The following is a 57671-nucleotide window of genomic DNA, read 5'->3' as shown; positions in this document are numbered from 1 at the left end:
CAGCCACTGCGTCATGTCGCCGAAGAGATGCTTGATGCCATCGTTCGAGGTATAGTCCTGCGTGTCTGGAAAAACCGCGATCGTATAGGCGTTCGGGCCGGCCACACGCACACGAAAGTCGTCGGCCATGCTTTTGCCGGCAGCGTCCGTCGCGGTCACACGAATGTCGGAATGGCCGAGTTCGGCAAAGTCAAGCGTCAGCTTGTTGCCTTCCGCAAGGACCGCATTCACGACCTTGTTTTCGCTGTTCTGCACGGTAAAGGTAAGCTTTTCGCCGGAGAAGTACTTCGACAGATCGATCGTCACGTTTGCCGCGTCGGGCGTCACCATCATGTCCTTGATCATGGCAGTTTTTGCCACGGCCGACGGATCGACAGGGGCCGTCTCGCCAATTCCCAGGACGTTAGCCTTTGCAGGCGTCGTGAATTCGAGCGTGGTGCCCTTTGCGGTAATCGTTCCCGTGCCGATTGCGGGTGCGGCCGAGCCTTCCGAGAAACGGACTTCGAGAGCGCCTGTCTGCTCTGCCGCCTGCTTCATTGCATCCGGCAGAATACCCGATGCTTTTGCTGCGCCCAGATAGGACATTTCGGCCTTCGTCAGCACTTTCTGGAGAAAGAGGAAATTGCTGAGATAGCCGGGAGATGTTTCGCTATCCTCATCCGAGAAGATCAGGAAGCCTTTGGACAGGTCGATGGCGAAGCGTCCCGGGTTGGACGATATCTGCTGGGTCGCGATATAGTCGCCATTGACGTATTTATTCATCGAAACGGTGCCGTTCGAATTCTTTTCGATCGTGACACCAATACGGTTCCAGGCATCCAGTTTGGCCGTGCCGCGATAATTACCGCCGATGCCGATACCGTAGCTGGCACTGCTTGCAGAGCCAAAAATGTCACCGTCGTTGCTGTTGGTAAGATCCGTCTGAAGGAAAGGTATCCATTCGGTGGAGCCGCCCGAAGGGAAATAGACGTCATATACCAGGCTGTAGGACGTTACCGTGCCGGTGCCACCAGGCGAAACGAGAATGCTCTGCTGCTGCGAGAGGTCCGGGATCTTCAGCAGCCAATCGGAAGAGGTTTCGATGGGGTTGGCGATCGAGTTTTGCGAAGTCGTCATCTCTTGGGCCTTTTTGCGTGAAACGGATTGGCCGAGGCCATGGCGGCACGATTAGAGGCAGGGGCTAACGCCCGGATGACGAATTCCTAACAAAGTGTAAACGCGCCATAGCGATTTCCCATGGCCGCCATCGGTTACGCCACAGGGTAAACGAAGCCTTCCCGCGGGCGTCATGGTGTTGTCAGCGTTTTCGCCGATAACCGCACGGCAGAAGGAAGGCGCACACGGCGCTAGCGCCGGCAGAACAGGATCTCATGTCGACCACCCAGCTGAAGGCCTTTCACATCGTCGCGCAATCGGGCGGTTTTTCTCAGGCCGCGCGGGACATGGCGATCAGCCAATCCACCCTTTCAGCCCATGTGCGCGAGCTGGAGGCGATCAGCGGTGTGAACCTTCTGGAAAGAAAACCGCGGGGGGTGAGCCTCAGCCCGCAGGGCGAACGCCTGTTCGAAATCACCGCGCGCCTGTTTCAGGCCGAAAACGAGGCCAAGGCCTTCCTGCGCGGCGATACGGGTTCTGCGGGCGGGCATCTGCGCGTCGCTGCCGATGGTCCCGTGCTGCCGCTGCCTATTCTTTCGCGCCTGAAGGCCGAGCGGCCGCAGCTTACCTTTTCGCTTTCGGTGGACAATTCCGCGCGGGTGATGGAACAGATCATCGATTATCGCGCCGATGTCGCCATTACCGCCCGTGCACCTGATGATCCGCGCCTCTATGGCGTCAAATTCCTCAGCATGCGGCTTGGCCTGTGCGTGCCCGTCTTTCACCCGCTGGCGGCGCGGGAGAGCGTCTTCGTGGCAGAGCTTGAAGGCCTGTCCTTCGTCATGCGAGAACGGGGATCGCGCACCCGCGAAATCTTCGAAAAGAACCTTGCCGATCACGGCATCTCCATCCAGCCCGTCATAGAAATCTCCTCCCGCGAGGGCGTGCGAGAAGCCATCGCCAACGGTGTGGGATGCGGCGTGGTGGCCGATCTGGAATTCGGTCACGACGCGCGCCTTTCCTTCGTGCCGCTCTGCGATGCCACCGAACTCATCGATGAATATGCGATCTGCCTTGCCGAAAGACGACATCTGCCGCTGGTGCGAAGATTCATCGAGGAAGCGGGGCGGGTTCTATGACATTGGCCGTCCTCTCCCGGCAGCAGCCGGAAGGAGGATCAGCCTATCATCCCCCGCCTCGGCCGCCATCACTCTGCAGGTTTCGAAGCCGCGCTTTCGATATAGGCAATGAGATTGTCCAGATCTTCCGGCTTGCTGATGCCGGCCAGCGCCATCTTGTTGCCAGGGATTTTCTTTTTGGGCGCGCTCAGGAATGCCCGCAATTCTTCCGGCGTCCAGACGAGGCCTTCCTCGCCCGCTTTTTTCATCGCTGCCGAGTAAGTATAGTCCGGCACGCCGCCCGCCGCGCGGCCGATAATCCCGTTAAGCTGCGGGCCGACCCTGTTTTTAGCGCCCTCACCGATGGCGTGACAGGCGGAACACCGCTTGAAGACGGCCTCGCCCTTGGCAACATCGCCCTCCGAAAAAGCAGGAATGGCGCTTGCGGCAAACATTGCCGCCGCGATGATTGTTATTTTGCGCATCGTGTCATCCTTGTCTTGCCGCTTGAGTACGACCCGTCCGCGGAAGCAGACGGGCCGGCGATTTTCTTCAGGTCGTGCCCCAGGCGGGCGTGCCCTTCTTGTAGGGAACGCGATCCTCGAAGCCACCGGGAATCTCGTCATAGACGAGAACTTCCGTGGCGCCGATCTTCGAGGTGAAGAAACCAAGCAGTGTCAGCTGCTTGACCAGCGTGAAAGCATGCGGTTTTGCCGGCGACTGCTCCGCTTTGGCCTGTTTGTCCAGCACTGAAAGCAGCGCCTGGCGCTGTTCGGCGGTCAAAGCCACAAAGGCCTTCCCGTGTTCGGCCTGACTGCGTTTCTCGATGTCGGAAATGGCCGAAAGGAAGAGTGTCCGCTGTTCGTCAGTGTAGCAATCGGCCGCATAGACGGCCATGAATGCACCGACTTCCGCGTCCTTCGCGCCCGGCGTGGAGGTGCGCGGAATGATGGTTTCCGCCACCTCGTCCAGAAAGCGGATTTCCTCGGGGGTAAAGACATGGGCACCCCCGGCGGGCCTGGCAGCGTTTTCGGCGGCTGTCAGGATATCCGCACCGATCAGCGGCAGGCCGGTCGCAACGGCTATGAGTTTCAGCAGTTCGCGTCTGTTCATCACAGGTTCCCCTTCTTCAGTTCGGAAACGGCGAAATCGGCCGCACGCGCCGTCAGCGCCATATAGGTCAAGGACGGGTTGACGCAGGAGGCCGAAGTCATGCAGGCGCCATCGGTGACGAAGACGTTCTGCGCATCCCAGACCTGGTTGTTGCCGTTAAGGACAGAGGTTTTCGGGTCGCGTCCCATGCGGGCCGTTCCCATTTCGTGAATGCCCATGCCCGGTGCATAGCTGCCACGACTGGGCTTGACGTTCTTGATGCCGACCGCCTCGAACATCTCGACGGCGTCATTGACCATGTCTTCGCGCATGTCGAGTTCGTTCTGCTTCATCTCGACATTCATGGAAAGGACCGGCAGGCCCCACTTGTCCTTCTTCTCATGATCCAGCTTCACGCGGTTCTCATGATAGGGCAGCATTTCACCGAAGGCGGTCATGCCGATGGTCCAGCCGCCCGGCTCGGTCAGCGCTTCCTTGTAATCGGCGCCGATATTCAGTTCCGCGATCTCCCGCTCCCAGCGCGACCGGCTGGCGGAGCCCTGATAACCGAAACCGCGCAGATATTTGCGCTTGTCGTCACCGGTGTTGCGGAACCGCGGAATGTAGAAGCCCGCCGGGCGACGGCCCTTGAAGTAGAAGTCCTCGAAACCTTCCACCTGGCCGGTGGCGCCCATGCGGAAATGGTGATCCATAACATTATGGCCGAGTTCGCCGGAGCTGCTGCCAAGCCCGCCTTCCCAGACATCGGTGGCCGAGTTCATCAGCACCCAGGTCGAGTTCAACGTCGATGCGTTCAGGAAGATGATGTCGGCGGTATATTCATAGGTCAGGTTTGTCTCGGCATCGATGATCTCGACACCCCGCGCCTTCTTCTTGTCCTTGTCATACAGGATTTCCTTGACGATGGAGAAGGGACGAAGCGTGAGATTTCCCGTAGCGACCGCTGCCGGCAGGGTGGATGCCTGCGTACTGAAATAGCCGCCGAAAGGACAGCCCAGCCTGCATTTGTTGCGGAACTGACAGCGCGTGCGTTCCTGATCGGGAAGTTCCTGGGTGATGTTGGCGCAGCGCGAATTGATGAGGTGGCGCGTGCCCTTGAACGCCTTCTTCAGCCGGCTTGCGACATCCTGCTCCACGAAATTGAGAGGAATGGGCGGCAGGAATTCCCCGTCTGGAAGGATGTCCAATCCCTCGCGGCTGCCTGAAATGCCGGCGAAGCGCTCGACGTAGTCATACCAGGGGGACACGTCCTCATAACGGATCGGCCAGTCAACGGCGATGCCTTCTTTTGCATTGGCCTCGAAATCGGTCTGCGACCAGCGATAGGTCTGGCGTCCCCACAGCAGCGAGCGGCCGCCGACATGATAACCGCGGAACCAGTCGAACCGCTTTTCCTCGACATAGGGCGTTTCCTGCTCATCGGCCCACATGCCAAGCGTCGCCTCTTCCAGCAGATAATCGCGGCTGAGAACGGGATATTTCGCCTTCATTTCCTGCGTGGCGCGGTTGCGATGGGGGTAGTCCCAGGCTTCCTTGTCGGCATTCTGATAGTCGGTGACGTGTTCGATATTGCGGCCACGCTCCAGCATCAGAACCTTCAGGCCCTTCTGCGTGAGTTCCTTTGCGGCCCAGCCTCCACTGATGCCCGAGCCGACAACAATCGCATCATAATGATTGTTTGCCATGATAACTCCTCCGATGTGAGCTTGGAAAAAACGACAGGGCAAAGCGCTTCCCGTCGCGGCGCGGCGGAAAATGGACATGCGTCTGTCGAACCTCATGCTCCCCGCCGAAACCGGCCGCCGGGGAGCGGTTCTGGTTTTACTGGCAGCGTTTACTGAATGGTCGGCAGGTGTTCGTTGAGGAACGCGTTGCCCTTGGTTACGACCGCTTCGGCATCGAGCGGAAGGTCGTGCTCGAGGATGAACCATTTTGCGCCGGCATGTTTGGCCGCCGGCAGGATCGTCTTCCAGTCAAGCGTGCCGGTGCCGAGTATGGCGAAGCCGCGTTCGTTTTCCGCCGTCCCCGCCGGTGCATTGTCCTTGGCGTGGATGGCAAAAACCTTGCCCTTCAAGGTACCGAGGAATTCTGCGGGATCATTGCCGCTGCGCGCCACCCAGGCGACGTCGACTTCGGCCTGCAGTTTCGGGCCGGCGGCGTCGAGCAACAGTTCCAGCGCCGTCTTGCCGTCGAACTTGGCCATTTCAAAGTCGTGGTTGTGATAGGCCATGGAAAGGCCCGCAGCGGACAGCTTGTCCGCATAGCCACCCAGTTCCTTGCCGAAGGCGGTCCAGCCTGCGGCGTCCTTCGGTCGGTCTTCCGGCTTCAGGAAAGGTACGGTCACGACAGGGTTGCCGACAGCCTTCTGTTCGGTGATGACCTCGTCGAGATTGCCGCGCAGCTTGTCGATCGGCACATGCGAGGAAATGACCTTGATCTTGTGCTTTTCGAGAAGCGTGTTCAATTCGCTGGCGCTGACCTTCTGCATGTCCACTGTTTCCACCGCGGAAACGCCCGCGCGGTTGAGGATCGTCAGCTGCTCCTCCAGCGTTCCGGAATTGCGCAGCGTATACATCTGCGCGGCAATCGGCAGGGTCTTGCTGTCATCGGCAAAAACCGGATTTGCGAAACCGGCCGCCAATGCTGCGACGACTGCCATGCCTGCGAATTTTGACTTGAACGTTTTCAAACGCGTAACTCCCTTTCCGTTTGATCAATATGACGACACGTGTCCTTTGCCGGGCATCACCTTCGGCACCCTGTGTCGTCTCCTCCGATAGGCTGCGACCTAGATATCGATATTGATCCAGGTCGAGGTCTGGCTGGAGCGAACGGCGGCATCGATGAATGCGAGACCCGCAAGGCCGTCCTCCATGCCGGGGTAAATCACCTCCCCGGCGGCTGCTTTTCCCTCCCTTTTGGCAATGATTGCATCTGCGGCTTCGCGGTAGATCGTCGCGAAACCCTCGAGATATCCTTCCGGGTGCCCCGATGGCACGCGGCTGACACGGTTGGCCGCGGCTCCTGCGCCTGCGCCGTTGCGGGTTATGAGCCGCTTCGGCTCGCCGTAAGGGGTGAACCACAGCTCATCCGGCACGCGGTGGTGCCATTCAAGCCCGCCCTTTTCGCCGTAGACCCGCAGCGACAGCGCGTTTTCATTGCCGACTGCGATCTGGCTTGCCCAAAGCATGCCCTTGGCGCCGCTTTCGTAACGCAAAAGAATATTGGCGCTGTCATCCAGCTGCCGGCCCGGCACGAAAGAGGTCAGGTCGGCATAAAGACTCTTCGGGATTTCACCGGTAACGAAGGCGGCGGCGTTGAAGGCGTGGGTGCCGATATCGCCGATGGCCCCGCCCGCGCCGGAGCGGCTGGGATCGGTGCGCCATTCCGCCCCCTTCGCACCGGTCTTCTCAACCGCCTCGGTCAGCCAGTCCTGGGCATATTCGGCCTGAACGTGGCGCAGCTTGCCAATGGCTCCGTCAGCCACCATCTGCCGCATCTGCCGCAGCATGGCGTAGCCGGTGTAATTATGCGTCAGGACAAACAGGCTGTCCGACGCCCTGACGATCTCGGCCAGCGCCTTTGCTTCCTCAAGTGTCGCGGTCACAGGCTTGTCGCAGATGACGTGAATACCGGCCTCGAGAAAGGCCTTTGAGGGCGCAAAATGGAGGTGATTGGGCGTCACGATGGCGACTGCCTCGATACCGTCGTCTCGACCGGCCTCTGCCGCGGCCATCTCCTCGAATGAGGCATAGGAACGCTCCGGCGCGATGCCGAGCAGGGTTGCCGAAGCGGCCGCACGCGCGGGATCGGAGGAAAGCGCTCCGGCCACGAGCTCGTAACGGTCATCCAGCCGGGCCGCGATGCGGTGCACCGCACCGATAAAGGCGCCCTGACCGCCGCCGACCATTCCGAGACGGATACGGCGGCTGTCGAATTTTTTTGGTGTGGAAGACATGGCTATCCCTTTCAGAGGCCGAGAAGGCGACGATTGGCGGCATCATCGACGCCGCTCTTGGCGAAATCGTCGAAGGCCCGCTCGGTCACACGGATAATGTGGTTTTCAATGAAGGCGACGCCTTCGCGCGCGCCGTCTTCCGGGTGCTTCAGCGCACATTCCCATTCCAGCACCGCCCAGCCATCGAAATCATATTGGGTGAGCTTCGAGAAAACCGCGCCGAAATCGACATGCCCGTCGCCCAGCGAACGGAAACGGCCCGGCCGATCGACCCAGCTTTGATACCCGCCATAAACGCCGGAACGGCCGGTTGGATTGAACTCGGCATCCTTGACGTGGAAGGCGCGGATACGCTCGTGGTAGATATCGATGAAGCCGAGATAATCCATCGCCTGCAGCACGAAATGCGAGGGATCGTAGAGGATGTTGGCGCGCGCGTGGTCGCCGGTGGCTTCGAGAAATCGCTCGAAGGTGACGCCGTCATGCAGGTCCTCACCCGGATGCAGCTCGTAGCAGAGATCCACGCCATTTTCCTCGAAGGCATCGAGAATGGGTGTCCAGCGCTTGCCGAGCTCGGCAAAGGCCATTTCGACAAGGCCCGCCGGGCGCTGCGGCCACGGATAAACGAACGGCCAGGCGAGCGCGCCGGAGAAGGTCGCATGGCTCTTGAGGCCGAGATGCCGCGACGCCTTCGCTGCGCATTTCAGCTGATTGACCGCCCATTCCTGCCGCGCCTGCGGCTTTCCGCGCAGTTCGGCCGGAGCGAAACCGTCGAACATCTCGTCATAGGCGGGATGAACGGCAACGAGCTGGCCCTGAATATGCGTCGAAAGCTCGGTGATCTCGACACCGATCTCGGCCAGACGGCCCTTGATCTCGTCGCAATAGTCCTTGGATTTCGCAGCCTTTTCCAGATCGAAGAGCTTGGGGTCGGTCGGCACCTGGATGCCCTTGTAGCCGAGCGAAGCCGCCCATTGGCCGAGATTGTCGAGCGTATCGAAAGGGGCCTCGTTTCCGGCAAATTGCGCGAGGAAAATCGCCGGGCCTTTGATCGTCTTCATGTCCTTACACTCCTTGCATTCACAGTCTGGCCGCTACCGGTGCGGCGGTCGGCACGGCGCGACCGAGCCGCGCACCACCAGTTCGGTATCCAGCACGATGGTCTCGGCGGTGCGTTTGCCATTAAGCCTGTCCACCATCAGCGCCATGGCCCTTCGGCCCATTTCCTGCCGGGGCTGACGCACCGTCGTCAGCGGCGGCTCAAAGGCATTGGCGAAGATGATATCGTCGAAGCCGATGACGGAGACGTCACCCGGGACCGACAGGCCCCTGCCCCGCAACTCGCTGATCGCGCCAATCGCCATCTGGTCGCTCGATGCGAAGATCGCGGTAAAGACAATGCCGCCTTCGAGAAGACCCGCAATCGCCTGCCGGCCGGCCTCAATGCTGTAATCACCCGTCACCACCAGTTCGTCGGCATAAGCTATGCCGGCCTCCGCAAGTGCCGCGCGGTAACCGTCGAAACGTTCCTGCGCCAGACTTTCCGGTACGGGACCGGCCAGATGCACGATCCTTTCATGTCCCGCTTCCATGAGGTGACGCACGGCGTTCATCGATGCGGCGCGGTTGTCCACCTTGACGGTCGGCAGCTCGAGGCCGGGCACCGTCTCCGACGCGATGACGATCGGCGGCAGCGCATCGCCCTGATCGAGAAGCTCGGACGGGAACTGCCCGGTCATCAGGATGAGGCCGTCGGCATGTTTCTGCCGTACCATATCGATGTGGGTCGCCACACGGTGCTCGTCATTGCGGGCATCGCCCATAAGCACCTTGAAGCCCGCTTCGCCCGCCGCTTCCTCAACACCCTTGTAGATTTCGAGATAGAAGGGGTTGCCGATATCGCGAACGAGAAGGATGACGGTGTTGTTGGATTGGCGGCGGAAACTGGCCGCCTGCGCATTGGGAACGAAGTTCGCCTGCCGAACGGCATCGAAAACCTTCTTGCGGGTTTCCGGGCGAACCTTGTCGGGTTGCTGCAGCGCGCGCGATACTGTCGCGATGGAGACACCCGCGAGAGCTGCAACTTCCCTGATATTCGAACTGTGGTCTTTGCTCATCTGTCACACACGCAACTGCTTTTGGCGGCCATAAAGCAGCATCAGCGCTAGCAACGTGACACCGAATATGATCTGCCGTGCCCATACATCGAGGTTGAGCGTTATCAGTACGCTTTGCAGAATGGTGAGCGCAACTGCGCCGGCCATGGTTCCGACATATCCGCCAGCCCCGCCGGCCAGCGAGGTGCCGCCAATGACCACTGCGATGATCGACGGAAGCACATACTGGTCGCCGACAGAGATGAAGGACGTGCCGGTATAGCCGATGACGCAAACCCCGGTCAGGCCAGCGAACAGGCCGGAAAGGCCATAAAGCAGCGTGCGGATCAGCGGAACAGGAAGACCTACCAGCGTCGCCGCCCGCTCGTTGGAGCCGATGGCGTAAATGGCGAAGCCGAAAGCCGTGCGGCGCAGGACGAAGAGCATGATCGCGGCGATGCCCAGCCAGACGAAGAGTACACCGGGAATGCCGAAGATGAGGGGGCGGTTGATGAAACCTGCGAGCAGCGGAGCCGCCGCACCTGATGGAACGCCCTGCGAATAAACCACCAGCCCGCCCTGGATGACCGCCGTCATGCCGAGCGTCATTACCAGCGGCGGAATGCGCACGAAGGTGATGCCGAGACCGTTGATGAGGCCGATCAGGAACGGAATGCCGCCCGCAACCAGAATGGCAAGGGGAATACCGGCATTCTGGCCGTTCATCATATTGCCGGCAAGCACCGCGCCGAGCGAGATCATCGCGCCGACGGAAAGGTCAATGCCTTCGCGTCCGCCGAGGATGACGAGATTCTGGCCCGCCGCTACGATACCGAGAATGGCGGCAATCGTCAGCAGCCGCACGATCTGCGATCCCTGTGCGAAGCCGGGCGACAACAATTCGCCGATAAGCAGCAGGAAAGCCGATGCGCCGATGGCGATGGTCAGGGGATCGGTGAGAAGGGTTTTGAGTTGCAAGCCGGGATTGGTCATATCAACGCCTCGTCACCAGAACGCCACCGGCCAGAGCCGTCAGCACGATCAGACCCTGCACCAGTGTCTGGTACTCGAAGGGCAGGCCCGCAAAGAAGATCACATTGCCGATCATGCCCAGCACCAGCGCGCCCGCGATCGACCCGGTCGAACTGCCGAAACCGCCGGAAAGCGCCGTACCGCCCAAGACCACCGCAGAGATGGAAGATAGCGCCAGACTTGCGCCGAGAAGCGGATCGCCCGAGGCCGTCTCACCCGTCAGGCAGAGCGCCGCCAGCGCGGAGAAAAGACCAGAGATCATGTAAGCGCCGATACGGATGCCGGAGAGGCGTAGCCCCGTCTGGAAGGCACCGGTGCGATTGCCACCCACCGCAAGCAGATGCGTGTGAAAAGGAATACGCGACACGATAAGCGTGAAGGCGATGCCGGCAATCAGCACCCAAAGCACGAACGGCAGGCCGACGAAGCTGCCGGAATAGGTCTGCCAATAGGCCTCCGGCACCGGCAGGCCAGCCTGCGGCAGAACCCAGATCGCCATCCCGGCAAAGATGATGCCTGTCGCGAAGGTGGTCACGATCGGCTGGAAACGCAGGCCCGAAATGAAGAGGCCGTTGACCAGGCCGCAGAGTAGCCCAACGGTTACACCCGCTGCCATGCCGGCGAAGACAGCGCCAGTCGTGCCGCCAAGAGCAGCAATGACGCTGACGGTGACGACATTGGCGAGCGCCACGATGCTGCCAACCGACAAATCTATATCGCCCGCCAGAATGACATAGGTCTGGCCGATGGCGACCAGGATCAGCGGCAGGAACGTCGTCAGGTTCGATTGCAGCACCGAGGGCTGAACGAAGGACGGTTGCAGAAACGTATTCACGGCGACGAGAACGGCAAGAACGACGAGGGTGATGACCCATGGCTGCCTGCGCAGGAAACCGGAGACGCTCATGCGGCATCTCCATAAGCGGCGCGGGTCATGTTTACAGATGTCATGTCGGCTCCGGTCAGTTCCGCAGAAATGCGTCCACCGTTGAACACAAGAATGCGGTCGGCATATTCGAGGATTTCCGCATCCTCCGAGGAGTAGAGAAGAATGGTCGCGCCGGCATCGGCCTGGTGCCGCATCAGCGCAAAGAGGTCGGCCTTCGCGCCGAGATCGATGCCCTTGGTCGGATCGTCGAGCAGCAGCAGTTTCGGTGCCGTGGCAAGCCAGCGGGAAATGAATATCTTCTGCTGATTGCCGCCCGAAAGCGTGCCGATCGCCATATCCAGGCCGGCAAACTTCGTCTTCATATCATCAGCGACCTTTTGCACCCGCGGCTTCAGCGTGGCGGGCCGGACCAGCCGCATCTTTTCGCGCACCATCAGGGCCGCGACGAGATTTTCGAAGATCGACCGGCCCTGAAGGGAAGCGTCACGCCCGCGGTCGCCCGAGACATAGGCAAAACCGCTGTGAACCGCGTGCGATGGCTTGCCGATGGTAATTTCACGGCCATCGAACCATGTCTGGCCCGTCGCAAAGGGCGTCGCGCCGAATAGCCCCTTCAAAAGCGCCGACTGTCCCTGCCCCTGCAGGCCGGCCAGACCGACGATTTCACCCGGATAGGCTTCGAGACTGACACCGCGCACGCCTTCGCCTGTAACATCCGTCACCTTGAGGCTGGGAGTTGCGGCAGCGCGTCCCTGCTGGCGGGCAGGTGCTGCGCGGACATCGCCGACCATATCGTGCACCACAGCTTCACGCGTGGTTGCCGCCGTATCGAGCTCGGAAATCGTTGCGCCGTTTCGCATCACGGTAATGCGGTCGCAGACGGCAAAAACCTCGTCGAGACGGTGGGAAATCATGATGGTCGAGACGCCATCGGCCTTCTTGGCCCGGAGTATCTCAAAAAAGCGCTGGGACTGGCGGCCATCGAGCGCTGCCGTAGCCTCATCCATAATCATGAGGCTGGCATTCTGGGCAAAGACCTTGAGGATTTCGACGAGCTGGCGCTGATCGGGCGGCAGAGTGCCAACGATCGCATCCGGCTCCAGTCCTTCGCCGGCCACGCCGTCAAATAGGGCGATCAGCCTTGCCGCCTCGGCTTTCAGCACCTTACGGTCAACAAAAATGCCACGTTTCGGCTCCCGGCCGAGAAAGATGTTATCGGCAACCGAAAGCTGCGGAACAAGGCTGAGTTCCTGGTAAAACAGCGCAACACCGGCGTCTTCGGCGTCACGCGGGCTCTTGAAGCGCACATCTTCGCCCTTGAATTTGACCGTGCCGCTCGTCGGCGCCACCGCGCCCGCAACGATTTTGCAGAGCGTGCTCTTGCCGCAGCCATTGGCGCCCAGCAACGCATGAATTTCACCGCGACCGACAGTCAGCCTGCCGTCCGAAAGCGCACGTACGGCGCCAAAATTCTTCGTTATGCCGGCCGCTTCCAAAGCGTTCGCCATCGCATGTCCCCGAATAATGCTTGTCACAGGCGGCCAGCCAACGCGCGGTCCGCACTCGAAATTCCGGTTCGGGCCGGCGCTTCCGCCGGCCCGGGACGGTTCTTATTTAAAGAACTCGCCGGCCTGTTCCGGCGTCACGGTCGCCGTGACGGACCAGTAACCGGGCTTGCCTTCTGCAGCCTTGATATTGTCAGCAAGGTTTTCGTTGCTGACGAAGGGGATCGGAATATAGATGGCGTTGCCATAGGTGCCGCCAAAGATACCGTCCTTGAATTCCTTGCCCTGAAGCTTCAGGACAGCGACATTGAGCGCACTGGCCATCACGCCGGGCGGATTGACCGAGGCGCCGGAGTTGAATTTTTCCTTTTCCCAGCGGGTCATGAAGTCCTTGCGGATTTCACCGGTCGCAGCAATGTCCTTCGTCTTGCCGGCGGCTTCGATGGCGCGCCATGCGCCGTCGGCCATGCCGTCCTGCACCCAGACACCGCTGATGTCGGGATAAGTGGCAAGCAGGTTCTGCATGGCCTGCTGCCCCTGCGCCTGATCCCAGCTCGCATTGGCTTCGTTCAGCACCTTGATGTCAGGATATTTCTTGAACACTTCGCGATAACCGGCGACGCGGGCTTCGTTTGCCGGATTGCCCGCGATACCGTTGATGGCGACGACGCTACCCTTGCCCTTCAGCGCATCCGCCAGCCATTGCGCCGACTGCGCAGCCCATGCCTTCTGGTCGATACCGACATAAATCGCATCCTTGGAGGACACTTCGGCGTCGGTTGCGATAACGAGGATGTTGCGCGCCTTGGCCTGCGCGAAGATTGGATCGAAGGCGGTCGGGCTGCCGGGATTGATGAGGATCGCATCAACGCCCTGGTTCATGAAATTGCGGATATGACCGATCTGCCCCTGCACGTCGACATTGCCGCTCTGGACGACAACCTCGACCTTGACGCCCTTTTCGCCCCACGCCTTCGCGGCAGCCTGAGCTTCCTCGATCATCTGCGTGCGCCATTCGCTACCGACGAAAGAATTGGAAAGACCGATCTTGAAACTCTGTTCCTGCGCGTGCACGGACGTGCCCGCCGCCAGCACCATCGCGGCAGCAGCCAACAAATGTCTAAACATGAAAACTTGCTCCTCCAAGCAACGGATATCGACTATGAAACCGTTTACATCAGCGAATGTAACCGTTTTCATAAATGAGTCAATCCCGAGATTGATTTTTGTCGAGCGGTCTGAAAAGGTCGCGGAAGCGGCCGGCGCAACTCTCGGAAACGCGCGAGAATGAAGCGCGTGGCGGAGACCGGAGGCAGGGCTTCACAGAATGCGGAAAGCGATGACCCCTCCCCGCCCTGTGGGCGACGGCAGGCCCCGCGCTTCACGCCGGCCTGGAACATCAGTCAGGAGAATGACCATGGAAATATTGCGCGCAGGAACACGGGCATCGGCAAAAGGCCCCGCGGCCTGGTTCACGGGCACGGTCCGCATCGATCCGCTTTTCAACCCCTTCGATGCAGAGCGGGTGCAGGGCGCTCAGGTTACATTTGAACCCGGGGCGCGAACGGCATGGCACACCCATCCCCTCGGTCAGACGCTGATCGTGGTTTCCGGTCTCGGCCGGGCGCAGCGTGACGGTGGCCCGGTGGAGGAAATCCGCCCCGGTGATATCGTCTGGTTCGCACCGGGCGAGAGGCACTGGCACGGGGCCGCACCTGATGTGGCCATGACCCATATCGCGCTTCAGGAGGTCAAGGACGGCAAGGTGGTGGACTGGCTGGAACAGGTCACCGACGATGAGTATGACGGTTGACCCGGCACCGGACGAGGGCGGCTGCCGTTCAGCAGCCCGCGCCTGTTCAAGGGGATGGCGGAGCCGGGGCTACGGCAGCGCCGCGCTCAGCCCATCCGCTCCGAGACATATTCTCCCGGCGAGGCGGGGAAAACCACGGTCCTGTTGCCATTCAGGAAAACCCGGTGGTGGATATGGGCATGTATCGCGCGCGCCAACACCTGGCTCTCCACGTCGCGGCCGAGTGACACATAATCCATCGCGCTCTGTGCATGGGTTACCCTGATCGTGTCCTGCTCGATGATCGGCCCTTCATCGAGATCGGCGGTGACGTAGTGGGCGGTTGCTCCAATCAGCCGTACCCCGCGCTCATAGGCCTGCTTGTAGGGATTTGCGCCCTTGAATGATGGCAGGAAGGAATGGTGGATGTTGATGATGCGGCCCGACATTTCCTGGCACAGCCGGTCCGACAGAACCTGCATGTAACGGGCGAGAACGACGAGTTCCGCGCCAGTATCCTGCACCACCTGCAGGATTTCCGCTTCGGCTTCCGGTTTTGTCTCAGGCGTGACGCGGATATGATGAAACGGAATGTCGTCGTTCACGACCTGCTTCTGATAATCGAGATGATTGGATATCACCGCGACGATCTTCACCGGCAATGCGCCGATGCGGGAGCGATAAAGCAGATCGTTGAGGCAATGACCGAAGCGCGACACCATGATCACCACTCTGGTTTTGCGGGAAAGGTCGTGGATGTCGTATTGCATGTCGAAGTCGACGGCGACCGGACCAAAACCCTCGGCGAGAGCGTCCCGCTCCAGCCCCTGCTCCGAAACGAAGCTCAACCGCATGAAAAAACGGCCGGTTTCCTGATCGGTGAATTGCGAGCTGTCATTGATATTGCAGCCGGACCGCGCGAGATATCCGGATACGGCCGCAACGATGCCGCTGCGCGCCGGGCACGAGACTTTCATGACATAGGTGGTCAAATCCTGCTCCCCTTGGTGGATCAGCTCCTGGACGGTTCTGAAACTGCAACGCGTTCAGGCGGTTTCGGCGGCGAGCTCCCTGCAGCCGGTTTCAAGCAGATGGCCGAGATGCGACGCGAAACTGTTCCAGACATCCATGCGGAACCGGTGTTCGGCATCTCGCCAAAGCACCACGGTCACGCCGTCGAAAATCGTCCGGCGTCCCTCGCCAACGGCAATCGTGTCGATGTCGCGGGCGCAGCCCAATGTCAGCAACTCAGCAGCCCGCGGACCTTCGATCAACATCGTCACTTCACGGCCGGAAATGTCGACAAGACTGTGCGGAAGGTCGGCATAAACGTCTGCGCAGGCCGCGATCAGCCTGTTGATTTCGGCCGTCGGTGCAACGACGGTCCACTCGTCGGGACCAAGGCGCAGGACGTCAATCTCACCGGAAGCGGCGCGGGCGCCGATCCGGTCGGGCAAGTCGAGGCCGAGGGCAGCGTTGAGCGGCGCCAGATCGCCGCGCGCACGCAGCGAAAACCGGGCTTGTGCGGCCGAGATGCTGACCCGTGCCGCTTTGCTTTCGGCAAGCACGCCGGAAACGGAGGAGGAAACGCGCATGTTCATTGTCGGCTCCGGGTCAGATTTTCAGGCGGGTGTTTTCGGGATCGACAAAGACCATCCCGGTGATTTTTGCAGCAATGGTGCGGTCCAGCATCGGGATGTAGACGGTCTCGCCCATCCGCTCATGCCCGCCTTCCACCAGCGCCAGCGCGATCGGCTGGCCAACGGCATCCGAATGGTAGGATGATGTAACGTGGCCGACCATTTTCATCGGGATAGGCTGTTTCGGGTCAAAGACGATCTGTGCGCCCTCTTCCAGCTTCGAACGGTCTTCCGTCAGTAGACCGACGAGATGACGGCGCCCCTTGGCGACGAGATCGGGTCGCGCAAGACCGCGCTTGCCGACGAAATCGGGCTTGTTCTTGCCCACGGCCCAGCCCATCGCCGCATCATAGGGCGTCACCGTGCCGTCAGTATCCTGGCCAACGATGATGTAGCCCTTTTCCGCGCGCAACACGTGCATGGTCTCGGTGCCATAAGGCATGATCCCATATTGCTGACCGGCCTCCCACAGGATTTCCCAGAGCTTGCGACCGAGCGGTGCCGGCACATTAACCTCAAAGCCGATCTCGCCGGTGAAGCTGACGCGGAACAGCCGCGCCGGCATGCCGGCAACGGTGCATTCCACGCAGGACATGTGCGGGAAGGCCTCTTCGGTCAGCTCGACACCTTCCACCAGCGGCGCGAGCAGCTTTGCCGCATTCGGGCCGTTCAGAGCGATGGTGGACCATTGCTCCGTGGTCGAGGTCAGCCAGACATTGAGATCGGGCCATTCCGTCTGGAGGTAATCCTCCATCATGTTCAGCACCCGGGCGGCACCGCCAGTCGTGGTGGTGACGTGGAAACGGTCTTCGGTCATGCGGCCGATAACGCCATCGTCACGGATGAAGCCGTCATCGCCGAGCAGCAGGCCATAACGGCAGCGACCGGCGGCAAGCTTTGTCCAGGGATTGGTATACATGCGGTTCATGAACTCGACCGCATCAGGACCGACGACCTCGATCTTGCCCAGCGTCGAGGCATCGAAAATGCCCACACTCTGGCGCACCGCCCGGCATTCGCGGCGAACGGCGGCATCCATATCCTCCCCAGGCTTCGGAAAATACCAGGCGCGCCGCCATTGCCCGACCGGCTCGTAAACCGCGCCATGGGCCTCAGCCCAACTGTCGATCTGCGTCTTTCGCGTCACTTCGAAATGCGCGCCGCGGTGATAACCGGCGAAGGCACCAAAGGTTGTCGGCGTATAGGGTGGACGGAAGGTGGTGAGCCCCACTTCCGGCTGGCGTTTGCCCAGCGCTTCCGCAGCGATGTTGAGGCCGTTGATGTTGGACATCTTGCCCTGATCGGTGGCCATGCCATTGGTGGTGTAGCGTTTGACGTGCTCGATGGAGCGCATACCCTCTCGCACGGCGAGCCGCAGATCCTTGGCGGTCACATCATTCTGGTAATCGACAAAGGCCTTGGCCTTGCCGGCGTCGCGGTCACTCGGAAGCTCCGTGTGCGAGACACCGCTGCCGATACGATCATGATCGACCGCATGGCTGGAAACATTGGCGGTCTTGCCAAGAGCTGCGACGACTTCACGGCCCCGCTCCGCACCATCCTTCAGCGCGGCCTCGATGCCCCAAAGCCCGCGTCCGGCGCCCGCTATCACACAATCCTCATTGGTGAGCGCTGGCAGGAAGGTCGTGCGCTCGTCATCCCAGGCAATCTTGCCCTGCGTGTGGGAAAAGAGATGCAGCGACGGCGTCCAGCCGCCAGACATCAACACGGCATCGCAGGCAATTTCCTGACCTGCGCCGACCGTGGAACCATTCACCGGATTGACGCGAACCGATTTGACGCGCAACCGCCCCGACGTCGCCGTGACCGTATGTGAGAGCTTGACCGGAATGCCGAGCGCACGCGCCTCGTTTACCAGCTCCTCGCGCACCTTGGCGCGGGTATCGACGATGGCCTGAACAGGTGCGCCAGCACCGTGAAGATCGAAAGCGGCATACCAGGCGCTGTCATGGCTCGTCACCACCACCGGCCGGTTACCGACCTTGACGCCATAGCGGTTGAGATAGGTCTGGGCGGAACCCGCGAGCATCACGCCCGGCCGGTCATTGCCGTGGAAAACCAGCGGCTTTTCCAGTGCGCCCTGCGCCAGCACCACCTGACGCGCCCGAACGCGCCACAGGCGTTCGCGCGGCACATCCTTCGGCACGGTTTCGAGATGGTCGGTCAGCTTTTCGCAAAGGCCGATCATGTTCTGGTGGTAATAGGCAATCGCCGTGGTGCGGGTCATCACCTTGACGCCCTGATCCTTCAGGACCTTCAATTCATCAGCAAGCCAGATCCATGCGGGCTTGCCATCGATCTTTGCCTGGGGTTCGGACAGCAGCGTGCCGCCGGCTTCGGCATTTTCATCGACCAGCACGACCTTGAGGCCATCCACCGCCGCCACCCGTGCGGCAGCGAGACCGGCGGGACCGGCACCGACAATCAGCACATCACAATGCAGGTTACGCGAGGCATAGGTGTCAGGGTCTTCTTCTTTTGGGGAGACGCCAAGACCCGCGGCTGCGCGGATGAAGGGCTCATAGACCTTGTTCCAGAAGCTCTTCGGCCACATGAAGGTCTTGTAGTAGAAACCGGCCGAAAACAGCATATAGGCCATGTCATTGACGGCGCCGATATCGAATTTCAGGCTCGGATATTTGTTCTGCGAGGTGGTTTCCAGCCCGTTCCAGATTTCCTGCACCGTGGCGCGGGTATTCGGCTCGAACCGGCCGGCGCCGCGGCGGGTGCCGATCAGCACATTCGGCTCTTCGGAACCCGCCGCCACCGGGCCGCGCGGGCGGTGGTATTTGAACGAGCGGCCCATGAGATGCACGCCATTGGCAAGAAGCGCGGAGGCGACGGTATCGCCCTTGACGCCGCGATAGGTCTTGCCGTCGAAGGTAAAGCTGACCGAGCGGGAAGCATCCACCCGGCCCCGGCCGGAAACGCGATAGGAGTTCATTTCGACACCTCGGAGCTTGCGGTCAGGCGTGTCAGGGAGGACAGTTCAGGACGCGGCTCACCCGCACGATAGGTCGTGAGGAAACGGTCGCTTACCGTGTCGCGCACGGCGTTGAAGAAGCGGCCGCAACCATGCAGGTGCCGCCAGCGCTCGAAATGCGGACCTTTGACGTTTTCGCGGATGAACAGGAATTCTTCCCATTGCTCATCACTCTGCGACGAGGGATCGGCAGCGCGGACGACATGGGCCTGCCCGGCATAGGTAAACTCGGCTTCGGGCAGCGTTTCGTTGCAATAGGGGCAGCGGATCAAAAGCATGGTCGTTATCCTCAGTGCGCCACGGCGGCGGCGGCGGCCTCGTCGATCAGGCGGCCGGAGCGGAAGCGTTCCAGCGTGAACGGCGCATTGATCGGGTGCGGTTCGTTTTTGGCGATGGTCCAGGCGAAGGTGTGGGCAGCACCCGGCGTGGCCTTGAACCCGCCAGTGCCCCAGCCGCAATTCACATAAAGACCAGTGACAGGGGTCTTGCCGAGGATGGCCGAGCGATCCGGCGTGACATCAACGATGCCGCCCCATTTGCGCAGCATCCGCATGCGGTTGAAGATCGGGAAGATTTCGACGATGGCGGCGATCGTATGCTCGATCAGCGGCAGGCCACCGCGCTGCGAATAGGACGTATACTGGTCCGTGCCCGAACCGATCACCAGTTCGCCCTTGTCCGACTGGCTGATATAGGCGTGCACGGCGTTCGACATGACAACACAGGGGAAAATCGGCTTGATCGGCTCCGATACCAGCGCCTGCAGCGGGTAGCTTTCGAGCGGCAGGCGGACACCGGCCGTATCCATGACGACAGAGGTGTGGCCGGCGGCGGAGACTGCGACCTTCTTTGCCTTGATGAAGCCCCTCGCCGTCTCGACACCGGCAACGGAACCGTCGGCGTTGCGGCGAATGGCGGTGACCGGGCAGTTCTGGATGATATCCACACCGCGGGCGGCGGCACCGCGCGCATAACCCCAGGCGACCGCATCATGGCGCGCCGTGCCGGCGCGCTCCTGCAATGCGCCCCCCATGACAGGGTAACGCGCATTAGGCGAAAGGCTCAACGGCGGGCAATATTCCTTGCATTCGTCAGGCGTGAGCCAGCGATTGTCGACACCGTTCAGGCGATTGGAATGGATATGACGCTTGAAGCTCTGCACGTCGTGAACATTATGGGCCAGCATCAGCACGCCGCGCCGCGAATACATGACGTTGTAGTTCAGTTCCTGGCTGAGATTTTCCCATAGATCAACGGCGTGATCGTAAAGACGGGCGCTTTCGTCATAGAGATAGTTGGAGCGAATGATCGTCGTGTTGCGGCCGGTATTGCCGCCGCCGAGCCAGCCCTTGTCGATGACCGCAACATTGGTGATGCCGTGCTGGCTGGCCAGATAATAGGCCGCCCCAAGACCATGGCCGCCGGCACCGATGATGATCACGTCATATTCGGCCTTCGGCTGGCTGTCGGGCCATTGTTCTTCCCAGTTTTTATTGCCCGTCAGGGCATTCTTCAAAAGACTGAAAGCATTAAAACGCGTCATGATCGGACCCGACGGTTGGAAAATCTGTTGTCGTAAAAGCTAGGATCATTTGCCATCGCCCGGCTGGACAATCGCGTCTGTTTGCATGAATATTTGCGTCATGAAATCGCACGCCGCCAAAAAACGCCTCAGCGTCGCCTTCCTGCTTGCCGACCGCTTCACGCTGTCGGCCTTCGCGAATTTCGTCGACGTGCTGCGCTTAGCCGCGGACGAGGCGGACCGCTCCCGACCCATCCTCTGCGAATGGTCGGTGCTCTCCGCAACGCTCGGCAGTGTGCAGTCGAGCTGCGGCGTGAAAGTGCAGCCGGATACGCGGCTGAGCGATGCCGGTCACTACGACTACATCGTCGTTGTCGGCGGATTGATCAGCGATCACAGCGCCCTGCCGCCGGAAGCACTGCGCTTCCTGAAAGACCGCGCAACGGCAGGCGTTCCGATTGTCGGCCTCTGCACCGGCGTCTTCATCCTCCACGAAGCGGGCCTGCTCGATGGCTATCGCTGTTGCGTAAGCTGGTTCCACCACCAGGATTTTCTCGACCGTTTCGATACGGTTCAGATGATCTCCGACCAGATCTTCGTCATCGACCGCGACCGGCTGACCTGTTCGGGCGGCCATGGTGCCGCGCATCTGGCGGCTTTCCTCGTCGAGCGCCATGTCGGCCAATCCGCCGCCATCAAGAGCCTTAACATCATGATGATCGACAGCGCGCTGAGCGGTGAGAAACCCCAGCCCGGTCAGCAGAGCACACGTAAGGCCAGCGATCCCCTTGTCAAAAAAGCGATCCTGCGGATGCAGCAGAATATCGAGGTTCCCAAGACCGTGCTGGAACTGGCAAGCGACCTCGGCCTTGGCCGCCGCAGCCTCGAGCGGCGTTTCCTCAATGATCTGAAGGCGGCACCATCCAAGGTCTATCTGGAGCTCCGTCTCGACCGGGCGCTCTCGCTCCTGCGCACCACGCACGACCCCATCACCCAGATCGCGCTTGCCACCGGCTTTTGCGACGCACCCCACCTTTCCCGTACGCTTCGAACCGAGCGCGGTTTTACGCCCAGCGAATATCGCAAGACACAGGCTGGCCACACGGCAACCGAGGAAGAATTTGCCGTCGGCGTGCTGCTTCCACAATCCTGAATGTGGTTGCGCCGATCTTACGAACCGCCGCTTTCGAAGGTTACCCGTCATCACCGCAAGAACGGCACGACAGGTTTGCTCGATAAATTCAAGGCATACGGCTGGAATAATCGGGGACGATCATTTTCCGATAAAGGTGCCATGTAGAATGGCCGAGAACGGGCACGACAACCGCTAAACCGACGAATGCCGGGATCGTCCCGAGAACGAGCAGCGCAGCGACAATCAAGCCCCACAGCGCCACCGGAACCGGGTTGGCAAGCGTGGCACGGATGCTTGCATCCACCGCCGCGACCGCGCCGACATCCCGATCAAGCAGCAGAGGAAACGTCACCACCGTTGTCGCCAGCACGATGACGGCAAAAACGCAGCCAGCCAGATTGCCCCAGATGACGAGAGAGAGTCCTTGCGGGGTCATGAATACATCGGAGAGGAAGGTGGAGAGCGAAACCGGTGCCGTCGCCTCGAAATTCACGGAGTATATGCGCTGCGCAACAATCAGCCAGACGGCGAAAAGCGCAAGCAGCATGACGGCGACCGCGATGATCGACGGCAGTGCCGGAGAGTGACGAACCTCCAGCGCGTGCCGCCATGAACTATCCAACCCCTGTTCGCGCCGTCGACTGATTTCATAGAGGCCGATCGCCGCGACTGGGCCAATCAATGCAAAACCGGACATCAGGGGATAGATCAGCGGCAGCATATTAGCGCCGGCACTCCACATCACCATGAAAACACCGGCGATCGGATACATGAGACAGAGAAAAAAATAATGGGACGGCTTTTCTTTAAAGTCCTCCAGTCCCAGCCTTAACGCGTCGGCTATATCTGCAATACCAATCTTGCGGACTTCCGGGCGGGCAAATTCGCCACTCGCACCGGCCATGACATGGAATGCCGTCATAGCACTTCTCCTCCTGCGCCATGATCCGGCTGGCAGTATGGGAACGCCCGGCGACTTTCACCCGTGCGTCAAACAGCAACCGGCCGACTTGTAATTTATCAAATTTCGTCGCCTTTGTCGCCTGTTCAATTCCACCCACTGGTCCCTCTACGCCAAGGGAGGTGTGACAGCTGTTGCCGAGGCGCCTTACCGCCCCCAGCAGCGGGCATTGTCTATGGCGCGTGCGAACCGGGCGTGATCTTCGGCGCCGACCGATCCATCGGGCGCGAATATCTCGGTCTCGCGCCGCATGGCGGCGACATCAATGCCGCACATTTCGGCCAGCCCTAGCGCCGTCAACTCGCGCATGGCCGGCACGCAAATGGTCCGGCCGCTGGCTGCTGCCAGAAAACGGACAAAATAGCGGCTGTTCGACAGGCCGCCATCGATGGAGATCGTGTCGCCTATGGGAGCAACCGCCGATGCAGCTTCGATCAGCCGCGCCGTCAGCAGGGCAATGCCTTCCAGCACCGCGCGCACCATGTCACTCCGCTCGGTGGCGTGGTTCATACCGATGAACAGCGGCGCGGCGTGTCTGTCCCAATAAGGCGCGGCAAGGCCCGAAAACGCGGGTACGAACGCGAGACCACGGCGAATGGCCGATGGCCCCTGAAAACAATCGAGTTCGGCATTTTCAGCGTAGAGGCCAATCTTTCTCGCCCACTCGACCGCCGCGCCGGCATCATAGACGCCGCCTTCAATGGCGAAAACGGCACGCGCGCCCTGCATCTGCCAGGCAATTGTTGGCAGAAGCTCTCCCGTCGATGGGCGCGCGTTACCGGCAACGGACAACAGAAACGCCCCCGTTCCGAAAGTTATCTTGCAATCGCCTGCCGTGCGGCAGCCGTGGCCATAAAGTGCGGCCTGCTGATCAACGATGGAAACGCGGATGGGCGTTCCCTCGATCGAGCCGAAGCCGCCGTCGACAGGGCCGACCATGGGCAGACAATCCATCGTCACGCCATGCAGCGCGCAGAGCTCCGGACTCCAGTCTCCGGTTGAAAGATTCAGCAGCCCCGTGCGCGACGCCGTCGCAAGGTCGGTGCGGAAACAGCCCGTCAGCCGGTCCAGAAAGAACGCGTCGGTGGTGCCCAGCCGCAAACGCCCGGCTGCCTTCGCCTCTGCCACTGCCGGATTGTGCCTGACCAGCCAGGCCAGTTTGCTGGCCGAAAAATACGGATCGAGAGGCAGCCCGCAAATCTCTTTCGAAAGATGTGTTGCCGAGGGCGGCAGGGCGGCCAGCGTTTGGGCGGTGCGGGCATCCTGCCAGACGATGACCGGCGACAGCGCCTCACCGCTGACGGCATCCCACGCCAGACAACTTTCGCCCTGATTGGCGATGGCGATGGCGTCCACCGGCCCGGCGGCGGCGAGCACCGCGCGGATATTAACAAGCAGTTCTTCCGGATCATGCTCAACATGATTGGCGGCGGGGTAAAATTGTGCGTGACGCCGACTGGCCACAACCTCCGCCGTGCCGCCATCGGTCACCACAAGGCACCGGGTTGACGTCGTCCCCTGGTCGATCGCCGCAACGCGCATCAACTGGTCTCCTGAAAATGAAAGGAAATCTGAGCCGCTTCAAACGCCGCAGCTGGAATGGGCACAAGCACACGGCGTTCAGGGAACCACTGGCCGGTCTTGCTCCACACTTCCTTTCCATCGAGATGAAGCGAAAGCAGGCCTCGAACACGTCTGGTGAAACGAAGCTGGAAGTCGCGAAAAGCCGGTCGTTTAAACCCGCCCGGCCGTAACATGGCGGGAACCGCCAGCTTGAGCGGATCGGCGAAGGTGACGGGCACCCCCGGCGCGCTGCAGGGTGCCCGGGCGAGATCGTTTGCCACCGCCGCGCCAACCCGACGGCCTTCGCGAAACGCCCAGCCGCCCGTTTCCACGGCCCGCAAGACATTTCCGCCGGCGAAGAAGATCGGATTGGCCATTCGCCCGTCCTGGTCGATCAACGGCCCGGCACTGCCTGCCGCCATCTCTACCGGGGATGCATCGAGAAGCGCCGCCTCCGGCGTGAACCGCCCGGTGAGCAGAACACCATCGCATTGAACTGTCAGGATACGACCATCCACAAGACGGATATCCGCCTCCTCGACCCGGCCGCGTCCGCGGATATCCGTGAGTGCGGCGCCACAATGAAAGGGCACCCCAACCACCGGCGGGAAGCATCGAATAGGCCACCGCGCTAATGGATAAGGTTCCGGCTCGATCATCGCCACCGGCCGGGCATGATGCGTAAGGCAGGTCAAAAGCGCAGAAAAGGACACAAGTTCCGAACCGACGATCAGCGGCCGGCGAAATGGCATGATGCCGTGAAAGGCGACATAGGCTTGCAGCGTGCCGGTGGTGAGGACGCCCACCGGCCTGTCACCGGGCAGAAGCCGCGCGGAGCGTGGTTTTTCCCGCGCGCCCGTGGCCAGCACGATGCGCCGGGCCTTCAGTGTCTCGACGCCGCGTGCCGATGTCACCAGCAGCGTGCCATCCTGCCGCAGTTCGACCACGGAATGACCGGTGCGGATATCGATACCCGCTTCCTGCGCCTGCCGCTGCAGGCGTTGCGCATAAGCCGGGCCGAAATAGACGCGTCCGAATTCGCGCATGCCAAAGGGCGAATGCACGCAATGCCGGGTCGCGCCGCCGAGAGCGGGTTCACGGTCGAGGATCATCACGCGGGGGATACCGCGCGCTTTCAGCTCCAGCGCCGCAGCCACGCCCGCCGGACCGCCGCCGACCACGATGACATCTGCATTATCAAGGTTTTGATGCACGCGCTGAAACGGCTCCCCGGCGCTCATAGGTCCGCTCCCTCCCGGACGGAAAGCGGCGTTGCCAGACGGTCGCCGGTCATCGCGGCCAACCGCGCGTTACAATAAAAGCCCTGACAGCGCCCCATGCCGGCGCGGGTACGCCGCCGCAGGCCTCCGAAATCGCCGGGTGGCACCGGGCTCAAAAATGTCGCCTCGATTTCCCGGCGGGTGACGAGTTCGCAATGACAGACGATTTCGCCGTGATCGGCACGCTGCCAGTCCCGCCCGCAGGTTTCGGTCAGATTGGGCATCGTCACTTCGGGGATTGAGGATGGCGGGTTAAAACGCGTACCGAAACCTTCGTGAAGCCTCAGCGCATGCTGCGCCAGTCCGAGCGCGGCACTGAGGCCCGTGGAGCGAATGCCGCCGAGCGTGATCGCCCGCCGGTCTGGCCGGGTGGAAATCCGGTAGTGCTTTTTTTCAGAGGCCGGGCGCAGACCGGCATAAACAGCGGTCACGGAAACGGAGGCAAGCGCGGGAACGATCTCCGCACCGCGTTCCAGCAGTCCTTCCAGCGTCACCGTCTCGACCGTCGCGCGTTCGCGATCTTCCTGCTCTTCGGCCGTCGGACCGACAAGAACGTTGCCGAAGGCGGTCGGGCACACCACGATGCCCTTGGTGATTTCGGTCGGAACGGGCAGAACAATGTGCGGCACATGCCGACGGGCAGCTTTATCAAGCACCACGAACTGCCCCTTGCGGGGCTTGATGGTGAAGTCGGGCGGAAATCCCAGACGTGCGTCGACGATATCTCCGAACAGCCCGGCGGCATTGACGACGCTGGCGGCAAATATAGTGCCCGCCGTCGTCTCTATCTGCCACACGCCGTCGAATGCACCGGACAGGACCTCCGCGTTGCGCAGCAGCTGGGCACCCAGCGCCACCGCCTGCGTGAGATAGCCGAGCGGCGCGGACCAGGGATCGATGATATGTTCGCCCGGAACGTCAAGTGCGGCGACAAGGCGGCCGGACAGGCCCGGCATGGCTTCACGGGCCTGCTCGGCCGTGCGTAACTCAAGCCCGGCAATGCCGTTGCGCCGCCCCTGTTCGGCGATCCCCTGCAGTTTTTCCGCTTCGCCCGGGTTCCAGGCGCAGACCAGTGCGCCCGTTTCGACGATGCTGAGACCCATCCGGCCATGAATGGAGAGATATTCCGCCCGGCCTGCCTTCACCAGTTCCAGCTCCAGGCTGCCTTCCGGCGCATCGAAACCGGTATGGAGGATGGCGCTATTGGCCTTGGAAGCGCCGGAGAGGATGTCGGGGCCTTTTTCGATCACCACCACCTTCGCACCGGCCAGTGCGAAACGGCGGGCGACCGCGCAACCGACGACACCGGCGCCAATGACGGCGACATCAAATTCCGTGGAGGGGGTCTCGGCCATGGGCTTACCTTTGCCTTCGTCGTTCCAAGCGAGATCAACAGGCGCGACGAGTCGCACCGATGCAGCAGCGGTGTTGATAAACGGGAATGAAATCTTCGCCTTTGCCAGTCAGGGGCAGCCGGCACCGGCCGGCGACCCCGCGACTTTACTTCACAAAAGTCTTTGTCAGGCCCGCCGTGCGGTCAACGATGAAGACGACGGCAAGTGTGAGCACGATCAAGAGAACGGAAATGGCCGCAACAAGCGGATCCGCCTGCGTCTCCACATGCTGATACATGGCGACCGGAAGCGTGGTGATGCGCGGGCCCGTGAGGAACAGCGAAATCACGGCTTCATCGAACGACACCAAAAAGGAAAGCGCCGCCGTCGCCACGACACCCGGCGCAATCATCGGCATGGTCACGCGGCGGAAAACCGTGAGCGGCGATGCGCCCAGGGTGGAGGCGGCCTCTTCGAAGATCAGCGGCAGGCCGGCAAGCGAGGTGGTAAGCACACGCAGCGCATAAGGCAGCACGATGATGAGATGCGCGATCACCAGACCGGTGAAGGTGCCGAGCAGACCGGCACCGGCAAAGACGATGAGGATAGCAAGGCCGAGAACGATTGTCGGCAGCAGCAGCGGCGCGGTGAAGAAGGCGAGAAGCGCGTCCGCGCCGATGACCCGCATGCGAACGATGGCATAGGAGGCCGGCAGCGCGATCAGCATGGACAGCACGGTGACGATGATGGCGAGAAGGGTGCTGGTGCCCAGCGCTCCCATCATCTTCGAATTATGCATGAGATCCACATACCAGCGCAGGCTCCAGCCCGAAGGCGGGAAAGCCATGTAGCTATCGGCCGAAAACGAGATCGGCACCACGAGCACCACGGGCGCCAGCAGAAAAACGAACATGATGAAGGCGACGATTTTCAGCGCCAGCGGAACGGGACGTTCTTCCATCTTTGATCTCCCCTAAAGAATGGCCCGCAGAAGCCGGGAATAAAGCACCAGAGCTGCACCGAAGATCACGAGAATGATCATCGACAACGTCGCAGCGAGCGGCCAGTTGAGCGTCACGATGGCCTGATCGTAAATTTCCGTCGCGAGAAGGAAGACACGTCCGCCGCCAAGCAGCTTGGGGGTGATGAACGAACTGACGGCGAGGACGAAAGAGAGCAGGCAACCGAGCGCGACACCGGGCATGGTGAGCGGCACGATGATGCGCCAGAACACCTTCCAGGGCGATGCGCCGAGTGTTTCGGCCGCCTCCTCGACACGCGGATCGAGCCTGCCGAAACCGGCAAGCAGCGCCAGGATCATATAGGGCATCAGGATTTCGGTGAGACCGATGACAACGCCGACCTTGTTGAACAGCAGCCGCACACCGCTTTCCGCACCGAATGCGAAGAGGATATTGTTGATGAGGCCGTCATCGGCAAGGATCGCGATCCAGCCATAGGTACGCACCACGGCCGAGGTCAAAAGCGGCGAGATGACCAGTACCAGCAGCAGCGTCTTCCAGCGACCCTGCGCCCGGTGAAGATAGAGCGCGATGGGATAGGAAGCGATAAGCGTGAGGACGGTGATCAAGAGGCTGGTCAGAATGCTCTGGCCGATCAGTTCGATATAAAAACCGTCGGTCAGCGTCGATGTCCAGTTGTCGAGTGTGTGGGCTTCGCCAAGACCGCCGCCGCCGAGGCTTTCGCGGAAGGAAAGCAGGAGCAGGTTGAAGACCGGCATCACAAAGGCAAGGCCGTTGACCGCAATGATCGGCCCGAGAAGAAGCGTTGCGAGAAACACCATGGAGGATGTGCGGCTGCCGGGAGCCGTGATCATGACCGCCGCTGTCATTGGTTTGCTCCGAAGACCAGCGTGTCCTCCACGCGCCAGACGAGGCTGACTGCGCTGCCCGCCGCCACCGGCGTTTCGCCGCCTGATGTGGCACGCTCTACGGACAGCGTCTGGCCGCCCGCGGCGATCTCGTAATGGAGGATGTCACCGGCATAATAGACATCGCGGACTTCACCGGCGATACGATTGACCGGCGCTCCCTCGAAATCGGGCGCGACGTCACCGGCCACCGTCATGGCCATGCGATGCGGCCGGACCATAAGGTCGATCTTGCCATTGTGCGAACCGGGCGCCCGCAATACCGCATCACCGACCGTGATGTGATCGCCGACCGCGTTTCCGACCAGGCGGTTGGTGCGGCCGACGAAAGAGGCGACGAATGCCGTCGCCGGGCGCTCGTAGAGGTCATGCGGCGTGCCGAGCTGTTCCAGACGCCCGCCATTGAGGACGGCGACCTTGTCGCACATGCTGAGCGCCTCCACCTGATCATGGGTGACGAAGATTGAAGTGATGCCGAGCTGTTTCTGGATACGGCGGATTTCAGAGCGCATCTCGTCGCGCAGCTTGGCGTCGAGATTGGAAAGAGGCTCGTCGAACAGGAGAATGGAGGGCTGGATGACGAGAGCGCGTGCCAGTGCGACACGCTGCTGCTGGCCGCCGGAAAGCTGGGCCGGTCGGCGGTCCTCGCGCCCTTCCAGACGCACCATGGCGATTGCCTCACGGGCACGCCGTTCCGCTTCCGCAGCCGGCACCTTGCGCATTTCAAGACCGAACATGACATTCTTGAGAACCGTCATATGCGGGAACAGCGCATAGCTCTGAAAGACAAGGCCAATATCGCGCTTGTAGGGCGCAAGCCGGGTTACGTCCTTGCCATCGATCAGGATCGAGCCCGACGTCACCGGGGCAAGCCCGGCAATCATGCGCAGCGACGTCGACTTGCCGCAGCCGGACGGACCGAGAAAGGCGACCAGTTCGCCTTTGGGTATCTCGAGATTGAGATTATCCACGGCTACCATGGTTTCATAGCGCTTGGTCAGCGAACGAATTGAGAGAAATCCTGGCTGCATGATGTCTGAAGTTCCCATTCTGGCTTTTTGCCTTTCTCCAGAGCATGTCAGACACTTGGCGTCTTGAACATGTCCTGTCCCTTGCGCGCCGACCCACCTCGCCACCGATCCGAGCGTCGGTGGGAAAGATGAGCCGAGGGGTTTGGTATGCTGCTTCCGCAGCCGACAAGGGGTGCGGAAGTCTTGCCATTTCTCACGCCAGGCGCGAAAAGCCTCAGCGGCTGAGCGGAATGACCTTGCGACGCCAGTCCTGCGTGATCTGGTCACGAACCTTCGAGAGGCCGATCCAGTCAACCGGAATGACCTTGTCCATCGCCTTGACGACCGTGCGATCGCTGACATCGGCAGCCACCGTGGCCTTGGCATTGGTCGGCGCATAATACATGGCGGCGGTGAAGGCGGCCTGGGCTTCCGGGCTCAATGCATAATCGACGAACTTGCGGGCCGCCTCGGACGAAGGGCCTCCTTTGACGAGGTTGAGCGTATTGATCTGGAGGATCGTACCTTCCTTCGGAAGAACGACCTTCATCTTGCCCTTGGAACCATCGGCATTCACCTGGCTGCGGGCGTTCCAGCCCACGCCCAGCGATACCTGGCCATTGACGACATTCGGATAGACTTCCGGTTTCGGTTCCCAGGTCTGGACGTTCGGCGCGACTTCCGCCATCGCATTGATGCCGGCGTCGATATTCTTGATGAAGTCTTTGCCGCCATTCATGTGATCCATGATGATCGTCGTGCCGATACCGACGATGTCAGGGGCGCTCAGCATGGCGACCTTGCCCTTGAAGGCGCTGTCTTTCAGGGCATTCCAGCTGTCCGGGGCGGTCTTGACCGCATCGGTATTGTAGATGAGAACCAGGTTGTCGAAAGTCACGCCAACACCGGCCACACCTTCGAAGCGGGCGTTCGGATAAAGGTCGGCGACATTCTTCGTCACGCTTTCATCGATCGTGTCGAACAGGCCTTCATCCGTGCCGGTTTTGGCAACAGAGACATCCATCAGCGCGATATCGGATTGCGGTGCGGCTTTCTGGGCGCGCAGCGAGCCGAGCATGGCGGCAGAACCCTGCTGCGGGAAATATTCGACCTTGATGTCAGGGTTGGCGGCCATGAAAGGCTCGATGACGGCCTTCGTGTAACGCTCCTGGAAAAGGCCGCTATAGCCGAGGAACGTCACGGTCTGCTGGGCCTGCGCCGGCAGGGCAGCCGCACCGAGCATGAGAATCCCACTCAGAAGTATCGTTTTCTTCATTGTCCTGTTCTCCTCTATTGTTATTGGGAGTGGCGAACGGATCCGCCACCCGTAAGCCTGTGTCAGGCGCTGAGCTTGGCCTGGACGAATTTATTGGCGCCCGAAATATCCGGCAGCTTCTCGCCGTTGCGCAGGCGCTCCAGAAGCACGATCTCGGCTTCCTGCATGCCGATGGCGCGCTCCGCCATGGCGCGAGCCTGGCTCGGATGAAGGGCGACCACGCCGCTCTCATCGCACAGGATCGCATCACCCGGATTGATCACCTGGCCGCCAACGCTGATTGGAATATTGATCGCGCCTTCCAGACCGAGGATCTTCGTGGTGATCGGCGACGGGCCGCGGCACCACATGGGCATGTCCACCTTGGTGAACTCCGAAAAATCGGTCGCCGGACCATCGACGACACCGGCTTTGACACCGGCCATCTTCATGGTGTTGGTGATGACGCCGCCCCAGCAGGCGTGGCGGGTATCACCGCAACGGTCGATGAGAACGATATCGCCCGGACGCACGAGTTGCGTCAGGTAGTGCAGCATGGTCGAATCCGCATTCGGGATGCGAAGCGTGACGGCGGTGCCCGCCACGCGCTTGCCCGGAAGGACCGCCCGGATTTCAGGATCGACGAAACCGGAATGGAGCACATGGCCGATCGTCGCGACTTCGACCTTTTCAAGAAGTTCGATGACGTCGGGGCCGATCTGTTCCGGCATGGGGTTGACGATAAACATTGGGTCTTTCTCCGATCAGAGAACGTGGTGGTTCGCCACCGGCACGTTGGCGCGCACCTTGGCCGAATAGTCGAAGTCGAGAGCGGCGCCGGCTGTCCCGACAGTGTCGGAGCATTGCGCGACGATGTGACCCCACGGATCGATGACCATGGAATGTCCCCAGCAGGCTTTCTTTCCACCCGCATGGGTGCCGATCTGTCCCACGGCGAGGAAATAGGTCTGCGTCTCGACGGCGCGGGCGCGGGCCAGCACTTCCCAATGGTCCTTCCCCGTCATCAGCGTGAATGCAGCCGGCAGAACGATGACATCCGCGCCCTTGTCCCGCAGCGCACGGAACAGTTCCGGGAAGCGGATATCGTAGCAGATGCCGCAACCGACCGTCTTGTCGCCAACCTTATAGGTTACGACCTCTTCGCCGCGGGCGACGGAATCGGATTCGCGGTAGCTGATGCCGTTCGGCGTATCGACGTCGAACAGGTGAATCTTGCGATAACGGGCGATCTGCTTGCCATCAGGGCCGAAAACGAGGGTCGAATTATAGAAGCGGTTGCCTTCCTTCTCAACGATGGAGCCGGCATGGAGCGTTATGGCATGCTTCTTCGCGAGCCCCGAAAGCAGCGTATAGATTTCACCGCCGGGAAATTCCTCGCCGCTTTCATGCATCTCCTGAGGATTATCTCCAATAAATGCAAAGTATTCAGGAAGAACAACAAGGTCTGGATTGTCCGCCTTGACTGCCTTCTCAATCAAATCGGCAGCAACCTTCAGGTTCTCTGCCTTGTCATTCTGGGTATTCATTTGAACAAGTGAGACTTTCACGTTGCTCTCCTCTCATGTTGCGAGGAGAATTAAGAACGGGAACTGTTTTCGTGACAAACGGAAAAACTCTATCGAAACCCATAAGATAAGCTTATAGATTAATCATCTTGCAATGCAGCATAAAAATTAAGCTGCGGCGGTCATCCACTGAATCGTGGTTTCACTGACGATTTCCGTCGCCATGTCGGCGATCGCGCGGGCGAGCGCATTGTCGCCTCGCTCCTGGTAAACCGTGTGAAAGGTCAGGGGCGGCACCGATGGCGTGATGTCGAGAATACGCGCTTCGCCAGATTTGATGATGCCGTCCACCAAGACACGCGGCAGCGCACCGACGCCGACGGCCGTGGCCACGAGGCGTGTCATGATCGACAGCGAATTCGAATTATAAATCCGGCTGTCGGACAGGCCGTGCGAATCCAGAAGCGCCCGCAACGCCTGATGCGGCTGCGAGCCGGTGGAGAAGGTAAGCAACGGAAAATGCGCGATATCTTCAAGCGTCACGCCGGTTTCCGGCAGCGGCAGTTCGACCGCGCCCACCCAGCAGGATTCGAAGGTGCAAAGCGGTGAGTTATAGATGTCAGCAGCCATGATCGGCCCCATGATGAAGCCGACATCCACCTCGCCGTTCTGGATACGCTGTGAAAGTTTCAGGCTGGTATCGATTGTCAGATCCAGACTGACGCCGGGATATTGCTCGTTCATGCGGCGGATGAGAAGCGGCAGCCAGGCATACACGATCGTATCGGCAGCACCGATCCGCACAGTCCCCCTCAGCGCTTCCCGATTGCTGACGATTTGCCGGAATTCGCCGGTGAGGTTGACGATCTTTTCGGCATGTTGCAGCGCCAGACGACCGGCGGGCGTCAGGTTGACGCAGCGCACATCACGCGTGAACAGCACGACGCCAAGCTCCCGCTCCAGCGCGGCGATGCGGTTTGAAACAGATGCCTGGGTCGTATGCAAGCGTTCCGCGGCTGCCGAAAAGCTGCTCAATCGGGCAGCCCAGAGAAAGGTTTCGAGGAATCGGGTATTCATGGCTCAATCTTCTCGGATGGCTGCGCGATCCAGCTTCAAGTCTCTGGCGTCGTCTCGCCCTTGGCATCTGTGGTTCAAGAGGCAGTATGTCCGATGCGCGCGCCCATAAGCAAGTGATCACCGCCGCGTTTGCAGGGGGCGAAAATGAACCTTGAGGTGACGGGATGACGGACAGCCAACAAATCCGCACCATCCGATTCGGGCGCGCTTATCGCGGTCAAGCGGCGCGTTATCGTGTCGTCTATCCGTGCCTTGCAACACTTGGCGGAACTTGGCGTTATAAAGGCATAAAGTTTCTAGATGCCAGGGGCGACATGGACGACAGCGTGACCATTCCCAAGATCAACCGGCTCGTATTGCAAAATCTCGTAACCGGGCTGAGCGACGGGCTGATCCTTCTCGAAAACGACGGAACAATCGCCTGGGCCAACAGGGCGGCGCTTGTGATGCACCGCATAGAATCGGTATCCGAACTCGGCGACGATACCGAAAGCTACCGGCGGAATTTCACGCTTCGGTATCGCAATAATCACCTTCTAGAAGCAGGGCAGTATCCGCTTGAGCGGCTTCTTGCCGGCGAGACCTTTGAAGACGTCACGGTGGAAATATCGCCGAGTGACGATGAAACCGAATGCTGGGTGCACACCGTGCGTGGCCTTATCCTGGAAGATGCCGGCGCGAAACCGGATGTGCTGGTGCTGATCATTCGTGACGAGACGCCGCGCTACGAAGCGGAGGCACGTTTCGAGAGTGCTTTTAACGCAAATCCCGCACCTGGTCTCATCTGCAGGCTTGAAGACCAGCGCTTCATTCGTGTCAACCAGGGCTTTCTGGAAATGACCGGCTTCAGCCGGGAGGATATTATCGGCATCAGCGTCGAGGAACTCGGCCTGTTTTCCGAATGCGATACCGGCGAGGATGCGCTGAAACGCCTGCATGAAGGACGTGTCATACGCCAGCGTGAGGCGCTCATCCCCATTCCCGGCGGCGACCGGCTGGTGATCGTGGCGGGAGAAACCATCGCCGTTGCCGAAGAGCCGTGCATGCTTTTTACCTTCGCCGATCTCGACGGCCGCCGGAAAGCACAAAATGCACTTCGCCAGAGCGAGGAGCGCTTTTTCAAATCCTTCCGACTCTCGCCCGCACCGGCTGCGATTTCGAGGCTTGAAGACTTCGTGCTGACAGAAGTCAACGATGCATTTCTGATGCTGTGCGGACGCAAGGAAGCCGAGGTGGTGGGCAAGACGGCGAGCGAACTGAAATTGTGGGACGATGTGGCAGCACGGCGCGATGTCGAAAAGCGGCTGAAGGACAATATCCCGATCCGCAACGAGAACCTGCGCATGAACCTTGCCGATGGCAGCGCGGCCGAATGTATCGTTTCTGCAGAACGCGCCGAGATCAATGACCAGCTCTGTGTCATCTGGGCGATACAGGATGTGACAGAGCGACGCCGCTCCGAGAACGAACTGATCGAGGCGATCGAGAGCGTCATGGCCGATACATCATGGTTCAGTCGCACCGTGGTGGAACGGCTGGCAGGGCTCAGGCAGAATTCCCGCGGGGCGTCATCTTCCGCTTCGCTCAAGGATCTCACCGAGCGTGAAGAGCAGATATTGTCTCTGATCTGCGACGGATGCAGCGACAAGGAAATGAGCGACCGGTTGAACCTGTCCAGACATACCATCCGCAATCATATTGCGTCGCTATACGGCAAGATCGGCGTTAACCGCCGCACGGCGGCGGTCATCTGGGCTAGGGAGCGCGGTTTTGCCGGCCGCCGGGAAAAACAACATTCGCCACCCGCAAAATAGGTCAATTTGTACCAGTTGAACTAGTAGCTAATGCTCTGCAAGGAGCACTATTCCGGGGCTACCTTTCCATCATGCCGTTACCAACCGCGGCACGCTCAAACGATGGAAGGAGTTCGTCATGGACAATAACCGTATCGAAGGTATCGCCCGTCAGGCAAAGGGCACGATCAAGGAAGCAGCCGGCAAGATCACCGGCAATGACAAGCTTCAGGCTGAAGGCAAGGCCGAAAAACTGGCCGGCCAGGCGCAGGAAAAGCTGGGCCAGACGAAGGATACCGTCAAAAAAGCATTCAAGTGAACCGTCAATGTTCAAGGCAGGAGGTTTCACCATGATGCTTGCGTGCGAAGCAAACCCGGCGGCAAGCTGCCTTCCGCAGGAGGTCAGCCTCTGCGCCGCCCTGCAGGCCGTAATCGCCTATGCTGACGGACAGGAGAAAAGCTCAATCTCCGTCACGTCGGTCGAGGGCCGTATTGTGCTCTCGGGCGAGGTTGAAACGCTCTCTGCCTTCGAACGTGCGGTGATCATCGCGGAATGTTTCGCATCGCGGCCGATCATTGCGGATCTCGCGATCCGGCAGCCGCCCTATCCCTATCTGGATGCCTCTTCCCCACGCATCCGCCTCGTGAATGATAACAGGAGTGACAGACAATGAAAAAACTCGTTCTCGCAACTGCAATTGCAACGCTGGCCATTGCCCCACTCGCTTCCGCCGAGACGAAGCACAACGGCAAGCGCGCTACGGAAACCGCGCAGAAGGAGCGTGTCGGCACGCTGTCGTGTGAAATCGCCGGCGGCGTCGGCCTCGTCGTCGGATCCAGCAAGGCGGTGAACTGCGAATTCCGCCAGCGCTCAGGAAAGACTGAGCGCTACACGGGAAAGATCGGCAAGCTCGGTCTCGACATCGGCGTGACCGGCAAGACCTATATGAGCTGGATCGTGCTGAACACGGCGGCAAGCCGTGTGGGTGACGGCGCGCTGAGCGGTGATTATGTCGGCGCTTCCGCAGGAGCGTCGGTCGGGGTCGGTGTCGGCGCCAATGCGCTGATCGGCGGCAATGCCAAAAACTTTGCCCTGCAGCCGATCAGCGCCGAAGTGGGAACCGGCGTGAATGTTGCAGCGGGTGTATCCCACCTTCAACTGAAGCGCGCGGGTTGACCGTTCATCCGGGGCATTCAAGGAGTGGCCGCGCCTGGCTGGCGCGGCCACAAATTGCGGCCGGCTACTGTATCTTGTCCAGCATCTTGTAATATAAACCCACGAGCGGCAGGAACCAGGGCTTGCCGAAATGACCTGGCACCGCCGGCCACTCAAGCCCCTTTAGCGGGTTGTTGTCCGGCCGCCCCAGAATGGCATCCGCCACCACCATGCCGAGATGTGTGGAAAGCTGCGCCCCGTGACCGGAATAGCCCATGGCATACCAGACGCCATCGTGATAGCCGGCCCGCGGATAGCGGTCCTTGGTCATGTCCACCAGTCCGCCCCAGCAATAGTCTATCGGCACATGCGAAAGCTGGGGAAAAATGCGATGGAGGCTTTCCGTCAGGATCGCTCCGCTCTTGGCGTCAGAACGCTGGTCCGACGTGGCGGAGAAGCGTGCACGGCCGCCAAAGATCAGCCGGTTATCCGGAGCCAGCCGGAAGTAGTTGCCGATGTTCATGGAATTGACATAGGTTCGATTACCCGGAACCGACGCCTTCACTTCTGCATCCGTCAGCGGCCGCGTGGCGATGATGAAACTGCCGACGGCGATAATGCGCCGGCGAAAATAACCGAAACCGGAGGGCGTGTAAGCGCCCGTCGCAACGAAAACATTGTCCGCGGTCACCTTGCCGCGCGCGGTTTCAAGTTCGTGAAGCCCGCCGTTCTGAATGTGTTTCGTCACCGACGCATTTTCGAAGATCACCGCGCCATGACGGCTGGCAGCTTCGGCGAGCCCTGCCACATAACGGCCCATATGCATCATGGCGCTCTTCTTCGAGAGCATGGCGCCATGAAAGGGCGAACCTATTTCCGTCGTAAGATCGGCGGCGGACAGAAGCGCCGTATCGGGATCGACCTCGGCGTGTACAGCTTCGAAATTCCTCGCCAGCCCTTCGAAATGCTGCGGCTTCGAGGCCATTTTCAGTTTGCCCGCCCGGCGGAAATTACAGTCGATACCTTCCTCGGCGATCAGGCTCTCCAGCGTGTCGATTGACGCGTCCAGTGCTTTGTACAGCGCAATGGCTCGTTCCTTGCCAAGCTCCGCCTTGGCGGAAAGATAGGAATGGGCAAGGCCGTTATTGAGGTGCCCGCCATTGCGGCCGGAAGCACCCCAGCCGACCCGCTGCCCTTCCAGAACAACGACGCGCGCGCCCGCTTTCGCGAGCTGGCGCGCGGCACCAAGACCGGTAAAGCCGCCGCCGATGACGGCCACATCATAGTGACCCTCTACAGGACCTTCCGCCGCCCCCGCGAAAGAGGGGGCAGTATCGTGCCAGTAGGAGACGAGCTTCATGGCCTGGTCCTTTCCTTACAGTCCGACAACACCCGCGAGACCGGAAATATCGGCGATCTCGACATAACCATAATAAGGGTTTGCCGGTTCGTGCCCGCGATTGACCCAGACCTTGTTCTTGATGCCGAGATCATGGGCCGACATCAGGTCGTAACGGAATGAGGACGAGACGTGGAGAATGTCTTCCGGACCACAGCCGAGCATGTCGAACAAATATTCGAAAGCCTTGAAATGCGGTTTGTAGGCCTGCGCCTGCTCGGCCGTATAGACGGCATGGAACGGCGCACCGAGCTTTGCGACATTCGACATGATCTGCGAATCCATGGCGTTGGACAGGATGACGAGCGGAATTTCGTTTGCGACCTTCGCCAGACCAGCGGGGACATCCGCGTGCGGACCCCAGGTCGGAACGCGCTCATAGGTCATGATGGCATCGTCGTCCTTGAAGGATACGCCGTTGCGCTTGCATGTCCGTGACAGCGCGTTGTGAACGACTTCAGCGTAGGGCTTCCAGTCATGCATGACCTCGTCCAGACGATAAGCGGAGAAATTCTTGATGAATTCCTGCATCTGCGCTTCATCCAGGCGGTCGCCGTAAAGATCGCGGGCTGCCTCGGCCATCTGAAAGTTAATCAACGTACCGTAGCAATCGAAAGTGATGTATTTCGGGCGGAAGATGGTCATGTCGTCGTCATCCTTGATTGGGGATCGAGTGTGGCCGGAATAATGAGATCATAGAAAGCCTTTGTCCCGTCGGCGCACCGCAATTGCCCGTCGCGAAAGCAGATTGTTGCGTATGTAGCTGCCAGTTTGGCAGAGAGTTGCGCGCGGAGAAACCCGGATCCCCTCGCCCGGCCCGGTTTGCCGCCAGGCGCGCACGACAGGCGGCATAAGATGCGGCAACGGATAAAAGCAACAGCGAAACATATCGAACCTTCCCATTTGTCGGGACAATCTTCTTCAAACCTCAGTCTATCAATGAACCAGCAGAGCAAACGGAGTTTCGGCATGCACGCCAGCCCCATCGACATCCAGTCCTTTCAACCTGACCATCTTGACGCCGCCGTCGAACTCTCGCGCCAGGCCGGTTGGCCGCATCGCAAGGAAGACTGGGCGCTTGTCCTTTCAATCAGCAATGGCTTCGTCGCGCTCGAAAACGGCCGTGTCGTCGGAACCGCAATGGCGACGTTGCTGGGAGATGGCTGCGCCACCGTCAATATGGTGATCGTGGATGAGGCAATGCGCGGGCGCGGTCTTGGCCGCCGTCTGATGGATGCGGCGATCGGCGCCACCGAAAAGCGCGAATGCCGCCTGGTCGCCACGGCCGATGGCCTTCCCCTCTATGAAAAAATGGGCTTCGTCGCCTCGGGGGAAGTGCTCCAGCATCAGGGTGTTCCTGTTCCTGGCGAAAAGCCGGCGGGTGTCGCCTGGCTCGAGACCGTCGTTCCAGGGGAGCTTGCGGTGCTCGATGCGCAGGCGTTCGGCGCGGACCGCACCCCGCTCTTTGCAGCGCTTGTCGCGAGAGCGCGTTTTGCCGAAGTCCGGCAGGAGAGCGTCCTCAAGGGCTTTGCAGCCCTGCGCGCCTTCGGGCGCGGTGAGGTCATAGGCCCGGTCGTGGCAGAAAATGCTGAAACTGCAAAGGCCCTCATCGCTTTCGTCATTGCCGAGCGCCCCGGCATGTTCCTGCGGGTGGACACCACCGCCGATACGGGTCTCGCCCCATGGCTCGTCGAAAATGGTCTTGCCCATGTCGGCGGCGGCATCGCCATGCGCCGACCGAAGACCGACATCGCCCCCGGCAGAAAATTCAGAACATTTGCATTGACCAGCCAGGCACTCGGCTGAATCCGGAGAGAGACCATGTTAAGCAATTCCCTGATCGAACTGGACCGCGCCCATCTGGTGCACCCCGTCTCCTCCTTCCGCGGCCATGAGAAGCTGGGCGTGCGGGTGCTGAAATCGGCAAGCGGCGCCACCGTCACCGACATCACCGGCCACCAGCTCATCGATGGCTTTGCCGGTCTGTGGTGCGTGAATGCCGGTTATGGTCATGACAGCATCGTTGAGGCCGCGGCCAGACAGATGCGGGAATTGCCCTATGCCACAGCCTATTTCGACATTGGCAGCGAGCCGGCCATCCGGCTTGCGTCGGAACTCGCCGACCGAGCGCCCGGCGACCTGAACCATGTCTATTTCACGCTTGGCGGCTCCGATGCCGTGGACAGCACCATCCGTTTCATCCGCTATTACTGGCACGCCAGGGGTGAGCCGCAGCGTGACCAGTTCATCTCCATCGAACAGGGTTATCACGGCTCCACCACCGCCGGTTCGGGCCTCACCGCCCTGCCCGCGTTCCATGCTGGTTTCGGCGTGCCTTACGACTGGCAGCACAAAATCCCGTCGCACTACGCCTATCGCAACCCGGCCGGAAACGATCCCGCCGCCATCATCGCCTCCTCCCTGCAAATTCTGAAGGACAAGATCGAGACGATCGGTCCGGAGCGCGTCGCCGCCTTTTATGCGGAGCCCATTCAGGGTTCCGGCGGGGTGCTCGTGCCGCCGCCCGGCTGGATCAAGGCCATGCGGGACCTCTGCAAGTCATACGGCATCCTTTTCGTCGCCGACGAAGTCATCACCGGCTTCGGGCGTACCGGCCCGCTTTTTGCCTGCGCCGACGAAGATATCGTGCCCGACTTCATCACCGCGGCGAAGGGCCTCACGTCCGGCTACGTGCCGATGGGCGCGGTATTCATGGCTGATCATGTCTACGACACGATTGCCGATTTCGCAGGCGAAGCGGCGGTCGGCCATGGCTATACCTATTCCGCTCATCCGGTCAGCGCAGCCGTGGGTCTGGAAGTGCTGAAGCTTTACGAAGGCGGGCTGCTGGAGAATGGCCGCCGCGCCGGCGCGCGCCTCATGGCGGGGCTGGAAGGGCTGAGAAGCCATCCGCTGGTCGGCGATGTGCGCGGCCGCGGTATGCTTGCCGCCGTCGAGCTTGTGACCGACAAGGAGAAGAAAACCCCGCTTCCGGCAGCGGCCATACCGGCCCGCAGGGTTTTTGATCGCGCCTGGGAGAACGGCCTCATCGTACGCGCCTTCGCGAACGGCATCCTCGGCTACGCGCCGCCGCTCTGCTGTACGGATGGCGAGATCGATGCGATAATCGAACGGACGCTTAAAACCCTCGATCAGACGTTAGAGGACCCGGCCGTGCGGGCGGCAATGGCCTGAAGCGGCGACCGGCTCTTTCCCGGCACCTTCGCGAAATGTCGCCACACAGCGCATATTCGCAATATTCTGCCGAAGAGCCGATCCATTTCGGAGAATCCGATGCGCCGGAACTGCCAAACTATCCCTAAGAAAAAGCACAAAACGCCACTAAAACAGGCGTTTTCAAAAATGGGAACGGGACAAGGATTCCGTCCGGGAACGAAATAAAATGCCGCAACCCTCCCCTAAAAAGGACGTGGCGGCAGAGCGGAGACCGACATTGCCCAAAAAACTGAGCGACTTCAAATATATGAGCTTCGACGTGGTGGGAACCCTCATCGATTTCGAACGGGGTCTGACATCGACGCTGGCCGCAATCGGTGCGGAAAACGGTGTTGAGGTCGATGGTGAAAAGGCGCTCGCGCTTTACCGTGCGGCCCGCTACTCCGACGCGACCGACCTTTTTCCCGATGATCTCGTGCGCGTCTACCTCATCATTGCCCCTGAGCTCGGCCTGCCGGTGGAGCGCGCCTATGGTGAGCGTCTGCGCGACGCGGCGAAGAACTGGAAAGGCTTTTCCGACAGCCGCGCCGCGATGGCCGAACTTTCAAAGACCCACCGCCTGATCGCCATGACCAACGCCCGACGCTGGGCCTTCGACTATTTCTCGAAGGAACTCGGCAACCCCTTCCACGCCGCTTTCACCGCGGATGACACCGGCACTGAAAAGCCCGACCCTGCCTTCTTCGAGAAGGTCTTCTCCTTCGTGGAAAGCGAAGGAGCGTCGAAGGACGACATTCTGCACGTGGCGCAGAGCCAGTACCACGATATCGGCATTTCCCGAAAACTCGGCATGACCAATTGCTGGATAGAGCGTCGCCATGCCCAGAAGGGATATGGCGGCACGATCGAGCCGGAAAACTTCACCGAACCGGATTATCACTTCACGTCCATGGCCGGCCTTGCCGAAGCCGCCAGACAAACGGGCGGCTGAGCGCCCCTGCTGTCGGCGTGGCGCACACCGGTGCCCAGCCGCAGATAATTTCTACAGACGCATTTCAAGAAATCATACAAAAGGGGAAGACCATGAGTGACAGGATTTCAAACTGGACCCGCTCCGACGATGCTGCCGTTGAACAGGCGATACGCCGCGGCGCCACACGGCGCGAACTGCTTCACATGATGCTGGCGGGCGGCGTGGCCCTTTCCGCCGGCTCGGCAATCCTCGGCCGCGCCTCGCAGGCCGTGGCGGCTACCCCGGTTTCCGGCGGCACGCTGAAGGCGGCGGGCTGGTCGGCCTCCACTGCCGATACGCTGGATCCGGCCAAAGCCTCGCTCTCGACGGATTATGTCCGCTGCTGCGCGCTCTACAACCGCCTGAGCTTTCTCGACATTTCCGGCACGCCGCAGATGGAGCTGGCCGAATCGATCGAATCCAAGGACGCCAAGACCTGGACCGTGAAACTCCGCTCAGGAGTGACCTTCCACGACGGCAAGGCGCTGACCGCCGACGACGTGGTCTATTCGCTGAAGCGCCATCTCGATCCAGCCGTCGGCTCCAAGGTTGCCAAGATCGCGGCACAGATGACCGACTTCAAGGCCGTCGACAAGAGCACCGTCGAGATTACGCTGGCCAGCGCCAATGCCGACCTGCCGACGATCCTTGCCATGCACCACTTCATGATCGTGGCGGACGGCACCACCGATTTCTCCAAGGGCAATGGCACCGGTGCCTTCAAGCTCGAAAAATTCGAGCCGGGGGTACGCTCGATCATGGCGAAGAATACCAATTACTGGAAATCCGGTGGACCGCACGTCGACAGCTTCGAGTTCTTCGCGATCTCGGACGATAATGCCCGTGTCAACGCGCTTCTCTCCGGTGATATCCAGCTCGCCGCCGCCATCAACCCGCGCGCCCTCCGTCTGCTCGACAAGCAGGAGGGCGTTGTCCTGTCGAAGGGAACGTCCGGCAACTACACCAATCTCAACATCCGTCTTGATCAGGCCCCCGGTAACAAGGCCGATTTCATTGCCGGCATGAAGTCGATCGTCAATCGCGAGCAGATCGTCAAGGCGGCCCTGCGCGGACTTGGGGAAGTGGGGAACGACCAGCCGGTGCCGCCCATGAGCCCCTATCACAATCCGGATCTGAAGCCGAAAGCCTTCGATCCCGAGAAGGCGAAGTTCCACTTCGAAAAAGCCGGCGTCATTGGCCAGTCCATCCCGGTCATTACCTCCGACGCGGCGAACTCGGCCATCGACATGGCGATGATCATCCAGGCTTCGGCTGCGGAAATCGGCGTCAAGCTGGACGTGCAGCGCGTTCCCGCCGACGGCTACTGGAGCAATTACTGGCTGAAGGCCCCGATCCATTTCGGCAACATCAACCCGCGTCCGACGCCCGACATCCTGTTCTCGCTGCTTTATGCATCGGACGCGCCGTGGAACGAAAGCCAGTACAAGTCGGAAAAATTCGACAAGTTGATGCTGGAGGCGCGCGGCCTGCTCGACATGGAGAAGCGCAAGCAGATCTACTTCGAGATGCAGACGATGATCGCCGACGAAGCAGGCACCATCATTCCCGCCTATCTCACCAATGTGGACGCAATCTCCTCCAAGCTGAAGGGGCTGGAAGCCAATCCACTCGGCGGCATGATGGGTTACGCCTTCGCGGAATACGTCTGGCTCGAAGCCTGATAAACCATGGTGCCGGGCGTGAAACAGCGCCCGGCAAGCTTTCCCCAAGATGCGGGAAGCCTCCACCATCAGGCAGGTTGCAGGAGCATGTGAATGAACAGCCGGATATTATCCCTTGTCGCCAGGCGGCTGGTCGTCATGCTGACGACGCTGCTTATCGTCTCATTTATCGTCTTTTCAGCCACCAGCCTGTTACCCGGCGACACCGCGACGATCCTCCTCGGCCAGGCGGCGACGCCTGAAGCCGTTGCCGGCCTGCGTACCGCCATGCATCTCGACGATCCCGCCCTGCTGCGTTTCATCCGTTGGCTTTTCGGCCTGGTGCAGGGTGATCTCGGCACGTCCTATGCCAATAACATGGCGATTGCCGATCTCATCGGCCCGCGTTTCATCAACTCCATGAAGCTGGCCGGCATCACGACCATCATCGCCGTGCCGCTGGCGCTGACGCTCGGTATCAGTTCCGCAATGCTGCGCGGAACGCTTTATGACCGGGCCGTCACCGTGCTGACCATCGGCGTCATTTCGGTACCGGAATTCATGATCGCGACGCTCGCGGTGCTGCTTTTTGCCGTTTACCTGAAATGGCTGCCGGCGCTATCGCTCGTCAGCGAAGTGCATACGCTTTTCGATGTGCTGCGTGTTTACGCCATGCCCGTCATCACCCTGACCTTCGTTGTCTCCGCCCAAATGATCCGCATGAGCCGCGCCGCCGTTATCGAGACACTCGACACGCCGTATGTCGAAATGGCGCTGCTGAAAGGTGCGCCGCGCATGCGCATCGTGCTGCGCCACGCGCTGCCAAACGCGCTCGGCCCCATTGTCAACGCGGTGGCGCTCTCGCTCTCCTATCTTGTCGGCGGTGTTATCATAGTCGAGACGATCTTCAATTATCCCGGCATCGCCAAGCTGATGGTCGATGGCGTCGCCACCCGCGACCTGCCGCTGATCCAGACCTGCGCAATGATCTTCTGCGTCGGTTATCTCCTCCTCATCACGACGGCAGACATCATCGCCATCATGTCCAATCCGAGGCTGCGCTGATGGCCGATCATGTCAAAACAACTTCGGGGACCTCGCGTTTGGGTTACAAGATCAACGCAGTCGGCGTTTTCGGCTTTCTCGTCATCTTTCTCTGGGCCATGGTTGCGATCTTCGCGCCATATCTCATTCCGCATCCGGTCGGTGAAATCGTCGATTTCGATTATTTCGGGCCGATGACATCGGAGCTCTGGCTTGGTTCGGACTATCTCGGTCGTGACGTGCTTTCCCGTATTCTCATGGGCGCACGTTTCACGGTCGGCATTTCGCTGGCAGCGGTCGCCATCGCCTGCACCTGCGGCGTTGTGCTCGGCATGTGCGCCGCCGTCATCGGCGGCTGGTTCGACGCCGCGCTCAGCCGGTTTCTCGATGCGGTGAATTCCATTCCAAGCAAGCTTTTCGGCCTCGTGGTCGTCGCCGCTGTCGGTTCGTCCATTCCGGTATTGATCGTCACGCTCTCGGTCATCTACACGCCCGGCGCCTATCGTTTTGCGCGCGCGCTTGCAGTCAATGTCAACACAATGGATTTCGTCACAGTGGCGCGTGTTCGCGGTGAGAGCCTCTTTTATCTCATCGGCTCCGAAATTCTGCCGAACATCATCCGGCCCGTGCTTGCCGATCTCGGCGTACGGTTCGTGTTTATCGTCCTGCTTCTTTCTGGCCTTTCCTTCCTTGGCCTCGGCCTGCAGCCACCCAATGCCGACTGGGGTGCGCTGGTGCGCGAAAACATTGGCGGCCTGCCTTTCGCGGCCCCCGCGGTCATTTTTCCGTCACTGGCCATTGCAAGCCTGACGATCAGCGTGAACCTGCTGATCGACAATCTGCCGCAGAAAATTCGCGACAGGAGCGAAGCATGAACAATCTCGTTGAAATCCGCGGATTGAAGGTCGAGGCAACCACCGATTCAGGCCGTCGCATCGATATCATCAAGGGCGTCGACATCGATATCGCCGATGGCGAAATCGTCGCACTGATCGGCGAAAGCGGCTCCGGCAAGACCACCATCGCACTGACGCTGATGGGTTATGCCCGCCCCGGTTGCCGCATTTCCGGCGGCAGCGTCAAGGTGGCGGGTCAGGATATGGTGCAGCTTTCCGAAACAGAGCGCGAAAGGGTCCGCGGTACACAAGTCACCTATGTCCCGCAAAGCGCTGCCGCCGCCTTCAACCCGGCACAGAAGATCATCGATCAGGTCATCGAAGTCACCCGCATCCATCACCTGATGCCGCCGCAGGAAGCCCGTGCACGCGCGGTTGAGCTCTTCAAGGCGCTCTCATTGCCCAACCCGGAAACCATCGGTGACCGTTATCCGCATCAGGTCTCCGGCGGTCAGCTTCAGCGCCTCTCCGCGGCCATGGCGCTGATCGGCAATCCAAAGCTGGTGATCTTCGATGAACCGACCACCGCACTCGACGTGACGACCCAGATCGAGGTCCTGCGCGCCTTCAAATCGGCAATGCGTAAGGGCGGCATCGGAGGTGTCTATGTGTCACACGATCTCGCCGTCGTTGCCCAGATCGCCGACCGGATCGTCGTGCTGAAAGGCGGCGAGGTACAGGAAACCGGCACCACCAGGGATATTCTCGAAAATGCGCAGCATCCCTACACAAAGGAATTGCTGACGGCATTTCATGACAAGGTCCGCGCGGTCGCCCCGCCAACGCAGGAGCGGGCAGCACCGTTGCTGGATATTGAAAATCTGATCGCTGGATATGGCACCAAGGGCGACGACAGGATGCCGCTCGTGCGCGCCGTGGATTCCGTCAGCCTTTCGGTCTATCCCGGTCGCAATCTCGGTATCATCGGCGAATCCGGCTGCGGAAAATCGACACTGGCACGCGCCATTGCCGGCATTCTTCCGGCGGCAGGGGGCCATGTCATTTTCGAAGGCAAGGAGCTGGATGCCGATGCCCGCCATCGGACAAGCGACCAGCTGCGCCGCATGCAGATCGTTTTCCAATATGCCGATACCGCGCTCAACCCTTCGAAACCGATCGAGGATATTCTCGGCCGGCCGTTGACCTTTTATCACGGCATGAAGGGCAAGGCCCGGGATGCGCGGGTCGATCAGCTTCTCGACATGGTGAAGCTGCCGCGCTCGGTGCGCCACCGTCATCCCTCAGGCCTGTCAGGCGGGCAGAAGCAGCGCGTTAATTTCGCCCGGGCGCTGGCCGCCGAACCATCACTCATCATCTGCGACGAAATCACCTCGGCGCTGGACACCGTGGTTGCCGCCGCCATCATCGATCTTCTAGGCGAATTGCAGCGGGAGCTGAACCTCTCTTACATCTTCATCAGCCACGATCTCTCGGTGGTGGAGACCATCTGCGACGAAATCGTGGTGATGTACGCCGGCAAGAAGGTGGAGCATCTGGAGACGGAAGCCATCAAATCGCCGACGCATCCCTATTCAAAGCTGCTCTTCTCCTCGGTACCCAAACTCGACCCGACATGGCTCGACAATCTTCAGCAGGATGCGGAGCTGGTGCGGGCGTTTTCCAAGCGGTGAGCCGCTGAAAAACAGTGAGGCGTTGCAAAAACCTGGGTGATTACCAAAGAGGATTGAGACGCTGTCCTCCGTCATGCCGAACTTGATCCGGCATCCAGCCACGGCGCGTCTGCCCCGTGAAAAGAGTCTTTTGCGATCAAGGACTTGATCGTGCTGGACCCCGGATCAAGTCCGGGGTGACGGAGTGTAAGTGCAACCCCCTGTCAAACCCATCGGTTCTGCGGACGTCAGATGCACTCCCGCTCACTTCAAAGCGGAAACAGGCTGGTCAGCGGCATATGCGATTTGATAATCGGCGATTTCAGCACCACGAAGCTGAAATATTTGTCGATGCCCACGTCCATATCGGTCAGCCTTTCCATGATCGACTGATATTCGACAATGCCCGACGTGACGAATTTCAGGAGGTAGTCGTAACCGCCGGAAACGAGATGGCATTCCACCACCTGGTCGATTTTTTCGACGACCCCGAGGAAGCGGGCGAAATCGATCTGGCGATGATTCTTGAGTGTGATCTCGGTGAAGACCGTCAGCGTCTGGCCGAGTTTGTTGATGTTGATCTGCGCCGAATACCCCTCGATATAACCTTCCGACTGGAGCTTCTTCACCCGCATCAGGCAGGGGCTTGGCGAAAGATTGACAAGTTCCGCCAGCTCGACATTGGTGATGCGACCGTTTTTCTGAAGTTCATAGAGAATCTTGATATCGATCCGGTCAAGTTTCATCACGTGCGGAACCCCTTTTGTTTTTTCAGACACGCGGCATAAAATTCTGGCGCGGCAATTGAAATCTTACCACATGGACGCGCGCTGTCGACGCAACGATGTTTTTTTCATTCAGCAGAAAGAGTTGCAGAGAGGTCTGCGAACAGCAGGAAATTCCGGCAGAGAGCCCAGTCTGGCAACGTTTGCGCGCCAGCCAAGGTAAATTAGGACGACTATAAGGAGCCAGACCATGCCCGCCCCGCTGCAACAGATAACGACATCGCCGGACCTGCCGAAAGCGGCTGACGCCGTCATCATCGGCGGCGGCATCGTCGGCGTATTCGCTGCTTATTACCTCGCGCAGCGCGGCCTAAAAGTCGCCCTTGTCGAAAAAGGTCTTATCGGCGCCGAGCAATCCAGCCGGAACTGGGGCTGGTGCCGGCAGCAGAACCGCGACGCAAGGGAATTGCCGATTTCGACGCAGAGCCTTACGCTCTGGGAACGATTTGCGGCCGAAAGCGGCGAGAACACCGGCTTTCGCCGCTGCGGGCTGCTTTACCTGAGCGACAACGAGGCCGAGCTTGCTGGATGGGCGCGCTGGCGCGACTTTGCCCTTACTGGCGGCGTGACGACCCATATGTTGAGCGCAGATGAAGCAAGCGAGCGTGGGCATGCGACCGGAAAACGCTGGAGGGGGGGCGTTTTTTCACCGACCGACGGGACAGCCGATCCTTCCATGGCGGCCCCCGCCGTAGCGCGTGCCATCATGAAGCTGGGCGGCACGGTGCATCAGAACTGCGCCGCGCGGGGCCTTGAGACGGAAAATGGTCGCGTCAGCGCCGTCGTTACCGAAAAAGGAACCATCCGCACGAAAACGGCGATCATGTCTGGCGGCGCCTGGGCCTCTTCATTCTGCCGCCAGCTGGGCATCCGTTTTCCGCAGGCTTCGGTTCGGTCCTCTATTCTCGCCGTTACGCCCGGCGCGGAAGGTCTGCCGGATGCGCTGCACACTGCCGCCGTCTCGGTAACGAAGCGGAATAATGGGGGCTATACGCTCGCCATCAGCGGGCTTGGACGCATTGACCCGACGGCGCAGCAGGCGCGGTTTGCGCGTGAGTTCGTGCCGATGTTCCTCAAGCGCTGGCGCAGTCTCAGGCCGGGCGGCCTGGAAGGCGTTCGCGGCGGCCATGAGTCACTGAAAAACTGGCAGCTCGATGCGCCGACCCCCATGGAACGGGTTCGCATTCTGGATCCGAAACCGAATGCGGCAGCGATCCGCGAAACCCATGAAAGAGCTTTGCAGCTCCTGCCTGCTCTACGCAAAACGCAGGTTTCGACCACATGGGCCGGCTTTATCGACAGCACGCCGGATGGCGTACCCGCCATTGGTGAAACCAGCGAATTGCCCGGCTTCATCCTCGCCGCGGGCTTCAGCGGCCATGGTTTCGGCATAGGTCCGGGAGCGGGCCACCTCATTGCCGATATCGTCACTGGCGCCAGCCCGAGCGTCGATCCCGCGCCTTATCATCCCAGCCGTTTTAACAGCTCGGCCTGGGGCAAGGTCGCGGATTTCTGACGGACAAATACCCGCGGGGCTGACCCAGCGGGTATTGCAGTCCGCCGCATCTCATCTGCAGGTCAGCTTTTCGGCAGTCCCGGAGGATTGGTCCGCGATTCCGGCAGCGCCTCTTCGGAAAGTTGCCAGCGGTCGAGAATTTTTGCATAGGCACCACTCTTGATCAGATCGTTGGTGGCGAGTGTCAATGCATCGGCCAGTCCCGAACCCTTGCGGGTGGTGATTGCAACGTCGGAACGTTCCGGCCATCCGGCGGAAAGGGTCCCGACACGCTTGATTGTCTTGTCTCGCGCTGCGATGAAAACCAGCTGGGCATGCGGCTGAACGATTACATCCGCCCGCCCTGCCGAAAGGGCTACAAGCCGCGTTGCTTCATCGTCGTAATATTGCAGCTCGATCGGCTTCAAACCGGCGGCAACGTTCTCGTCGCTCCATTTCAGCAGGATACGCTCCTGATTGGTGCCGGCGCCGACGATGATACGCAGCCCCGCCGCATCCTTCGGCTCCCTGATAGCGCTTATGCCACTGTCGGACTTGACGAAGAAGCCGTGGAGACCCTGCCGGTAGGTGGAGAAGTCGAACTTTTCCTTGCGCTGCTCCGTGACACCTACATTCGAGATCACCGCATCGTATTTGCCCGACGCGAGCCCCAGCGGCCAGTCCGCCCAGGCGACCGCCACCAGTTCCAGCTCAAGCCCGAGACTGTCGGCAACGGCGAGCGCATAATCGGGATCGGCCCCTACGACAGTCTTCGCGTCGGTTGCGTAAGTGGCCAGCGGCGGGCCGCCCGGTGAAACGGCCACGGTGAATTTGCCTGGTGAGACGAACCGGAAATCCTTCGGGATGGCGGCAATGGCGCCGGCATCCTTCTCGACCCTGACACGCCCAGGCTGATCCGGCGACAGATCGAAGACATCATCTGCGAAAGCAGACGCGAAGCCGGCAAAGGAAAGAAAGGCGCCGAGCGTGACGGACGTCAGGCGAAAGGTGAAAGTCATTGGTGTTTCCCGATATTGATCGCGGGACGGAGGTAGCGCGGGCGGGAGGAGGCCCGCGCTACCGGCTGAGTGATGTCCCACCTTCAACTCAGCTTTTTCGGCAACTTGGCTGTCAGCGATATGCCTTCTCAGCTCTTGGGCAGACCGGGCGGGTTTGTGCGGGATTCGGTGATGGCCTCCGAGCCCAGATTCCAGCGGGCGAGAACCTTGCCGTAGTTGCCGTTCTTGATCTGGGCATTCAGTGCGGCAGTGATGGCTTCGGCAATACCGGCGTCCTTTTTCGAAGCGACGGCGATTTCCGCCGCTTCGGGCCAGCCGCCGGAGAAGGTGCCGATGAGCTTCGTCTTCTTCTGACTTGCCGCCTGGAAGGCAGAGGTGGCATTGGGGCCAAGATAGGCATCCGCGCGGCCGGATTGCAGAGCGACATCAAGCACCGCCTGGTCGTCGTAATATTGTACCTCGGTGTCGGCCAGACCCTTGGCTTTGTTGTCCTTGATCCACTTCAAGAGTATCTGCTCCTGATTGGTGGCCGCGCCGACAATCACCTTCAGCCCGGCAACATCCTCGGGCTTGCCGATTGACGTGACCTTGCTGTTGTTGCCCACGTAAAAGCCCAGCAGGTCATTGCGATAGCTGGAGAAATCGAACTTTTCCTTGCGGGCCTCCGTCACCGTTATATTAGACGTCACGGCGTCATATTTGCCTGATGTGAGACCGAGCGGCCAGTCAGCCCAGGCGATGGGGACAAGCTGAAGTTCAAGTCCAAGGCTGTCGGCGACGAGCTGGGCAATATCCGGCTCCACGCCGATCGGCGTCTTCGTGTCGCTCGCATAATCCACCAGCGGCAACCGGAAAGGTACGGTCGCAACCGTCAGCTTTCCATCGGCAACGAACTTGTGGCCGGCAGGCAGAAGCTTGATCGCCTCCTCCACCTTTTCTGCGCGAACGCGACCCTTCTGCTCCGGCGACAGGTCAACCTCCTGCGCATGCGCTGCCGGGATGAGCGCGGCAGTGGCCGTGAAAAGACCACCGGCGAGCAGGGATAATAATTTCGATGAAAAAGCCATGTGAGTGTTTCCTTGTTGTTGATTAGAGAACTTTGGCGAGGAATTCGGCTGTGCGCGGATGCTCGGGATTATTGAACACCTTGTCAGGCGTGCCCGTTTCGAGAATTCGCCCCTGCTCCATGAAGATCACCCTGTCGGAAACTTCACGGGCAAAACCGATCTCGTGCGTGACGATGATGAGGGTGACGCCGGACCGGGACAGTTCCTTGATGACGTCAAGCACCTCGTTGACGAGTTCGGGATCAAGCGCCGAGGTCGGCTCATCGAACAACAGCACCTTTGGCCGCAGGGCAAGCGCCCGCGCAATCGCCACGCGCTGCTGCTGGCCGCCCGAAAGCTGACGCGGATAGGCTCCGGACTTTTCGGCAAGACCGACGCGAGCCAGAAGATCCCTTGCCTCCGCCTCGGCCTGCTCCTTCTTGATGCCGCGAACCACGACCGGCGCTTCGGCTATATTTTCCAGTGCGGTAAGATGGGGGAAGAGGTTGAAGCTCTGAAAAACCATACCCACTTCAACGCGTCGCTTGAGGATCTCCCGCTCCTTCAGCTCGTAGAGCGTGTCGCCTTGCTGGCGATATCCGACCAGTTCCCCGTCGATGGCAATGAAGCCATCATCCACGCGTTCCAGGTGATTGATGGAGCGCAGCAGGGTAGACTTGCCGGACCCGGACTGGCCGAGAATGGTGGTGACACTGCCCGCCGGAATGGAAACGGTGACATCATCAAGGACTTTCAGCGAGCCGAAAGACTTCGAAACACCGTGAATATTGACCGAACCACCGCGATTTCCGAGTTGGAAACTACCGGTCCTGACGGCGGCCGGCCGTTCGGCTCTAGCGTCCGCAGGCGCTGGTGCCTCCACCGCTTCAGGCAAGGGCCGGCGCGGCCGGATTGTGCGGTAGAGCGTTGCAAATAGTGAGGGCGGAGGGTTGCGCAGCGCGCCACGCGAAAAGTGCCGCTCAATGTGATGCTGGACGATGGAAAGCGCGGTCAGGATCACCAGATACCAGACGGTGGCAACCATCAGCAGCGGGATCACTTCCAGATTGCGGCGATAGATGATCTGGATCGTATAGAATAGCTCGGGCAGCGCGAGGATATAGACCTGCGACGTTCCCTTTGCGAGGAGAATGATCTCGTTGAAACCATTGGGCAGAATGGTTCTCATCGCCTGCGGTAGCACGATGCGCGAAAACTGCCGGCGGCGCGGCAGGCCAAGCGAGGCCGCCGCCTCGAGCTGACCTTGTTCGACTGATAGGATGCCGCCGCGCACGATCTCCGATGAGAAAGCCGCAGCATGTAGCGTCAGTCCGAGCACCGCAGCCGCAAAGGGCGTCATGAGCTGCGTCGTGTTCCAGCTGAAGAAGTTGATACCGGTATAGGGAACGCCGATCGTGACGGTCTCGTAGAGATAACCGAGATTATTGAGGATCAGCAGCAGCACAATCAGCGGAATGGAACGGAATATCCAGATATAGGTCCAGGAGATCGCGACAAGCAGGGGAGACCCCGAAACGCGGGCAAGGGCGAGAACGGTGCCGAGCACGAAACCCAGAAAAGCCCCAAGCGCCGTCAGCAGCAGCGTCCGGCCTAGCCCCACAAGCACCGGTTCGGCGAAAAACCATTCCGCAAATACATTCCAGCCCCAGCGTGGGTTACCGAAGACGGAATGCAGGACGGCCGCGATGATGAGAACCGCAAGAACGGTGCCCGCCGTACGCAGTGGATAGCGGGCAGGAACGACGCGGAAATGCGCGTAACCGTCCCTGACCGGCTCGCCCTTGTGTTCACTCACCGAGACATTCGGAAAATCGGAAGCTATCGTCATCGGAAAAGGCCTTTCACGGATGAACTGGAGAGAGTTGCGGCCGCGCGGCCGAAAGCGATGCGCCATCCCTGATGGGCGCAGAAGCTTCAGACAGCCATTTTTCAAAAGGCAGGGACTTGATCGTCTCGGGATCGGCCGCGGTGTCGAACAGGGCGCGGTAGCCGTTGGTCAGATAAAGACCGACCGCTTCTGGCTGACGGAAGCCGGTGGTCAGATAAACGCGGGCGTAGCCCTGACGGATCGCCTGCAGCTCCAGTTCACGCAGCACAAGTTTCGCGAGCCCCTGCCTGCGATGGGCGGAGTGTGTCCAGACGCGCTTGAATTCTGCCGTCTCGTCGTCGTAGCGCATGAAAGCCCCACCGGCGATCGCCTTGCCGTCACGCAGGAGCAGCAGGAAGTTGCCAGATGGCGGGCTGAAGGCCTCAGGCGGATATTTGCTGAGCTCCGCCTTGGCCCCTTCCGCATTGAAAAATGTGCCGTAGCGGCTGTCATATTCGAACAGCAACTCCTCAAGAAGCGGCGTCGCGAGCGGATCCTTGACCGATGTGTAGAAAAAACTGTCGCTCATGTCCTTGTCCCAAATTTTGCGTCAGGAGAGGTAGTCTTCCGCCAGACGCACCCAGAAGCGCGCCGCAGGCGCGATGATCGTATCGTTGAAATCATAGTGAGGGCTGTGCAGCGGCGCGCTGTCGCCATTGCCGACGAAGAGATAGGAACCAGGCCGCTCCTGCAGCATGAAGGCGAAATCCTCGCTCGCCGTTCTCGGCTGAAAGCTCTCGGCGATCTGTCCTGGCGGGAAGTGCCGTCTGGCGACATCTTGGGCGAAAGCCGTCTGCACGGCATGATTGATGACGGGCGGAAAACCCCGTGCATAAGCAACCTTGGCCTTTGCGCCAAAGCTTTCCGCCTGCGCCTTTGCCAGCGCCGGAAGCCGCTCCTCCAGCCTGTCGCGCACGACCGGCGAGAAGGCGCGCGCAGTGATCTGCAGTTCGACGCTCTCGGGAATGACATTCGAAGCCGTCCCGCCATGAATGGAGCCAACCGTCAGCACCGCCATCTCGCGCGGATCGACATTGCGTGAAACGATGCTTTGCAGCGCGGTGACGAAGCTTGCCGAGGCGAGAACCGGGTCGACCGTTTCGTGCGGCGCTGCCCCGTGTCCGCCCCTGCCGACAATCCGCACCTTCGCCTTGTCGACGGAGGCCATTGCAGGACCTTCAACGAAACCGAACTGGCCCGCCTCGACACCTGGCCAGTTATGCAGGCCAAAGACGGCGTCGACCGGAAAGCGTTCGAACAGCCGGTCCTTTATCATCGCCCTCGCGCCGGCGCCGATTTCCTCGGCGGGCTGGAAGATCAGTGTCAACGTGCCGGAAAAACTCGAGGTCTCGGCAAGATAACGGGCTGCTGCGAGCAGGATGGTCGTATGGCCGTCGTGACCGCAGGCATGCATGACACCCGGCGTGTCGCTGGCATAGGCAAGGCCGGTTTCCTCGGCAATGGGCAGCGCGTCGATATCGGCGCGAATACCGAGGCGTTTTTCGCCATGGCCGCGCTTGAGGGTCGCCACAACGCCATGGCCGCCGACGCCCTCCGTCACCTCATATCCGAAGGACAGAAGATAACGGGCGATGAGAGCGGCCGTGCGTTTCTCCTTCAGCGAGAGCTCCGGATGCCGGTGGAGATCGTGCCGGATGGCAATGCTCTCCTCGATGAAGGCAAGGATTCCCCGTTCGGCGTCGTCCTGCGGACGCGCGCCGTCAATGTGGATGTTCATGGTTCTATCTCCTGCACGACCCTTTTAAGCGCCGCGTCCTGAAAGTCTGCGCCGGCCGGGTCGCCCTCCGGCCGCGATCTTATGCGATGGCCTTGTCCGAACCGCTTTCGCCGCGGGTGTAGACGCTTTCCCGGAAAGGCAGCCCGAGATGGTCGCGCAGCGTCGCCCCGTCCAGATGCGGATCGAAATAACCCCGCCGCTGCAGCACAGGAATGACAAGGCGGATAAAATCATCCAGCCCTTCGGCGATCACGGGAAAACCGAGAATGAAGCCGTCCGCAGCGTCGTGCTCCACCCAGCGGATGATTTCGTCAGCCACCTTGTCCGGTGTGCCGATGAAGCCTTCACGCGGGGTCGCCGCCTCCAGTGCAGCCTCGCGCAGCGTCTGGTTCTTTTCCTTGGCGCGACGCTTGATGCGGTCGGTCGTTGAACGGAAACTGTTCTTGCCGATATCGCCCAGGTCAGGGAAAGGCTCATCCAGCGGATAGACGCTGAAATCATGATGATCGAAGAAGCGGCCGAGATAGGCGAGCGCCTCCTCGATTGTGATGAGGTTGCGGATGACGTCGTATTTCGCCTCCGCTTCTTCCTGGGTCTCGCCGACAATCGGACCGATGCCTGGGAAGATCTTCACATCGGCAGCGGACCTGCCCTGCGCGACGGCACTCTGCTTGACTCGCTTCAGGAAGGTCTGGTTTTCCTCAAGTGAAGCGGAATTGGTGAAGACCGCATCAGCGTGTTTGCCCGCAAGACCGATGCCGGCATCGGATGAGCCGGCCTGAAACACTACCGGCTGCCCCTGCGGCGAACGCTGGATGTTCAAGGGGCCTTCCACCTGGAAAAAGCGGCCCTTATGGCCGAGGGTGTGAAGTTTGGTGCGGTCGAAAAATTGTCCCGTCTCACGGTTGCGCACAAAGGCATCATCGTCCCAGCTGTCCCACAGACCCTTGATGACTTCGAGATATTCGTCGGCAATCTCATAACGCAGCGCATGTTCAGGATGATTGCGGCTGTAGTTCTTCGCCGTGCCTTCGAGAGGTGTCGTCACCGCATTCCATCCGGCGCGGCCACCGCTCAGGAGATCGAGCGAAGCAAACTGGCGGGCGATGGTGAAGGGGTCGCTATAGGAGGTCGAAACGGTTCCGGCGAGACCGATCTTCGAGGTCACCGCGGCCAGCGCTGAAAGGATCGTCAGCGGCTCGAACCGGTTGAGGAAATGAGGGATCGACTTTTCGTTGATGTAAAGCCCGTCCGCCACGAAAGCGAAGGCGATACCGGCCGCCTCCGCCTTCAACGCATTCTTCCTGAAAAACTCGAAATTGACGCTGGCGTCAACTGGGCTTTTGGGATGCCGCCAGGCGTTCATATGCCCGCCGGGGCCCTGAAGCATGATGCCGAAACGGATTTTCTTTCTCGTCATGTCATTTCCTCCTGAGGACTAAATCACGCCGCCCGGGAAAGGCGGTGCGTGGCCAAGAGTTCGATCGAGGCAAGCCGCTGATCGGCCCCGACATGCGGCGGCTCGATGATGAATTCCTCGATGCCGTGCTCTTCGGAAAGCGCGCGAAGCGCCTTGTGAATATCCTCCGGCCCGCCATGCAGGACATTGGGCTTGCGCTCCTCGATGCGGTAATCAGCATCGCCGGACTGGCGGGCAAATTCCTCCGCCTGTTCACGCCGGCCCAGATTGAAGGCCCTGCCATCACTGAGGAACACCCGGTAAATGCGCTGACCTTCGACCTGCCGCGCGGCATGAGCGGGGTCGCTGGCAGCAAACGCTGACAGGGCAAGGACCGGGGCGACGCCGCCGCTTTCTTCACGGAAAGCCGAAAGGCTGCGGCGGAGAACCTCCACGTCGCCATTGAGATGGCCGGCAAAAACGAAATTCCACCCGCGTGAAGCGGCAAGCCTTGCGCTTTCCGGGCTGGCGCCGAGCAGGAATCGTTCCGCAGCGACCGGCGGTACGGGAGTTGCCCGCAATCCGGCCTGCGCGTGTTCGTGCGGCGCCGCGCCGGACAGGAATGTGGTAAGCTCGCCGAAGGCCGCTTCAAAATCCGGTTTGCGGGCAGGATCATAGGCCTGCTGCAAGGCTGACGTCGCGAGCGGCAGCCCGCCCGGTGTCTTACCGATGCCGAGATCAACCCGGCCAGGAGCGA

53 protein-coding genes (2 of these 53 running past the window's edge) are annotated in these 57671 nt (G+C 60.5%); 15 read left to right on the top strand and 38 right to left on the bottom strand.

Translation table 11 applies throughout. The features are described from left to right. Window positions 1–1116 carry the beginning of an Ig-like domain-containing protein gene (locus WA845_RS11270; protein WP_337322328.1) on the bottom strand. 4818 nt of this gene lie to the left of the window's left edge, so 1116 of the gene's 5934 nt are visible here — the first part of the coding sequence; the start codon lies at window positions 1114–1116; the stop codon falls past the left edge of the window. Between the two features lie 254 nt (window positions 1117–1370). Between WA845_RS11270 and WA845_RS11265 the strand changes: the two genes are divergently transcribed. After that, window positions 1371–2234, top strand: coding sequence for a LysR substrate-binding domain-containing protein (locus tag WA845_RS11265; RefSeq protein ID WP_035206959.1), 864 nt, complete (start codon window positions 1371–1373; stop codon window positions 2232–2234). 68 nt (window positions 2235–2302) lie between these two features. Here the strand turns inward: WA845_RS11265 and WA845_RS11260 are convergent, their stop codons facing one another. The 11 genes from WA845_RS11260 to WA845_RS11210 form a co-directional block, all read right to left on the bottom strand. Further along, window positions 2303–2698 (bottom strand): c-type cytochrome, encoded by a 396-nt coding sequence (locus WA845_RS11260; RefSeq protein WP_004445382.1) that lies wholly within the window; start codon window positions 2696–2698, stop codon window positions 2303–2305. Window positions 2699–2765: 67 nt separating this feature from the next. Beyond that, complete coding sequence (locus tag WA845_RS11255) at window positions 2766–3326, bottom strand: gluconate 2-dehydrogenase subunit 3 family protein (protein WP_006698388.1); 561 nt, start codon at window positions 3324–3326, stop codon at window positions 2766–2768. Further along, window positions 3326–5011, bottom strand: a complete 1686-nt coding sequence (locus WA845_RS11250; RefSeq protein WP_112553737.1) for a GMC oxidoreductase — start codon at window positions 5009–5011, stop codon at window positions 3326–3328. The genes WA845_RS11255 and WA845_RS11250 overlap by 1 nt, the downstream gene beginning before the upstream one ends. 149 nt (window positions 5012–5160) lie before the next feature. Beyond that, complete coding sequence (locus WA845_RS11245; protein ID WP_037091376.1) at window positions 5161–6015, bottom strand: sugar phosphate isomerase/epimerase family protein; 855 nt, start codon at window positions 6013–6015, stop codon at window positions 5161–5163. 99 nt (window positions 6016–6114) lie between these two features. Further along, window positions 6115–7284, bottom strand: coding sequence for a Gfo/Idh/MocA family protein (locus WA845_RS11240; protein ID WP_004445391.1), 1170 nt, complete (start codon window positions 7282–7284; stop codon window positions 6115–6117). An 11-nt stretch (window positions 7285–7295) separates the two neighbouring features. Further along, entirely contained in the window at window positions 7296–8345 is a 1050-nt protein-coding gene (locus WA845_RS11235) for a sugar phosphate isomerase/epimerase family protein (RefSeq protein WP_006698392.1), read from the bottom strand. A 33-nt stretch (window positions 8346–8378) separates the two neighbouring features. Continuing rightward, on the bottom strand, window positions 8379–9401 hold the full coding sequence (locus WA845_RS11230; RefSeq protein ID WP_006698393.1) for a LacI family DNA-binding transcriptional regulator: 1023 nt from the start codon (window positions 9399–9401) through the stop codon (window positions 8379–8381). A gap of 3 nt (window positions 9402–9404) precedes the next feature. Then, window positions 9405–10373: an ABC transporter permease subunit gene (locus WA845_RS11225; protein ID WP_112553735.1), complete on the bottom strand. Its 969-nt coding sequence runs from the start codon at window positions 10371–10373 to the stop codon at window positions 9405–9407. Between the two features lies 1 nt (window position 10374). Then, window positions 10375–11319 (bottom strand): ABC transporter permease, encoded by a 945-nt coding sequence (locus WA845_RS11220; protein WP_006698394.1) that lies wholly within the window; start codon window positions 11317–11319, stop codon window positions 10375–10377. Further along, window positions 11316–12809 (bottom strand): ATP-binding cassette domain-containing protein, encoded by a 1494-nt coding sequence (locus WA845_RS11215; RefSeq protein WP_112553733.1) that lies wholly within the window; start codon window positions 12807–12809, stop codon window positions 11316–11318. The genes WA845_RS11220 and WA845_RS11215 overlap by 4 nt, the downstream gene beginning before the upstream one ends. A gap of 102 nt (window positions 12810–12911) precedes the next feature. Then, on the bottom strand, window positions 12912–13934 hold the full coding sequence (locus tag WA845_RS11210) for a substrate-binding domain-containing protein (protein WP_004445399.1): 1023 nt from the start codon (window positions 13932–13934) through the stop codon (window positions 12912–12914). Window positions 13935–14223: 289 nt separating this feature from the next. On the opposite strand from WA845_RS11210, the gene WA845_RS11205 reads away from it, so the two are divergent. Then, on the top strand, window positions 14224–14619 hold the full coding sequence (locus WA845_RS11205) for a (R)-mandelonitrile lyase (RefSeq protein ID WP_004445400.1): 396 nt from the start codon (window positions 14224–14226) through the stop codon (window positions 14617–14619). 86 nt (window positions 14620–14705) lie between these two features. Here WA845_RS11205 and purU read toward each other — a convergent pair whose 3' ends face one another. The 5 genes from purU to WA845_RS11180 are packed head-to-tail and all read right to left on the bottom strand — an operon-like array spanning window position 14706 to window position 20785. After that, on the bottom strand, window positions 14706–15590 hold the full coding sequence (gene purU / locus WA845_RS11200) for a formyltetrahydrofolate deformylase (protein ID WP_004445401.1): 885 nt from the start codon (window positions 15588–15590) through the stop codon (window positions 14706–14708). 54 nt (window positions 15591–15644) lie between these two features. Next, entirely contained in the window at window positions 15645–16199 is a 555-nt protein-coding gene (soxG, locus tag WA845_RS11195; RefSeq protein WP_112553731.1) for a sarcosine oxidase subunit gamma family protein, read from the bottom strand. Window positions 16200–16212: 13 nt separating this feature from the next. Beyond that, complete coding sequence (locus tag WA845_RS11190; RefSeq protein ID WP_337322327.1) at window positions 16213–19203, bottom strand: sarcosine oxidase subunit alpha; 2991 nt, start codon at window positions 19201–19203, stop codon at window positions 16213–16215. Then, a complete protein-coding gene (locus WA845_RS11185; RefSeq protein WP_004445406.1) occupies window positions 19200–19520 on the bottom strand; it encodes a sarcosine oxidase subunit delta in 321 nt (106 codons plus the stop codon). Before WA845_RS11185 ends, WA845_RS11190 begins: the two co-directional genes overlap by 4 nt. An 11-nt stretch (window positions 19521–19531) precedes the next feature. Beyond that, window positions 19532–20785, bottom strand: coding sequence for a sarcosine oxidase subunit beta family protein (locus WA845_RS11180; RefSeq protein ID WP_112553727.1), 1254 nt, complete (start codon window positions 20783–20785; stop codon window positions 19532–19534). 85 nt (window positions 20786–20870) lie between these two features. On the opposite strand from WA845_RS11180, the gene WA845_RS11175 reads away from it, so the two are divergent. Beyond that, entirely contained in the window at window positions 20871–21917 is a 1047-nt protein-coding gene (locus WA845_RS11175; RefSeq protein WP_162719130.1) for a GlxA family transcriptional regulator, read from the top strand. An 88-nt stretch (window positions 21918–22005) separates the two neighbouring features. Here the strand turns inward: WA845_RS11175 and WA845_RS11170 are convergent, their stop codons facing one another. The 11 genes from WA845_RS11170 to WA845_RS11120 form a co-directional block, all read right to left on the bottom strand. Then, window positions 22006–22821 (bottom strand): DUF2189 domain-containing protein, encoded by an 816-nt coding sequence (locus WA845_RS11170; RefSeq protein ID WP_112553723.1) that lies wholly within the window; start codon window positions 22819–22821, stop codon window positions 22006–22008. Between the two features lie 186 nt (window positions 22822–23007). Next, window positions 23008–24402: an FGGY family carbohydrate kinase gene (locus WA845_RS11165; protein ID WP_337322326.1), complete on the bottom strand. Its 1395-nt coding sequence runs from the start codon at window positions 24400–24402 to the stop codon at window positions 23008–23010. Then, the gene (locus WA845_RS11160) at window positions 24402–25664 is read right to left on the bottom strand and encodes an FAD-dependent oxidoreductase (RefSeq protein WP_112553719.1); all 1263 of its coding nucleotides are present in this window, start codon (window positions 25662–25664) and stop codon (window positions 24402–24404) included. Before WA845_RS11160 ends, WA845_RS11165 begins: the two co-directional genes overlap by 1 nt. After that, the gene (locus tag WA845_RS11155) at window positions 25661–27058 is read right to left on the bottom strand and encodes an FAD-dependent oxidoreductase (RefSeq protein WP_112553717.1); all 1398 of its coding nucleotides are present in this window, start codon (window positions 27056–27058) and stop codon (window positions 25661–25663) included. Before WA845_RS11155 ends, WA845_RS11160 begins: the two co-directional genes overlap by 4 nt. A gap of 145 nt (window positions 27059–27203) precedes the next feature. Continuing rightward, on the bottom strand, window positions 27204–27998 hold the full coding sequence (locus WA845_RS11150; protein WP_004445418.1) for an ABC transporter permease: 795 nt from the start codon (window positions 27996–27998) through the stop codon (window positions 27204–27206). 12 nt (window positions 27999–28010) lie between these two features. After that, window positions 28011–28889: an ABC transporter permease gene (locus WA845_RS11145; RefSeq protein WP_004445419.1), complete on the bottom strand. Its 879-nt coding sequence runs from the start codon at window positions 28887–28889 to the stop codon at window positions 28011–28013. Next, a complete protein-coding gene (locus WA845_RS11140; protein WP_004445420.1) occupies window positions 28886–29959 on the bottom strand; it encodes an ABC transporter ATP-binding protein in 1074 nt (357 codons plus the stop codon). The genes WA845_RS11145 and WA845_RS11140 overlap by 4 nt, the downstream gene beginning before the upstream one ends. Before the next feature lie 214 nt (window positions 29960–30173). After that, complete coding sequence (locus tag WA845_RS11135; protein ID WP_006698406.1) at window positions 30174–31214, bottom strand: ABC transporter substrate-binding protein; 1041 nt, start codon at window positions 31212–31214, stop codon at window positions 30174–30176. 62 nt (window positions 31215–31276) lie between these two features. After that, window positions 31277–31942 carry an RraA family protein gene (locus WA845_RS11130; RefSeq protein WP_004445424.1) on the bottom strand — a complete coding sequence of 222 codons (666 nt, stop codon included), beginning with the start codon at window positions 31940–31942 and terminating at the stop codon, window positions 31277–31279. 15 nt (window positions 31943–31957) lie between these two features. After that, on the bottom strand, window positions 31958–32740 hold the full coding sequence (locus tag WA845_RS11125; RefSeq protein WP_337322373.1) for a carbon-nitrogen hydrolase family protein: 783 nt from the start codon (window positions 32738–32740) through the stop codon (window positions 31958–31960). Between the two features lie 147 nt (window positions 32741–32887). After that, window positions 32888–33796 (bottom strand): LysR family transcriptional regulator, encoded by a 909-nt coding sequence (locus WA845_RS11120; RefSeq protein WP_004445429.1) that lies wholly within the window; start codon window positions 33794–33796, stop codon window positions 32888–32890. A gap of 314 nt (window positions 33797–34110) precedes the next feature. Between WA845_RS11120 and WA845_RS11115 the strand changes: the two genes are divergently transcribed. The 4 genes from WA845_RS11115 (at window position 34111) to WA845_RS11100 (ending at window position 36766) form a co-directional block, all read left to right on the top strand. After that, window positions 34111–35610 carry a helix-turn-helix transcriptional regulator gene (locus tag WA845_RS11115; protein ID WP_174151362.1) on the top strand — a complete coding sequence of 500 codons (1500 nt, stop codon included), beginning with the start codon at window positions 34111–34113 and terminating at the stop codon, window positions 35608–35610. A gap of 118 nt (window positions 35611–35728) precedes the next feature. Then, a complete protein-coding gene (locus tag WA845_RS11110; protein WP_004445431.1) occupies window positions 35729–35908 on the top strand; it encodes a CsbD family protein in 180 nt (59 codons plus the stop codon). A gap of 7 nt (window positions 35909–35915) precedes the next feature. Beyond that, on the top strand, window positions 35916–36263 hold the full coding sequence (locus tag WA845_RS11105; RefSeq protein WP_006698410.1) for a BON domain-containing protein: 348 nt from the start codon (window positions 35916–35918) through the stop codon (window positions 36261–36263). Continuing rightward, window positions 36260–36766, top strand: a complete 507-nt coding sequence (locus WA845_RS11100; protein ID WP_037091350.1) for a DUF992 domain-containing protein — start codon at window positions 36260–36262, stop codon at window positions 36764–36766. The genes WA845_RS11105 and WA845_RS11100 overlap by 4 nt, the downstream gene beginning before the upstream one ends. Window positions 36767–36830: 64 nt before the next feature. On the opposite strand, the gene WA845_RS11095 is transcribed toward WA845_RS11100, so the two are convergent. Together WA845_RS11095 and WA845_RS11090 are read right to left on the bottom strand one after the other, a co-directional pair. Further along, window positions 36831–38105: an NAD(P)/FAD-dependent oxidoreductase gene (locus WA845_RS11095; RefSeq protein ID WP_035206929.1), complete on the bottom strand. Its 1275-nt coding sequence runs from the start codon at window positions 38103–38105 to the stop codon at window positions 36831–36833. 15 nt (window positions 38106–38120) lie between these two features. Next, window positions 38121–38789: a haloacid dehalogenase type II gene (locus tag WA845_RS11090; protein ID WP_035206927.1), complete on the bottom strand. Its 669-nt coding sequence runs from the start codon at window positions 38787–38789 to the stop codon at window positions 38121–38123. Between the two features lie 324 nt (window positions 38790–39113). On the opposite strand from WA845_RS11090, the gene WA845_RS11085 reads away from it, so the two are divergent. From WA845_RS11085 to WA845_RS11055, 7 genes are all read left to right on the top strand, one after another. Continuing rightward, window positions 39114–39950: a GNAT family N-acetyltransferase gene (locus tag WA845_RS11085; RefSeq protein WP_112553846.1), complete on the top strand. Its 837-nt coding sequence runs from the start codon at window positions 39114–39116 to the stop codon at window positions 39948–39950. Between the two features lie 15 nt (window positions 39951–39965). Beyond that, window positions 39966–41339: an aminotransferase class III-fold pyridoxal phosphate-dependent enzyme gene (locus WA845_RS11080; RefSeq protein WP_112553713.1), complete on the top strand. Its 1374-nt coding sequence runs from the start codon at window positions 39966–39968 to the stop codon at window positions 41337–41339. A gap of 259 nt (window positions 41340–41598) precedes the next feature. Then, on the top strand, window positions 41599–42312 hold the full coding sequence (locus WA845_RS11075; RefSeq protein WP_006698416.1) for an HAD-IA family hydrolase: 714 nt from the start codon (window positions 41599–41601) through the stop codon (window positions 42310–42312). A 92-nt stretch (window positions 42313–42404) separates the two neighbouring features. Continuing rightward, window positions 42405–44015, top strand: a complete 1611-nt coding sequence (locus WA845_RS11070) for an ABC transporter substrate-binding protein (protein ID WP_035206922.1) — start codon at window positions 42405–42407, stop codon at window positions 44013–44015. A 93-nt stretch (window positions 44016–44108) separates the two neighbouring features. Then, window positions 44109–45059, top strand: coding sequence for an ABC transporter permease (locus WA845_RS11065; protein WP_004445443.1), 951 nt, complete (start codon window positions 44109–44111; stop codon window positions 45057–45059). Then, on the top strand, window positions 45059–45913 hold the full coding sequence (locus tag WA845_RS11060; protein ID WP_004445444.1) for an ABC transporter permease: 855 nt from the start codon (window positions 45059–45061) through the stop codon (window positions 45911–45913). The genes WA845_RS11065 and WA845_RS11060 overlap by 1 nt, the downstream gene beginning before the upstream one ends. Continuing rightward, window positions 45910–47565 (top strand): ABC transporter ATP-binding protein, encoded by a 1656-nt coding sequence (locus WA845_RS11055; RefSeq protein WP_022562875.1) that lies wholly within the window; start codon window positions 45910–45912, stop codon window positions 47563–47565. Before WA845_RS11060 ends, WA845_RS11055 begins: the two co-directional genes overlap by 4 nt. Before the next feature lie 248 nt (window positions 47566–47813). Here the strand turns inward: WA845_RS11055 and WA845_RS11050 are convergent, their stop codons facing one another. After that, window positions 47814–48290, bottom strand: coding sequence for an Lrp/AsnC family transcriptional regulator (locus WA845_RS11050; protein WP_004445447.1), 477 nt, complete (start codon window positions 48288–48290; stop codon window positions 47814–47816). A gap of 229 nt (window positions 48291–48519) precedes the next feature. On the opposite strand from WA845_RS11050, the gene WA845_RS11045 reads away from it, so the two are divergent. Beyond that, window positions 48520–49845: an FAD-dependent oxidoreductase gene (locus WA845_RS11045; protein ID WP_112553711.1), complete on the top strand. Its 1326-nt coding sequence runs from the start codon at window positions 48520–48522 to the stop codon at window positions 49843–49845. Between the two features lie 62 nt (window positions 49846–49907). Here WA845_RS11045 and WA845_RS11040 read toward each other — a convergent pair whose 3' ends face one another. The 7 genes from WA845_RS11040 to WA845_RS11010 form a co-directional block, all read right to left on the bottom strand. After that, entirely contained in the window at window positions 49908–50843 is a 936-nt protein-coding gene (locus WA845_RS11040) for an ABC transporter substrate-binding protein (protein WP_004445449.1), read from the bottom strand. A gap of 128 nt (window positions 50844–50971) precedes the next feature. Further along, window positions 50972–51910, bottom strand: coding sequence for a transporter substrate-binding domain-containing protein (locus tag WA845_RS11035; protein ID WP_112553709.1), 939 nt, complete (start codon window positions 51908–51910; stop codon window positions 50972–50974). Window positions 51911–51932: 22 nt separating this feature from the next. Continuing rightward, window positions 51933–53738 (bottom strand): amino acid ABC transporter permease/ATP-binding protein, encoded by a 1806-nt coding sequence (locus WA845_RS11030; RefSeq protein ID WP_077985899.1) that lies wholly within the window; start codon window positions 53736–53738, stop codon window positions 51933–51935. A gap of 13 nt (window positions 53739–53751) precedes the next feature. Further along, window positions 53752–54306 carry a GNAT family N-acetyltransferase gene (locus WA845_RS11025; protein ID WP_112553706.1) on the bottom strand — a complete coding sequence of 185 codons (555 nt, stop codon included), beginning with the start codon at window positions 54304–54306 and terminating at the stop codon, window positions 53752–53754. A gap of 21 nt (window positions 54307–54327) precedes the next feature. After that, entirely contained in the window at window positions 54328–55515 is a 1188-nt protein-coding gene (locus WA845_RS11020; protein ID WP_112553704.1) for an amidohydrolase, read from the bottom strand. 79 nt (window positions 55516–55594) lie between these two features. Continuing rightward, window positions 55595–56935, bottom strand: a complete 1341-nt coding sequence (locus tag WA845_RS11015; RefSeq protein ID WP_004445454.1) for an LLM class flavin-dependent oxidoreductase — start codon at window positions 56933–56935, stop codon at window positions 55595–55597. 23 nt (window positions 56936–56958) lie between these two features. Then, window positions 56959–57671, bottom strand: partial view of an LLM class flavin-dependent oxidoreductase gene (locus WA845_RS11010; protein WP_035206909.1) — the 3' portion only. It continues 292 nt past the right edge of the window; only the last 713 of its 1005 coding nucleotides appear in the window; the start codon falls outside the window, past its right edge; the stop codon is at window positions 56959–56961.

This window comes from Agrobacterium sp. CMT1, assembly GCF_037203725.1.
Lineage (GTDB): Bacteria > Pseudomonadota > Alphaproteobacteria > Rhizobiales > Rhizobiaceae > Agrobacterium > Agrobacterium pusense.
The sequence above is the reverse complement of the archived record's forward strand: the minus strand, read 5'-3'. Positions and strand labels throughout refer to the sequence as shown.

Excerpts from the sequence above, each read along its gene's own strand:
- WA845_RS11150 (WP_004445418.1), bottom strand. The coding sequence starts at position 27,998 with ATGGAAGAACGTCCCGTTCCGCTGGCGCTGAAAATCGTCGCCTTCATC.
- WA845_RS11145 (WP_004445419.1), bottom strand. The coding sequence starts at position 28,889 with ATGACAGCGGCGGTCATGATCACGGCTCCCGGCAGCCGCACATCCTCC.
- WA845_RS11070 (WP_035206922.1), top strand. The coding sequence starts at position 42,405 with ATGAGTGACAGGATTTCAAACTGGACCCGCTCCGACGATGCTGCCGTT.
- WA845_RS11220 (WP_006698394.1), bottom strand. The coding sequence starts at position 11,319 with ATGAGCGTCTCCGGTTTCCTGCGCAGGCAGCCATGGGTCATCACCCTC.
- WA845_RS11090 (WP_035206927.1), bottom strand. The coding sequence starts at position 38,789 with ATGACCATCTTCCGCCCGAAATACATCACTTTCGATTGCTACGGTACG.
- WA845_RS11190 (WP_337322327.1), bottom strand. The coding sequence starts at position 19,203 with ATGAACTCCTATCGCGTTTCCGGCCGGGGCCGGGTGGATGCTTCCCGC.
- WA845_RS11205 (WP_004445400.1), top strand. The coding sequence starts at position 14,224 with ATGGAAATATTGCGCGCAGGAACACGGGCATCGGCAAAAGGCCCCGCG.
- WA845_RS11105 (WP_006698410.1), top strand. The coding sequence starts at position 35,916 with ATGTTCAAGGCAGGAGGTTTCACCATGATGCTTGCGTGCGAAGCAAAC.
- WA845_RS11110 (WP_004445431.1), top strand. The coding sequence starts at position 35,729 with ATGGACAATAACCGTATCGAAGGTATCGCCCGTCAGGCAAAGGGCACG.
- WA845_RS11215 (WP_112553733.1), bottom strand. The coding sequence starts at position 12,809 with ATGGCGAACGCTTTGGAAGCGGCCGGCATAACGAAGAATTTTGGCGCC.
- WA845_RS11135 (WP_006698406.1), bottom strand. The coding sequence starts at position 31,214 with ATGAAGAAAACGATACTTCTGAGTGGGATTCTCATGCTCGGTGCGGCT.
- WA845_RS11160 (WP_112553719.1), bottom strand. The coding sequence starts at position 25,664 with ATGAGCGCCGGGGAGCCGTTTCAGCGCGTGCATCAAAACCTTGATAAT.
- WA845_RS11115 (WP_174151362.1), top strand. The coding sequence starts at position 34,111 with ATGGACGACAGCGTGACCATTCCCAAGATCAACCGGCTCGTATTGCAA.
- WA845_RS11040 (WP_004445449.1), bottom strand. The coding sequence starts at position 50,843 with ATGACTTTCACCTTTCGCCTGACGTCCGTCACGCTCGGCGCCTTTCTT.
- WA845_RS11125 (WP_337322373.1), bottom strand. The coding sequence starts at position 32,740 with ATGAATACCCAGAATGACAAGGCAGAGAACCTGAAGGTTGCTGCCGAT.
- WA845_RS11260 (WP_004445382.1), bottom strand. The coding sequence starts at position 2,698 with ATGCGCAAAATAACAATCATCGCGGCGGCAATGTTTGCCGCAAGCGCC.
- WA845_RS11140 (WP_004445420.1), bottom strand. The coding sequence starts at position 29,959 with ATGCAGCCAGGATTTCTCTCAATTCGTTCGCTGACCAAGCGCTATGAA.
- WA845_RS11210 (WP_004445399.1), bottom strand. The coding sequence starts at position 13,934 with ATGTTTAGACATTTGTTGGCTGCTGCCGCGATGGTGCTGGCGGCGGGC.
- WA845_RS11230 (WP_006698393.1), bottom strand. The coding sequence starts at position 9,401 with ATGAGCAAAGACCACAGTTCGAATATCAGGGAAGTTGCAGCTCTCGCG.
- WA845_RS11130 (WP_004445424.1), bottom strand. The coding sequence starts at position 31,942 with ATGTTTATCGTCAACCCCATGCCGGAACAGATCGGCCCCGACGTCATC.
- WA845_RS11085 (WP_112553846.1), top strand. The coding sequence starts at position 39,114 with ATGCACGCCAGCCCCATCGACATCCAGTCCTTTCAACCTGACCATCTT.
- WA845_RS11265 (WP_035206959.1), top strand. The coding sequence starts at position 1,371 with ATGTCGACCACCCAGCTGAAGGCCTTTCACATCGTCGCGCAATCGGGC.
- WA845_RS11030 (WP_077985899.1), bottom strand. The coding sequence starts at position 53,738 with ATGACGATAGCTTCCGATTTTCCGAATGTCTCGGTGAGTGAACACAAG.
- WA845_RS11035 (WP_112553709.1), bottom strand. The coding sequence starts at position 51,910 with ATGGCTTTTTCATCGAAATTATTATCCCTGCTCGCCGGTGGTCTTTTC.
- WA845_RS11235 (WP_006698392.1), bottom strand. The coding sequence starts at position 8,345 with ATGAAGACGATCAAAGGCCCGGCGATTTTCCTCGCGCAATTTGCCGGA.
- WA845_RS11055 (WP_022562875.1), top strand. The coding sequence starts at position 45,910 with ATGAACAATCTCGTTGAAATCCGCGGATTGAAGGTCGAGGCAACCACC.
- WA845_RS11255 (WP_006698388.1), bottom strand. The coding sequence starts at position 3,326 with ATGAACAGACGCGAACTGCTGAAACTCATAGCCGTTGCGACCGGCCTG.
- soxG (WP_112553731.1), bottom strand. The coding sequence starts at position 16,199 with ATGAACATGCGCGTTTCCTCCTCCGTTTCCGGCGTGCTTGCCGAAAGC.
- WA845_RS11050 (WP_004445447.1), bottom strand. The coding sequence starts at position 48,290 with ATGAAACTTGACCGGATCGATATCAAGATTCTCTATGAACTTCAGAAA.
- WA845_RS11240 (WP_004445391.1), bottom strand. The coding sequence starts at position 7,284 with ATGTCTTCCACACCAAAAAAATTCGACAGCCGCCGTATCCGTCTCGGA.
- WA845_RS11120 (WP_004445429.1), bottom strand. The coding sequence starts at position 33,796 with ATGAATACCCGATTCCTCGAAACCTTTCTCTGGGCTGCCCGATTGAGC.
- WA845_RS11065 (WP_004445443.1), top strand. The coding sequence starts at position 44,109 with ATGAACAGCCGGATATTATCCCTTGTCGCCAGGCGGCTGGTCGTCATG.
- WA845_RS11250 (WP_112553737.1), bottom strand. The coding sequence starts at position 5,011 with ATGGCAAACAATCATTATGATGCGATTGTTGTCGGCTCGGGCATCAGT.
- WA845_RS11045 (WP_112553711.1), top strand. The coding sequence starts at position 48,520 with ATGCCCGCCCCGCTGCAACAGATAACGACATCGCCGGACCTGCCGAAA.
- WA845_RS11180 (WP_112553727.1), bottom strand. The coding sequence starts at position 20,785 with ATGACGCGTTTTAATGCTTTCAGTCTTTTGAAGAATGCCCTGACGGGC.
- WA845_RS11155 (WP_112553717.1), bottom strand. The coding sequence starts at position 27,058 with ATGGCCGAGACCCCCTCCACGGAATTTGATGTCGCCGTCATTGGCGCC.
- WA845_RS11025 (WP_112553706.1), bottom strand. The coding sequence starts at position 54,306 with ATGAGCGACAGTTTTTTCTACACATCGGTCAAGGATCCGCTCGCGACG.
- WA845_RS11225 (WP_112553735.1), bottom strand. The coding sequence starts at position 10,373 with ATGACCAATCCCGGCTTGCAACTCAAAACCCTTCTCACCGATCCCCTG.
- WA845_RS11185 (WP_004445406.1), bottom strand. The coding sequence starts at position 19,520 with ATGCTTTTGATCCGCTGCCCCTATTGCAACGAAACGCTGCCCGAAGCC.
- WA845_RS11175 (WP_162719130.1), top strand. The coding sequence starts at position 20,871 with ATGAATATTTGCGTCATGAAATCGCACGCCGCCAAAAAACGCCTCAGC.
- WA845_RS11020 (WP_112553704.1), bottom strand. The coding sequence starts at position 55,515 with ATGAACATCCACATTGACGGCGCGCGTCCGCAGGACGACGCCGAACGG.
- WA845_RS11080 (WP_112553713.1), top strand. The coding sequence starts at position 39,966 with ATGTTAAGCAATTCCCTGATCGAACTGGACCGCGCCCATCTGGTGCAC.
- WA845_RS11095 (WP_035206929.1), bottom strand. The coding sequence starts at position 38,105 with ATGAAGCTCGTCTCCTACTGGCACGATACTGCCCCCTCTTTCGCGGGG.
- WA845_RS11060 (WP_004445444.1), top strand. The coding sequence starts at position 45,059 with ATGGCCGATCATGTCAAAACAACTTCGGGGACCTCGCGTTTGGGTTAC.
- WA845_RS11170 (WP_112553723.1), bottom strand. The coding sequence starts at position 22,821 with ATGACGGCATTCCATGTCATGGCCGGTGCGAGTGGCGAATTTGCCCGC.
- WA845_RS11015 (WP_004445454.1), bottom strand. The coding sequence starts at position 56,935 with ATGACGAGAAAGAAAATCCGTTTCGGCATCATGCTTCAGGGCCCCGGC.
- WA845_RS11100 (WP_037091350.1), top strand. The coding sequence starts at position 36,260 with ATGAAAAAACTCGTTCTCGCAACTGCAATTGCAACGCTGGCCATTGCC.
- WA845_RS11165 (WP_337322326.1), bottom strand. The coding sequence starts at position 24,402 with ATGCGCGTTGCGGCGATCGACCAGGGGACGACGTCAACCCGGTGCCTT.